Origin of the sequence: Bradyrhizobium elkanii WSM2783, from assembly GCF_000472865.1 — a bacterium.
Classification (GTDB): domain Bacteria; phylum Pseudomonadota; class Alphaproteobacteria; order Rhizobiales; family Xanthobacteraceae; genus Bradyrhizobium; species Bradyrhizobium elkanii_A.
The window spans coordinates 1-56,286 of the sequence record NZ_AXAP01000013.1; the positions used below are offsets into that span (position 1 = coordinate 1).

Annotated in this window: 53 protein-coding genes and 4 pseudogenes (1 of these 57 only partly in view); 23 read left to right on the plus strand and 34 right to left on the minus strand. The window is 63.4% G+C overall.

All coding sequences use genetic code 11. From position 1 onward, the window contains the following. The 6 genes from YY7_RS64380 to YY7_RS0113945 all read right to left on the minus strand — a co-directional run. Positions 1–1,175, minus strand: a 1,175-nt coding sequence (locus YY7_RS64380; RefSeq protein ID WP_028163940.1) for a HAMP domain-containing protein, incomplete at its 3' end; no start/stop codon positions are given. Positions 1,176–1,831: 656 nt separating this feature from the next. After that, a complete protein-coding gene (locus YY7_RS0113910) occupies positions 1,832–4,057 on the minus strand; it encodes an alkaline phosphatase family protein (protein ID WP_028163795.1) in 2,226 nt (741 codons plus the stop codon). A gap of 562 nt (positions 4,058–4,619) precedes the next feature. Next, positions 4,620–4,751: a hypothetical protein gene (locus tag YY7_RS64385; protein WP_283807002.1), complete on the minus strand. Its 132-nt coding sequence runs from the start codon at positions 4,749–4,751 to the stop codon at positions 4,620–4,622. Between the two features lie 366 nt (positions 4,752–5,117). Next, a complete protein-coding gene (locus tag YY7_RS0113935; RefSeq protein WP_028163796.1) occupies positions 5,118–5,735 on the minus strand; it encodes a LysE family translocator in 618 nt (205 codons plus the stop codon). A 75-nt stretch (positions 5,736–5,810) separates the two neighbouring features. Continuing rightward, positions 5,811–6,350 carry a hypothetical protein gene (locus YY7_RS0113940; RefSeq protein WP_028163797.1) on the minus strand — a complete coding sequence of 180 codons (540 nt, stop codon included), beginning with the start codon at positions 6,348–6,350 and terminating at the stop codon, positions 5,811–5,813. Positions 6,351–6,359: 9 nt separating this feature from the next. Next, the gene (locus tag YY7_RS0113945) at positions 6,360–7,802 is read right to left on the minus strand and encodes an LVIVD repeat-containing protein (RefSeq protein WP_035690076.1); all 1,443 of its coding nucleotides are present in this window, start codon (positions 7,800–7,802) and stop codon (positions 6,360–6,362) included. A gap of 119 nt (positions 7,803–7,921) precedes the next feature. On the opposite strand from YY7_RS0113945, the gene YY7_RS0113950 reads away from it, so the two are divergent. From YY7_RS0113950 to YY7_RS0113960, 3 genes are read left to right on the plus strand one after another with little or no spacing between them, the layout of a single operon-like run. Further along, the gene (locus YY7_RS0113950; RefSeq protein WP_028163799.1) at positions 7,922–8,236 is read left to right on the plus strand and encodes an ArsR/SmtB family transcription factor; all 315 of its coding nucleotides are present in this window, start codon (positions 7,922–7,924) and stop codon (positions 8,234–8,236) included. Continuing rightward, positions 8,229–8,696, plus strand: coding sequence for an SRPBCC family protein (locus YY7_RS0113955; protein ID WP_028163800.1), 468 nt, complete (start codon positions 8,229–8,231; stop codon positions 8,694–8,696). Before YY7_RS0113950 ends, YY7_RS0113955 begins: the two co-directional genes overlap by 8 nt. 32 nt (positions 8,697–8,728) lie before the next feature. Next, positions 8,729–9,241, plus strand: a complete 513-nt coding sequence (locus YY7_RS0113960; protein ID WP_028163801.1) for an SRPBCC family protein — start codon at positions 8,729–8,731, stop codon at positions 9,239–9,241. 152 nt (positions 9,242–9,393) lie between these two features. On the opposite strand, the gene YY7_RS0113965 is transcribed toward YY7_RS0113960, so the two are convergent. Beyond that, positions 9,394–11,004 carry an acyl-CoA synthetase gene (locus YY7_RS0113965; protein WP_028163802.1) on the minus strand — a complete coding sequence of 537 codons (1,611 nt, stop codon included), beginning with the start codon at positions 11,002–11,004 and terminating at the stop codon, positions 9,394–9,396. A gap of 548 nt (positions 11,005–11,552) precedes the next feature. Between YY7_RS0113965 and YY7_RS0113975 the strand changes: the two genes are divergently transcribed. Continuing rightward, positions 11,553–11,843 carry a hypothetical protein gene (locus YY7_RS0113975; protein ID WP_028163803.1) on the plus strand — a complete coding sequence of 97 codons (291 nt, stop codon included), beginning with the start codon at positions 11,553–11,555 and terminating at the stop codon, positions 11,841–11,843. Between the two features lie 76 nt (positions 11,844–11,919). Here the strand turns inward: YY7_RS0113975 and YY7_RS58015 are convergent. Next, positions 11,920–12,435, minus strand: a pseudogene (locus YY7_RS58015) (DUF4112 domain-containing protein); the annotation flags it as partial. A gap of 152 nt (positions 12,436–12,587) precedes the next feature. Between YY7_RS58015 and YY7_RS0113985 the strand changes: the two are divergent. Further along, on the plus strand, positions 12,588–12,860 hold the full coding sequence (locus YY7_RS0113985; RefSeq protein WP_028163805.1) for a hypothetical protein: 273 nt from the start codon (positions 12,588–12,590) through the stop codon (positions 12,858–12,860). 346 nt (positions 12,861–13,206) lie between these two features. Here YY7_RS0113985 and YY7_RS0113990 read toward each other — a convergent pair whose 3' ends face one another. After that, complete coding sequence (locus tag YY7_RS0113990) at positions 13,207–14,409, minus strand: helix-turn-helix domain-containing protein (protein WP_080663689.1); 1,203 nt, start codon at positions 14,407–14,409, stop codon at positions 13,207–13,209. Between the two features lie 300 nt (positions 14,410–14,709). Here YY7_RS0113990 and YY7_RS0114000 point away from each other — a divergent pair, with 300 nt between their 5' ends. Then, a complete protein-coding gene (locus tag YY7_RS0114000; protein ID WP_155255161.1) occupies positions 14,710–14,982 on the plus strand; it encodes a hypothetical protein in 273 nt (90 codons plus the stop codon). Positions 14,983–15,089: 107 nt separating this feature from the next. Here YY7_RS0114000 and YY7_RS0114005 read toward each other — a convergent pair whose 3' ends face one another. The 3 genes from YY7_RS0114005 to YY7_RS0114020 form a co-directional block, all read right to left on the minus strand. Continuing rightward, positions 15,090–15,509: a DUF5413 family protein gene (locus YY7_RS0114005; RefSeq protein ID WP_028163809.1), complete on the minus strand. Its 420-nt coding sequence runs from the start codon at positions 15,507–15,509 to the stop codon at positions 15,090–15,092. Positions 15,510–15,834: 325 nt separating this feature from the next. Beyond that, on the minus strand, positions 15,835–16,332 hold the full coding sequence (locus YY7_RS0114015) for a lipocalin-like domain-containing protein (protein ID WP_028163810.1): 498 nt from the start codon (positions 16,330–16,332) through the stop codon (positions 15,835–15,837). A 97-nt stretch (positions 16,333–16,429) separates the two neighbouring features. Continuing rightward, positions 16,430–17,263, minus strand: a complete 834-nt coding sequence (locus tag YY7_RS0114020; RefSeq protein ID WP_028163811.1) for an SDR family oxidoreductase — start codon at positions 17,261–17,263, stop codon at positions 16,430–16,432. Between the two features lie 97 nt (positions 17,264–17,360). On the opposite strand from YY7_RS0114020, the gene YY7_RS0114025 reads away from it, so the two are divergent. Together YY7_RS0114025 and YY7_RS63070 are read left to right on the plus strand one after the other, a co-directional pair. Continuing rightward, positions 17,361–18,254: a LysR family transcriptional regulator gene (locus tag YY7_RS0114025; protein ID WP_028163812.1), complete on the plus strand. Its 894-nt coding sequence runs from the start codon at positions 17,361–17,363 to the stop codon at positions 18,252–18,254. After that, positions 18,242–18,432 (plus strand): annotated as a pseudogene (locus YY7_RS63070) (IS630 family transposase); the annotation flags it as partial. The gene YY7_RS0114025 and the pseudogene YY7_RS63070, both read left to right, overlap by 13 nt. Positions 18,433–18,467: 35 nt before the next feature. On the opposite strand, the gene YY7_RS0114030 reads toward YY7_RS63070, so the two are convergent. Beyond that, entirely contained in the window at positions 18,468–20,054 is a 1,587-nt protein-coding gene (locus tag YY7_RS0114030; protein ID WP_028163813.1) for a hypothetical protein, read from the minus strand. Between the two features lie 36 nt (positions 20,055–20,090). After that, positions 20,091–21,383: an adenylosuccinate synthase gene (locus YY7_RS0114035; protein WP_028163814.1), complete on the minus strand. Its 1,293-nt coding sequence runs from the start codon at positions 21,381–21,383 to the stop codon at positions 20,091–20,093. A 287-nt stretch (positions 21,384–21,670) separates the two neighbouring features. Between YY7_RS0114035 and ybaK the strand changes: the two genes are divergently transcribed. Beyond that, positions 21,671–22,144 (plus strand): Cys-tRNA(Pro) deacylase, encoded by a 474-nt coding sequence (gene ybaK / locus YY7_RS0114040; RefSeq protein ID WP_028163815.1) that lies wholly within the window; start codon positions 21,671–21,673, stop codon positions 22,142–22,144. Between the two features lie 8 nt (positions 22,145–22,152). On the opposite strand, the gene YY7_RS56505 is transcribed toward ybaK, so the two are convergent. Genes YY7_RS56505 through YY7_RS63075 form a run of 4 tightly spaced genes read right to left on the minus strand, consistent with a single transcriptional unit; the run spans position 22,153 to position 25,375 of the window. After that, the gene (locus YY7_RS56505; protein ID WP_051396695.1) at positions 22,153–23,334 is read right to left on the minus strand and encodes an MFS transporter; all 1,182 of its coding nucleotides are present in this window, start codon (positions 23,332–23,334) and stop codon (positions 22,153–22,155) included. Positions 23,335–23,347: 13 nt separating this feature from the next. After that, a complete protein-coding gene (locus YY7_RS51555; RefSeq protein ID WP_433994500.1) occupies positions 23,348–23,542 on the minus strand; it encodes a hypothetical protein in 195 nt (64 codons plus the stop codon). A 16-nt stretch (positions 23,543–23,558) separates the two neighbouring features. Beyond that, positions 23,559–24,152: a cysteine hydrolase family protein gene (locus tag YY7_RS51560; RefSeq protein ID WP_051396697.1), complete on the minus strand. Its 594-nt coding sequence runs from the start codon at positions 24,150–24,152 to the stop codon at positions 23,559–23,561. Positions 24,153–24,157: 5 nt separating this feature from the next. Beyond that, positions 24,158–25,375 carry a GNAT family N-acetyltransferase gene (locus tag YY7_RS63075; RefSeq protein ID WP_245287274.1) on the minus strand — a complete coding sequence of 406 codons (1,218 nt, stop codon included), beginning with the start codon at positions 25,373–25,375 and terminating at the stop codon, positions 24,158–24,160. A gap of 94 nt (positions 25,376–25,469) precedes the next feature. Between YY7_RS63075 and YY7_RS0114065 the strand changes: the two genes are divergently transcribed. The 3 genes from YY7_RS0114065 (at position 25,470) to YY7_RS0114075 (ending at position 28,077) form a co-directional block, all read left to right on the plus strand. Further along, positions 25,470–26,519: a LysR family transcriptional regulator gene (locus tag YY7_RS0114065; protein WP_028163817.1), complete on the plus strand. Its 1,050-nt coding sequence runs from the start codon at positions 25,470–25,472 to the stop codon at positions 26,517–26,519. A gap of 8 nt (positions 26,520–26,527) precedes the next feature. After that, positions 26,528–26,932: a helix-turn-helix domain-containing protein gene (locus YY7_RS0114070; protein ID WP_028163818.1), complete on the plus strand. Its 405-nt coding sequence runs from the start codon at positions 26,528–26,530 to the stop codon at positions 26,930–26,932. Between the two features lie 215 nt (positions 26,933–27,147). Then, positions 27,148–28,077, plus strand: coding sequence for a DMT family transporter (locus YY7_RS0114075; RefSeq protein WP_028163819.1), 930 nt, complete (start codon positions 27,148–27,150; stop codon positions 28,075–28,077). Positions 28,078–28,196: 119 nt separating this feature from the next. Here the strand turns inward: YY7_RS0114075 and YY7_RS0114080 are convergent, their stop codons facing one another. The 4 genes from YY7_RS0114080 to YY7_RS60300 all read right to left on the minus strand — a co-directional run bounded on the left by YY7_RS0114080 (position 28,197) and on the right by YY7_RS60300 (position 32,062). Further along, positions 28,197–29,285: a TRAP transporter substrate-binding protein gene (locus tag YY7_RS0114080; protein ID WP_028163820.1), complete on the minus strand. Its 1,089-nt coding sequence runs from the start codon at positions 29,283–29,285 to the stop codon at positions 28,197–28,199. A gap of 180 nt (positions 29,286–29,465) precedes the next feature. Further along, positions 29,466–30,335, minus strand: coding sequence for a GNAT family N-acetyltransferase (locus tag YY7_RS0114085; RefSeq protein ID WP_035690083.1), 870 nt, complete (start codon positions 30,333–30,335; stop codon positions 29,466–29,468). Positions 30,336–30,631: 296 nt separating this feature from the next. Next, positions 30,632–30,973, minus strand: coding sequence for a hypothetical protein (locus YY7_RS0114090; RefSeq protein ID WP_028163822.1), 342 nt, complete (start codon positions 30,971–30,973; stop codon positions 30,632–30,634). 819 nt (positions 30,974–31,792) lie between these two features. Further along, the gene (locus YY7_RS60300) at positions 31,793–32,062 is read right to left on the minus strand and encodes a hypothetical protein (RefSeq protein ID WP_155255164.1); all 270 of its coding nucleotides are present in this window, start codon (positions 32,060–32,062) and stop codon (positions 31,793–31,795) included. Between the two features lie 965 nt (positions 32,063–33,027). Here YY7_RS60300 and YY7_RS60305 point away from each other — a divergent pair. The 3 genes from YY7_RS60305 to YY7_RS0114120 all read left to right on the plus strand — a co-directional run bounded on the left by YY7_RS60305 (position 33,028) and on the right by YY7_RS0114120 (position 37,791). After that, entirely contained in the window at positions 33,028–33,174 is a 147-nt protein-coding gene (locus YY7_RS60305; RefSeq protein WP_155255165.1) for a hypothetical protein, read from the plus strand. Between the two features lie 137 nt (positions 33,175–33,311). After that, positions 33,312–34,100, plus strand: coding sequence for a DUF2066 domain-containing protein (locus tag YY7_RS0114115; RefSeq protein WP_245287275.1), 789 nt, complete (start codon positions 33,312–33,314; stop codon positions 34,098–34,100). A gap of 322 nt (positions 34,101–34,422) precedes the next feature. Then, complete coding sequence (locus tag YY7_RS0114120; protein WP_051396698.1) at positions 34,423–37,791, plus strand: adenylate/guanylate cyclase domain-containing protein; 3,369 nt, start codon at positions 34,423–34,425, stop codon at positions 37,789–37,791. Positions 37,792–37,855: 64 nt separating this feature from the next. On the opposite strand, the gene YY7_RS51565 is transcribed toward YY7_RS0114120, so the two are convergent. From YY7_RS51565 to YY7_RS65025, 4 genes and pseudogenes are all read right to left on the minus strand, one after another. Then, the gene (locus YY7_RS51565; RefSeq protein WP_080663692.1) at positions 37,856–39,217 is read right to left on the minus strand and encodes an FAD-dependent oxidoreductase; all 1,362 of its coding nucleotides are present in this window, start codon (positions 39,215–39,217) and stop codon (positions 37,856–37,858) included. 152 nt (positions 39,218–39,369) lie between these two features. Continuing rightward, positions 39,370–40,038, minus strand: a complete 669-nt coding sequence (locus YY7_RS58030; RefSeq protein ID WP_051396700.1) for a GMC oxidoreductase — start codon at positions 40,036–40,038, stop codon at positions 39,370–39,372. Positions 40,039–40,050: 12 nt separating this feature from the next. Then, positions 40,051–40,095 (minus strand): annotated as a pseudogene (locus tag YY7_RS65020) (hypothetical protein); the annotation flags it as partial. A 130-nt stretch (positions 40,096–40,225) separates the two neighbouring features. Further along, positions 40,226–41,137: pseudogene (locus YY7_RS65025) on the minus strand (GMC family oxidoreductase); the annotation flags it as partial. 88 nt (positions 41,138–41,225) lie between these two features. Between YY7_RS65025 and YY7_RS0114135 the strand changes: the two are divergent. Next, a complete protein-coding gene (locus YY7_RS0114135) occupies positions 41,226–42,035 on the plus strand; it encodes an MlaD family protein (protein WP_028163827.1) in 810 nt (269 codons plus the stop codon). A gap of 36 nt (positions 42,036–42,071) precedes the next feature. After that, the gene (locus tag YY7_RS0114140) at positions 42,072–43,289 is read left to right on the plus strand and encodes an alpha-hydroxy acid oxidase (protein ID WP_245287276.1); all 1,218 of its coding nucleotides are present in this window, start codon (positions 42,072–42,074) and stop codon (positions 43,287–43,289) included. 177 nt (positions 43,290–43,466) lie between these two features. Here the strand turns inward: YY7_RS0114140 and YY7_RS0114145 are convergent, their stop codons facing one another. Further along, entirely contained in the window at positions 43,467–43,868 is a 402-nt protein-coding gene (locus YY7_RS0114145) for a DUF1330 domain-containing protein (RefSeq protein ID WP_028163829.1), read from the minus strand. Positions 43,869–44,005: 137 nt separating this feature from the next. Between YY7_RS0114145 and YY7_RS0114150 the strand changes: the two genes are divergently transcribed. Then, positions 44,006–44,956, plus strand: coding sequence for a DMT family transporter (locus YY7_RS0114150; protein WP_028163830.1), 951 nt, complete (start codon positions 44,006–44,008; stop codon positions 44,954–44,956). A 91-nt stretch (positions 44,957–45,047) separates the two neighbouring features. Beyond that, a complete protein-coding gene (locus YY7_RS0114155) occupies positions 45,048–46,031 on the plus strand; it encodes a Bug family tripartite tricarboxylate transporter substrate binding protein (RefSeq protein WP_028163831.1) in 984 nt (327 codons plus the stop codon). 122 nt (positions 46,032–46,153) lie between these two features. On the opposite strand, the gene YY7_RS0114160 is transcribed toward YY7_RS0114155, so the two are convergent. After that, complete coding sequence (locus tag YY7_RS0114160) at positions 46,154–47,839, minus strand: methyl-accepting chemotaxis protein (RefSeq protein ID WP_028163832.1); 1,686 nt, start codon at positions 47,837–47,839, stop codon at positions 46,154–46,156. A 239-nt stretch (positions 47,840–48,078) separates the two neighbouring features. Here YY7_RS0114160 and YY7_RS0114170 point away from each other — a divergent pair, with 239 nt between their 5' ends. From YY7_RS0114170 to YY7_RS0114185, 4 genes are all read left to right on the plus strand, one after another. After that, entirely contained in the window at positions 48,079–49,122 is a 1,044-nt protein-coding gene (locus YY7_RS0114170; protein ID WP_028163833.1) for a C-terminal binding protein, read from the plus strand. Between the two features lie 199 nt (positions 49,123–49,321). Then, positions 49,322–50,662 carry an ABC transporter substrate-binding protein gene (locus YY7_RS0114175; RefSeq protein WP_028163834.1) on the plus strand — a complete coding sequence of 447 codons (1,341 nt, stop codon included), beginning with the start codon at positions 49,322–49,324 and terminating at the stop codon, positions 50,660–50,662. A gap of 130 nt (positions 50,663–50,792) precedes the next feature. Then, on the plus strand, positions 50,793–51,749 hold the full coding sequence (locus YY7_RS0114180; protein WP_028163835.1) for a carbohydrate ABC transporter permease: 957 nt from the start codon (positions 50,793–50,795) through the stop codon (positions 51,747–51,749). Further along, positions 51,742–52,638 carry a carbohydrate ABC transporter permease gene (locus tag YY7_RS0114185; RefSeq protein ID WP_027581077.1) on the plus strand — a complete coding sequence of 299 codons (897 nt, stop codon included), beginning with the start codon at positions 51,742–51,744 and terminating at the stop codon, positions 52,636–52,638. Before YY7_RS0114180 ends, YY7_RS0114185 begins: the two co-directional genes overlap by 8 nt. Positions 52,639–52,772: 134 nt before the next feature. Here the strand turns inward: YY7_RS0114185 and YY7_RS0114190 are convergent, their stop codons facing one another. The 6 genes from YY7_RS0114190 to YY7_RS0114215 form a co-directional block, all read right to left on the minus strand. Beyond that, on the minus strand, positions 52,773–53,609 hold the full coding sequence (locus YY7_RS0114190; RefSeq protein ID WP_028163836.1) for a TonB family protein: 837 nt from the start codon (positions 53,607–53,609) through the stop codon (positions 52,773–52,775). Beyond that, positions 53,609–54,055, minus strand: coding sequence for a TonB system transport protein ExbD (gene exbD, locus YY7_RS0114195; protein WP_028163837.1), 447 nt, complete (start codon positions 54,053–54,055; stop codon positions 53,609–53,611). Before exbD ends, YY7_RS0114190 begins: the two co-directional genes overlap by 1 nt. Before the next feature lie 3 nt (positions 54,056–54,058). Continuing rightward, the gene (gene exbB / locus YY7_RS0114200; protein WP_035690087.1) at positions 54,059–54,814 is read right to left on the minus strand and encodes a tonB-system energizer ExbB; all 756 of its coding nucleotides are present in this window, start codon (positions 54,812–54,814) and stop codon (positions 54,059–54,061) included. Between the two features lie 65 nt (positions 54,815–54,879). Continuing rightward, positions 54,880–55,395 (minus strand): heme utilization cystosolic carrier protein HutX, encoded by a 516-nt coding sequence (gene hutX / locus YY7_RS0114205; RefSeq protein WP_028163839.1) that lies wholly within the window; start codon positions 55,393–55,395, stop codon positions 54,880–54,882. 10 nt (positions 55,396–55,405) lie between these two features. Next, on the minus strand, positions 55,406–55,741 hold the full coding sequence (locus YY7_RS0114210; RefSeq protein WP_028163840.1) for an antibiotic biosynthesis monooxygenase family protein: 336 nt from the start codon (positions 55,739–55,741) through the stop codon (positions 55,406–55,408). Positions 55,742–55,909: 168 nt separating this feature from the next. Beyond that, a protein-coding gene (locus YY7_RS0114215; RefSeq protein ID WP_028163841.1) for a TonB-dependent hemoglobin/transferrin/lactoferrin family receptor crosses the window boundary here: on the minus strand, positions 55,910–56,286 show its end. It continues 2,017 nt past the right edge of the window; the window shows 377 of its 2,394 coding nt (coding positions 2,018–2,394); the start codon falls outside the window, past its right edge; its stop codon occupies positions 55,910–55,912.

Sequence of the window (56,286 nt, forward strand, 5' to 3'; positions counted from 1 at the left end):
TTCGCGGAGACCACCGTGAGCAGATTGTTGAAGTCGTGCGCGACGCCGCCGGTGAGCTGGCCGACGCTCTCCATCTTCTGGCTCTGATGAAACTGCTCCCTCGCTTCGGACAATTCGTGCTCACGGTGCTTCAGCGCATCGGCCATGGCGTTGAANGCCCTGGCGACCCGTGCGATTTCCGAATTGCCCGGGATGTCCACNCGCCGGCCGAATTCGCCGAGCCGCCANCGGTTCGCGGCGTCAACCAATTGTGCAAACGGGCGNTGGATGAACCGTTGNGCGCCCCACGCNGTCAGGATCAAGACGATCAGGGCGCTCATGAGGATGAACAACAGGTCGCGCTGCGTGCGATGTTCGATCTTGGTGAAAGTCTGGGCCTTGCCGAGGCCGTAGCTGACAAGAAGATCTTCCCCCACAGCGGCGAATGCGACAGTTCTTCGCACGCCGTCAACGTTCACCATNTCAGCTACAGTCCCGTTGGAAAGCGTCGGATCTTTGCCGGCAGGCAGCTTCTTGCCGACGAACAGGGCATTGTCAGGATAGCGAGCGAGACAGATGCCGTTGCGGTCGGTGATGGCGAGCGCGGCTCCCTCCGGAACGCCCTTTTTCGCGATATAGTCTGCGAGCCAATCAAGGCTGAGAGATGCTATGACGACGCCACCCATGTGGTTTTCGTCGTCGTAGAATGGCAGCGCAAACTGGAGGACGCTGCGACCGGTATTTCGGCCGAACGCGAACTCTCCAATTGTGAATTTTCCGGTCCTCACGGCGTTCGCGAAGTAGGCACGTCCAGTGGCGGGAGCCAGCTTATGCACTACGGGAGCTACCCTATGCTCCGTGAATGAGGAGCAGAAGGCACTGGCATTCATGTCGACCACGATAAAGGAGATGAACTCCGGATATTGTTGCTTGATCCGGGACAGGTAGGCATCGCATTCCTGGACGTCCTTGGCCTTTACCGCCGGAACCTCCGAGAGCGCAATCAAAGCCTGGCGAACTCCCTGGACGATCTGCTGCTGCTCAGCGGCGGCGAGCTTGGCGAGGCCGAGCGCTTCGTCCTGCACTTCGACCTCGCGCGTGCGACGCAGGTCGATCTCATTGTACGCCTGTATCGCGATTGCCGGCAGTATGGCGGCTGCCACCAGCGCGAACAAGCGTGATAACAGGCTGCTCATTTCGACCTTTTCCTACGCATGATCGGCGGCATCAGACCGACCGTGCCCAGTCCACCGACAAGCGCCATTGCATCAAGAGTTCTCCGAACTGCGATCGGAAACGACGCCATCAAGCGGTGGCGTTATTCCGAGCCTTCATTGACCAGTTCGTCGCGGAGAAGTGGCACCCACGGCCGTGAAGACAGGTTGGCCCATGTCGATGCCAGGGATGGCAGAGCGACGAGAAGGCTGGCGGCAGGTGAGCCTATGGCGGCACGGGTAGCATTCAACAGCCTCACGAACCATTGAGCCCCAAGGCCCAATGCAGCGTCCTCGGATTGGGCGCTCGACATCGCTGGAGCTCTAGTGATCGTCGACTGGCCCCGCAGGTCCACGGCTCGGCGCGGACGAGGAAGGCCGATCTATCGGTTGGGTTGGCCCTTGGCACGTCAGGGCGATAGAGTGATTCTCATTGACTTCTGTCCCGCTACCAATCTTCTGCCGTAAAAGCCTGAACCGGCCGCATTACAGAGCTGTTTCAGTCCGCCGTGAAACGATTGCGATTGTAGGCGAGCGGCCAAAAAGTTGGCGAAGAGAAGCCAGGACACAACGAGGCCGGTTCCGATGGGCGCTGGTCAGCGCCCATCGGACGAGTTTGAGGATCGCGCGCTAACTTTTCAGCGCAGGATTTCGCGCAGCACCTCGCCGTCGACGCGGTGGGGCGTGACGCCCAGGATCTGCATGACGGTCGGCGCCACGTCGGTGTTGCGCATGCGGCGGATCGTGGCGTCCTTGCGGATCTGCGGGCCGGCGGCGATGAAGGTCGCGCTCATCACCGGCAGCTCGGGATCGTGGCCATGGGCGCCGTAGAAGTTAGGCATTGACAGCATGGTCGATGTCGCATTGAACGGCGCATCGCCGAGACGGGCGACGCCGGGGTTCTGGATGCCGTCGAAGTTGTAGCCCGGGGCCATCAGCGCGAACACATCGCCGAAATCCTGTCCGATGGTCTTGCTGGTGCATTCCCCGGTCCCTTCCTCGCACTGCAGCGGCCGGGTCTCGACCACGGTGAAGATCCGCCCGTCCTTGAGCGAGTAGTTGAACTTCGGGTTGGAATCGACCGCGTTCTTCACCGCGTCGGTGATCTGCGTTACCAGCGCCTTGTAGGCCGCCAGATCGACGGTGCCGCCCAACTCGCGGTTCTGCAGGTTGACGTAGATGTTGGCCGCCGGACCCGAGGTCCGGATCGCGATCTTGGTGGTGTCGATGCCGGCGTTGCGCAGGATGTTGGTCAGGCTGACCGACGTGTGGAACGGCGCGAAGCCGTGGTCCGACACCACGATGACGTTGCTGTCACGGCCCGCCGCATCGGCGATCTGCTTCACCGCCTTGTCGGCCGTCTGATAGGCGAAACGGATATATGAAGCATACCGCGCGACCTTGGCCGGATCCTGGCCCGCACCGATCGAGTTCGGATCGGTCGGGTTGGTGCCTTGGCGGCGGTCGGTAAGCAGGAACTGATGCTCAGAGCCGTCGGGCTGCTCGATGTAGACCATCACGAGATCAGCGTCGGGATGGTTCCGGATCGCGCGTTCGCCGATATCAGCCTGGTAGCGCACGAAGGTCTTCACCATGTCCTCGAACATCGTCTCGATCTCGAGGTCGGGGAAGTTGGTGAAGCCCGGGCTCAGCCGCTCCGGAATGCGGAAGTCAGCCTGCGGACGCCAGAATCCGACATTGTTGTTGATGTCATCGACATCGGCCAGCACCGCCGCGTTGCGCGGGATGTAGTTGGCTCCGTAGCGGGCGAAGCGCACCACCGAAAGATCGGGCGCCAGCGCCGAGACAAAGTATGCGGCGCCGGCCCTGGCCCCGCTGCCTTCGAAGAAGAACGGCGCATTCTCGCCGCCGAGCTTGACGTAGGCCGGTCCGGTCGACGGCGCGTGGAACGGTCCTGCCGTGATGCCGCGCGTCGCGTCAAAGAACACCAGCGTGTCGTAATTCACCTTGCGGTCATTGGTGGTGTCGAGCGCCGCCACCCGGATCGAATATTTGACGTCGAGCGTCGCCGCATTGGTGCAGGTCGCCGATGGCGCCGAGGAACACGAGAACGTCTCGATCGGCGCTGAGGTTACCAGCACCGGGCTAAACGAGAAACGGCCGGCCGCCTGGAGCGCCGTGACAACAGCCGGATCGAATGTGAAATCACCCCGGGACAGCGAGAAGCCCTGAGCTCCGATGCCGCCGAACGCCCCGAACGGCACGGTAAAGTCGGTGACGCGGATCGGCTGGGCCGGTTGCACCACGGTGTTGTTGATGGAGATGTCGGCGCCGTCGCCGCCCGGCCAGGTCGCGGTGACCACTTTTTTTCCCTGCTGGCGCAACTGCACCCACAACGGCAATGCCGTCGGCCGCGTCGAAGGCCCGAGCGGGCTCTCGCGATAGCCGCCGATCGGTGCCGCAAATCCGCTGATGCTCGATGAGATCGGCCCGACGATTGCCTGGAAGGTGTTCGACGGGATGTCGTTGTGAACCGCCGTCGAGCCGGTGGCAATCTCGATGTGCGACACCGCGGTCAGCGACGGCGACGCCGTCACGTTCTGCTCCGCCACCGCGCCGCGGCGGCTCAGCCGCGCCAGGCCGCCGTCATGCGGCAACACGCCCTCGTCGATGAACTTCTGGATAAAATCGGGCTTCGCGCCGTCGAGCGAGATCACCACCACCCGCGGCGACTTGCGACCATGATGGTTCCCGTCCTGATCGCCGTCATGATCATGGTCGCGGTTGTCGCCGTGGTCGCGGTTGCCGCCGTCGTTATCGGCGTGCGCCGGCGCTGCAACGCCGGTCAGCGATGCAGCGAGCGACATTGCCAATATCAAGGAGAGAAAACTCTTCGAGTTCATATGGACGCCCCATTTTCGCTGCGCAATCTACGCGCGCTTGGTCGGCAACGACGCAACGATTATCGGGCTTGGCTGACGACGCGCATGTGACGCTTCGGCGACACCTGTAATGTGGTCGCGACAACGCCACGATGATGTCGGCATGTGGCCTTCGCGTCGATATTAGAAGTAGCCAGCGCTCCTTGCCGTGCGAGGGAGCGCAAGCGTTCGGATCGCAATCTGTTTCGAGTGGAACCACGTACGTCGAGGCCGAACGCGTCTGCAACGCTTGGTGGCGAGTCTCGGAGCAATGGTGCAGTCAACCAGTGAGCGTCACCCGCAAGTTCTTGCCTGCAGCGTCATGCGAGAGGTCTCTGACGATGTCTGCAATCTCAGTTCGAATAAGTGCACGTCTGGATTTGGTGGCCTTCTGCGCTTTCGGTATCGAGCTCGCGCCAACCCATCGCCTCCGCATATTGCTGCGTGGACATTGGCACAAACTGTGTATTGGGCAGCGCCATCGTTGAGATGCCTCAGTGCGACGTTCGCAGTGTCCGCATGCTGCCACAGACTGGAACTTAATCTAGAAGTCTGGGCGCAAATGGTAGCGGTGCAAATCGCGCGGCGCACGGGCTACGACCACCTTGAACGATCCACCGGGAAAGCGTTCGCTCAGCAGGATGTTGCGATTTTCGCTGTCGGTCTCTGCACTCATGCGCCGCGCAATATCAGCATCTCGGCGAAGACAGGCTCGACGTCCCTCACAACGCAGTCGCGGCAGTCGGCCTGTGTCGGCATTCCCACGAGACATGGCGACGTTTCATGACAGGCATATGACATTCCGGGGATCGCGAAGCCGCTAAGCACCATGAGGGCGGACATCACCAAAAAGCGGCCCACCATGCACATACGGCAAAGAGCTCACGCCCTTCACGCCATGCATCACTCCGAGGAAGCTGCCAAGGCCCACATGGAGGAACACGGCAAGAAGTAATTATCGACGCTTCGATTACGGACCTGCACTTGAGGTCGCCTCGATTAGCGGTCTTTTTCTTTATTCGCCTGACCGCGACGCTCGCTCTCAACGCGCCCGTGTCAGCGCGAGCCAGATGCCGCCGCCGATCATGAAGCCGCCAGAGACGCGCGAGACCAGGCGCGTCCGCCGCTTGGAAAAGAATTTTCGCGCGCGGCCGGCGAGCAGCGCGTAGACCATGTCGCTCATCGCCGCCGTCACCATGAAGGTCACGCCCAGCAGCGCCACTTGCGGGAAGTGATCCTTGTTTAGGTCCACGAATTGCGGAATGAAAGCGCCGAAGAACACCAGCACTTTCGGATTCGACAGCAGCACCAGAAATCCCTGCAGGAAGAAACCGCCGCGCGGTGGCGGCGGCGGTTCATCCGAGCTCACCTCCGCAACCGGCGAGCGGATCAGCTTGATGCCCAGCCAGACCAGGTAAGCCGCGCCGGCAAAGCGCACCCAGTCGAACCAGTACCCCATCGTCGCCATCAGCGAGGTGAGACCGACGGCGACGACGCCGATCACGATCGCCAGCCCCGCCTGCGCGCCCAGCACATTGGTCAGCGCTGCGCGGGTGCCGTGCCGCAGGCCGTTGGCGATCACCAGCGTGACGATCGGGCCGGGCAACAAAGCGAGCGCAATGCAGGCGGCGACATAGGCGAGATAGGCTTGCAGGGACATGGGAGGACTCGGCTCGAGGCTTTCGTTGCATAATAAGGACATGGATGCCCGGAACAAGCCCGGGCATGAGCATTCTTACTGCGTGTTCATCGCGAATTTTACCCATCTCGCCGTCTCTGCCGATGCCAGCAATTCCAGTGCCGCGCGCTGCACGACCGCTGCATCTCCCCTGCCCTGCGCCGCCGCCACCAGGAGATCGCAGCGGTGCGAGACCGCGATGCCGATCGCTCCATGCGGCACGCCATCGCCAATCTTCAGATCGTACGTCCTCATGCGTCCGGGCATATCGGCGACAAGCACTGCTTTTCCTGCCTGCAGCGGTACAAACTGCGTACTGATCAAGTCGACATCCGCGACGCGGTCGACCTCATCATCGTCGGCGACGCCGGTCGTGCAGTTGCAGAAGCCGAGCTTTGGCCGGATGTAGACCTCGATATCTCCGCCGCAGGCCACGGCATTGCAGCGGAATGCGCGACCGGCGGGCCAGCCGTCGCGCGGAAACGGCCAGGCGATCTCTTGCCATGTCTCGCGCGGCGTCGAAGTCTCGTAGGCTGCGACGCCCGAGAGGACGCCGAGCACAAGTGCTGCAATCGCGATGACCAGCCAGGCGCGCATTCGTCCCCTTCACGGCAGGCCGGCGACAGCGCGCGCCTCGCCGGTCAACTCGAGTATATGCAGCCCTGTATTGGCGCGGTCGACGGCATAGATATAGCCGCGCTCGTCGGTCTCGACATTGTTGGTCTGGATCGCGACCTTGCAGCGATCCTTGCCCTCGATGGTGACGCAGCGCTTGTCGGTTGCCGGTGTGATCGACGGGATGAAGTAGCCGACTTCCCTGGGGTGATAGGGATCGCGGATATCGAGCGCACGCACGCCGGCATTGAAAAACGCGATGAAGGCGATTTTCTTGTAGTAAACCGGCGCCATGCTCTCGCTCGAGGAATGCGAACCAAACCGCCCGCCGCGTTCGCAGAACGAGCCGCTCGCCTCCGGCACGGTGTAACTCGAGATCATCATTGGCCGGGTCTCGGTGGTGACGTCGGCGAACCACACCATCTGCCGCGCCTCGCCGCATTCGTTCAAGATCGCCTCGTCGACGATCATCACGATGTCGCGGGTCTTGCCGTCCTTGTCATGCGAAAATTCCGCGATCGGCATGCCCGGCATCGGGAACGTCGTGTGTGCACCGTTGAGCGCCGAGAGCGGCATGCGCGATATTTCGGGATAGCGGAGATTCTCGGCGATCGGCTGCTTCGGTCCGTTGAGCAATTTCTCGCGGTCGACGATCTGGAGGAAACCGCCCTTGTTGGTGCCATAGCCGAAATAGACGCGGTTGCCGGATGAACCTGTTGAGATTGGCCCGTGCAGTTCGGTCGGCACCGCGCCGGTCGAACCAGGCTCCTGGCCCGGCAGGCCGAAATCCCTGATCTTCACGGGATGCGCGGGATCGCTGAGATCGTAGACCTGTGTCATGCGACGGGTGCGCCAGTCCGGCGCGCCCGATACCAGGAAGGCGACGCCGGTGTCGCACTCCCACCAGCTCTTATGCGTATCCTTCAGTCCCCCGATCCGCGCGATCAGCGCGGGATTGGCGGGATCGGCGACATTCCAGATCTCATGCGCCTCGCTGCCGAAGGTGCGTAGCATATAGACCGCGCTGCGATCCCCCTTCGGCAGATCCTTGCCGTCGCAGACACGCACCATCTGCGCGCCACCGGATTCATATTTGCCCTCCTGCCCCGGAATGTGCCGCAGATATTGCGGATGCGCGGGATCGGTGACATCGACGATCGACGTGCCGTTGGGTTCCGGCTTGCCGCTCATCGGATTGACGGGATCGGGGATCTCATCAGTGCCGCCGTGATGGCCGATATAGGCGATCCAGCGGTCGCCCTGATGATGGATGGTGGGCTGATAGGCGCTGCGCGCCTGCAGGTCGTTGGTTCCCACCAATCTCATGTTGGAGGCTTCGGGAGGTGCTCCGACCTTCTGCTGCTCCGCATAAGCGCCCGCGCTCCCGAGAAAAGCAATTGCCACACACAGCGCAAGTTTGCCGCCACCCTTCATGCGTCACTCCCATTGTTGCAAAGCCAATCTTCGTTGGCTGACGCTACGATAACACGGCTGAATTCCGCGCCAAAACACACCCTTGACATGCAACCATTTAGTTGCCTATTGTCGATGGCATGGACGAAGTCTTCAAAGCGCTGGCGGACGCATCGCGGCGGTCGCTCCTGGACAGGCTTCACGCCAGAAACGGGCAGACATTAAACGAACTGTGCGAAGGCCTCGCCATGACGCGGCAGGCGGTCACCAAGCACCTTGCGATTCTCGAACAGGCCAATCTCGTCACCACGTTCAAGCATGGCCGCGAGAAGCTGCACTATCTCAACCCGGTGCCGATCCATCAGATCGGCGAACGGTGGATCAAAAAATTCGAGCGCGCCAAGCTGGTCGCGCTCAGCGAATTGAAGCGGCAATTGGAGAAACGTGATGAGTAAGCCGGAATTCGTGTACGTCACCTATATCTCGACCACGCCCGAGAAATTGTGGGAGGCGCTGACCAATAGCGAGTTCACCAGGCGTTACTGGTTCAACACGGAAGTGAAATCCGACTGGAAGGTGGGTTCCCCGTTCGCACTGGTCATGAACGGCACCACGACGGATGTGGGCGAGATCCTCCAAGCCGAGCGGCCGCGGCGTCTCGCCTACACCTTCAAGCATCAGCTCGATGAGGAGATGCGCAAGGAACCGCCGACCAAGGTCACCTTCACCATTGAGCCCCACGGCGACCTCGTGAAGCTGACCGTGACGCATGAAGGATTCGCCAAAGGCAGCAAACTTCTCGACGGCATTTCCAAGGGATGGCCGGCGATTCTGTCGGGACTCAAGACCCTGCTCGAGACCGGGACAGTGATCGCGATCCCGCCTCGTGCGCTTGAGATCGAAGGGTTCGAATAGAAATGAAGATCTATCGGAGGAATCCAGAGGACATGAATATCGAGAAATTCAAGCCGGCGATCGTCTACACGATCTATATCGCGTCCACACCGGAGAAGGTCTGGGAGGCGCTGACCAATGCCGAGTTCAGCCGGAAGTATTTTTCCGGCCACGCGGTCGAGGTCGATCTCCGCGTCGGCGGCGCATTCATGGTGCGCACGCCCGATGGCGCGCCGCACATCACCGGCGAGGTGATCGAATGCGAGCCGGCGCGGAAGCTGACGGTGACCTTCAACGTCAACTGGCCGGCGCTGGTGGAAAAGCTCGGACCGACGCTCGTGACCTATGAGATCGAGCAAGCCGGCGATGCGGTCAAGCTCACGCTACTGCAATCGCACGACCGGCCGATCAGCGACGATATCCTTTCTGGTGGCCGCGCCGGCTGGCCCGCTATCCTCTCCAGCCTCAAGAGCCTGCTGGAGACCGGTGAGGCCATGGTCATCCAGATGCAACCGCCGGAACGGATGCTGGCGGCGCTGAAGGAGCTGGGGATTGCGACGCCGTAAGTAACCACACGCACGCTGTCGTCCCGGGCTTGACCCGGGACCCATAACCACAGGCGTTTGTATTGTGCTCCGCCGCAACGGCTTGCTCGCGCCACAACAACTGCCTGGGGTTATGGGTCCCCGCCTTCGCGGGGACGACAGCGGTGTTTGGTTCACCCCCGCGCCCTTAACTCGCGCCTCAGCACCTTGCCGGTCGCGGTCATCGGCAACGACTCCGCGAACTCGACGAAGCGCGGATATTCGTGGGCGGCGAGTTGTACTTTGACAAAGTCCTGGATCTCGCGGGCGAGCGTGTCGCTCGGGGCATAGCCGGGGCGGAGCACGATCCAGGCCTTGATGGATTCGGTCCTGATCGGATCGGGAATGCCGACCACGGCCGACATCGCCACTGCCGGATGCTTCATCAGCGTATGCTCGATCTCCGACGGGCCGACGCGATAGCCGGCGGTGGTGATGACGTCATCCTCGCGGCTGACGTACCAGAAATAGCCATCCTCATCCTGCACGCCGAGATCGCCGGTCAGTAAGAACTCGCCGGCATATTTCTTCGCGGTCGCTTCCGGGTTGCGCCAATATTCGATCATGGTGCAAGGGCACGGCTGCCGCACACCGATGATGCCGCGCGTCCCCCGCGGCAGCTCCTCGCCTCTGTCGTTGACGATGCGCACGTCGAAGCCGGGTGTCGCTTTGCCCATCGAGCCCGGTCGGATCGGAAACAGGTTCGAATTGCTGCCGATCACGAGGTTGCACTCGGTCTGGCCGAACACCTCATGGGCGTCGATGCCGAAGGTGTCGCGCACCCAGCCCAATAGTTCGCCGCCGAGCGACTCGCCGCCGGTGAAGATGCTGCGCAGCTTCACGCCGGAATTCTTCACGCCCGCCTGCCGCATCAGCTTCAATGCGGTCGGCGGCAGGAACACGTTGCGGATTCCGAGGTCCGCCATCATCTGCATCGCCGCCTGCGGCTCGAACTTGCGCGCGCGATGGCCGACGATGGGAATGCCGTGGTACCAGAACGCGAACAGGCCGTTGATCAGGCCGCCGATCCAGGCCCAATCCGCGGGCGTCCACATCAGGTCGCCGGGCCGCGGCAGGAAGTTGTGGCACATCTCGACATTCGGCAGATGGCCGAGCACGACGCGATGCGCGTGCAGCGCGCCCTTTGGATTTCCTGTGGTGCCCGACGTATAGATGATGAGCGCGGGATCGTCGGCCGAGGTGTCGACGCTGGTAAACTCCGCCGAGGCCGCACGCAGTGAGGGCCAGAACGGCCTGGTGCCTGCGGCCGCTTCGTCACCGACCACATAGATGTTCTTCAACTCAGGCAGGAGGTCGCGGATCTTGGCGAGCTTCTCCCAGCCGGCCGCGTCGGTCACGATCGCCTTCGCCTGCGAATTCGACAGCCTGAATTCCAGCGCATCCTCGCCAAACAGCGCGAACAGCGGGATCGAGATCATCGCGGAGCGGAAGGCGGCAAAATGCGCGATCGGCAATTCCAGCGATTGCGACAGGAACACCGCGACGCGGTCGCCGCGCTCAAGACCGTCGGCCTTCAGCACATTGGCGAAGCGGCGCGACATCTCCGCGACCTCGTCGAAGGTGGTGCGCGTCTGGGCGCCGTCCTCGTCGACATAGACAAGCGCGAGCCGCCCGGAGCCATCGGCATGGCGGTCGCAGCAGGCGGTCGCCATGTTGAAGCGCGCCGGCACGTCCCAGCGGAAGTTGCGGTAGAGCTCGTCGTAGGTTGCGGCTTCCTTGAGCATGTCCTCGGCGTTCCCAGCGTTTCCTCGCGGACCGGGCGTCGCAATGACCGGTCGCTCTGTTGTTGTCGTCAGTTTTAAAGCGCCGCGCGCCCCGCACAAGCCTTGGTGCCCCTGCACGTCGCGCCTTATGCGCTGCCGCTGAGAGCGTTGCTGATCGACCCGAGCGGGAAGCGAGGCGGCGCAAGCCGCGTCAACGCGTCGCGATGCGTGCAATCCTTCCGGGTCGTCATTCCGTCGCCGACTTCGCCGCGCCGCGGAATAATGCGCGGACCGGACACCGGGCGATCACCTCGGATTCTCCCCCTTCCGGTAGACGCAGGCGGCCCGGAACTCACGCAACTAATTGATTTAATTTAGCTTATCCTGATTTCCTTACTGTCATGCGCGGATTCATCATGAGGTCTGTCGGCACGGTTCAGGGGTCGCAATTTTGTCAAATAAGCCTATATTAGGGGACGAAATGACATGTGCGGCGCGCCGCCGGTTGTGGCCCGCCGTCCTCAACCCCCAATCGCGCTATCGCTAAGAAGAGTAAGAGGTCGTCGACCATGCGTCCTATGCGTCCGTTCAACTTTAACACCTCCGCCGAGCTGTTTCCTGCCGCCATTCGCAAGAAGAAGCGGGCCGGATTCGCCTATCGGCGCTTTGGCACCGCGGCGGAAGCCGTGCAGTATGCCATGGAAGAGCTGCCGGCGGATTCGCTGAACGGCGCCTACCTGCAGGTCGAGGAAGCCCGTTTCGACCAGAACGGCATCCGTTCGCTCTATGAGAGCGAGGCGTTCCCGCTGCCGCGTCGTCCGCGCCCGGTGCAGGCCAATACCGACGCCGACGCCGCTTAAACCGATCCGTACCTACCCAAGCGAAAAGCCCTCGGGATGCTCCGGGGGCTTTCTCTTTTTCGGACCTATAACCGTGCTGCTTGTCCAGCCAGCGCTTGAGCATGCGCACGTTCCGGACATTGGCGCGGAACATGACGTCGAATGCGTCGCCCGCGAGCGGCACCAGGCCGACCGCGCCGTCGAGCGCGACATTGGCGAGCATCCGCGCGGTGATATGCCAGGGTGCGCCCAGCGCACGCGCTTCGCGCACCAGCCACAGCGAGATCGCAGTCGTGATGATGTCGCCGACCACCGGGATCAGGCCGATCAGGCCGTCGATGCCGTAGCGGATCTTGGTGCCGGGCACGATGAAGGCGACGTCGAGCAGCTTTGCGATCGCCTCGAGCCGCGCCAGCCGCTGCTCGCGGGTGAGATTGCCGAACGGATTGGCGGTCTCGAAGTCGAGCCGGAACGCCTCGAACTGCGGATGCAGCGCGGCCTCCGGAATCTCGCGTCCGTCCTGGTCGATGACTTTCCCCCGCGGCCGCGTGTCGCGGAACGGGCCCTGCGAGCGGGCGCGGTTGGGCGTAAAGATGTCGTCGGGCATGAGCATTGAGATGGTAACGCAGGCGCGCGGTACAAGTTGCGTCACATTACCGCTCTGTCACCTCGCGGCCGAGCCGCACACTCGCCGTTATTGAGTCGTTAGCAGCGTCTCATTCGCGATACCAGTTAAAAGCATTGCCGCGATTTAACTGGTGGATCTTGTCGGCTCAGGCCAACACCGGCCGCTTTAATACCGCGAAAACTTCCATCAAAGCGATGCCGAATATCGAGATCACCGAGGAGTGCCGCGCCCTGATTGAGAGCGCCGTTGAGCCGCCGACCGGACGGCGCTTGCCAAACGGCAACTGGGTCATCCCGGTCAACGAGGCAACATGGGAGCGGCTGCAGCAACTGCGGCTGCAAGGCGAAACGATCTCGGACTGCATCATTCGCCTCATGATCGTCACCCTGCATAAGTACGGCTTGCAATAAAGCGTTGCAGCCGTCCCGTGGGATGGGTAGAGCGCAGCGAAACCCATCGCGATGGATCAAGCGGCACCAATGATGGGTTTCGCTTCGCTCTACCCATCCTACCGCCCCCGCGAAAGCAGACCCATAACCACAGGGAAGCGTTTGTGGCGCGAGCAACCGGTTGTAGAGTTGTAGGGTGGGCAAAGGCGCACTTGCGCCGTGCCCACCATCCAGCGCCGTGCTCGTGATGGTGGGCGCGCTTCGCTTTGCCCACCCTACAGCATGGCCGCGAGTGCTGATTCAAATGTCAAACGGCGTGAGGGATGCGAGTCCGCATTCTCGCGGCGCTTTGCGTCCGAGCTTTGCGTTACTTTCCACCCTCTTCGATATCAGAGGGCGCAGGAAAAGCCTTGGTTACAACCGGCTGCCCAGCTTGTAGAGCCGCTCGCGCCTGGCGCGGCGTCATCCCATAGATACGCTTGAATAAACGCGTGAAGTCGGCGGCCTGCATATCCAATCCGCAGGTCCAGGCGAGGCGGCCGATTCCGGACGCGTCCGTCGTCCTCAAGGCATCGACGAAACGGCGCAGCCGAACGTCGCGCAGATATCCTGCCACGGTCAGGCCATTCTCCGAGAACAGCTTGTAGAGTTGGGTCCGCGATACGTTGATGCCCCGCCAGATATCGTCCGGCGTCAGTTCGGGGCGATGATAGTTCTCCTCGATATAGGCAATCGCCCGCATGAATTCCTTGCTCGCTCGTCCCTGGGGCTGCTCGCCCCGCGACAGTTCGCCCCGCAGCAGATGAATGAGGAGTTCGGCTGTCGCCTCCAGCACGATCTCGAAGTCTTGCGCGTCCATCCTCCCGTAGGACTCGAACAGCAACCGCATCTGGGCGCCGACAAAGGGCGCCAGCGGAGCTGAACTGAGGGAGCGAAGGACGAAGGGCTCGCCGGAGAGGTCAGTCTCGAGTGCAGCAGCGAGGCGTGTTCGCGGCAGGAAAATTGTCGCTATGCGAGCCAGGCGCGACCGCGCCGTCACCTCGACCGTGCTTTGGACCATCCCAAGGTCTCCGGCTCTTAGGCTGACGAAACCGATTGCGGTCTCCTCGCTGTATTCTCCGGACAGGACGTAGTCGAATACCACGCCGTCGATCTTGTCGGCTGCCGCATCCGCTTCGGTTCGCTTTGCCTCCACGCAGGAATTGGACGTCAGCTTGTAGAAAGCGACGTTGTTCCCAACGAACCATGCCACGGTGCTGTCGAGCGGCATCCCCTCCGATTCGCCGATGGTTCGGACATAGCTGCGACGAAACAGGTTGGCGTCCGCGAGATAGTCCGCGCCGTTCGCACGGGGATCGAGGCTGCTTCGCTCCCCGTAGAGGAAGCGCGCGGGACGTTTTGGGGACGACGTTTCGGGAGGGGTACGGGAGGGGTCGCGCGGGTCCGGGCGATCGTCGGAATGATTAACCATAGACCATCCAGCCACGTAGTGAATTCCATCGCTCCCGATGCGTGCGCTCGGATAGCACCCGTTGCTATCGAAAATTTTGCATTCCGTCCAAAACTTCATGTTTTCCGTACCACGGGGTAGCCGTCACGTTGCCGGTGTGTTTGCTGGACAATTCCACCTGCCCGGCAAATCGCTACCTACATGAATCGCGCCTTTCGTCCTGCCCTCAATCGGATCCTTGGCATGGTCCGGGTCTCCGAACAGGTCAGTCTCCTCAGCAAGCAAGATCGCCTCCGACATCGCCATCCTCCCGAGACGGGGCGCCCGAAGGACGAGCCCGCAACCCATCCAACAGCAGAGCATGCGGTGAAATGGATTCTCTGATGTGCAGTAGCCGGGGCGCGCGCAGCGCGAGCTATGATGTTGGCTCAGGCCAACACCGGCGGCTTTAATCCCGCGAGGACTCCGATCAAAGCGATGCCGAATGTTGAGATCACTGAGGAGTGCCGCGCCTTGATAGAGAGTGCGGCTGGGGCCCCGACCGGACGGCGCCTGCCAAACGGCAACTGGCTCATACCGGTCAACGAGGCAACGTTGGCGGGGCTGCAGCAACTGCGCCTGCCAGGCGAAACGATCTCGGACTGCATCATTCGCCTCTTGCTCGTCGCGTTGCATAAGTATGGCCTGCAATAAAGCATCGCAGCCTATGGCCGTCAGATAGTCGTCTTCATCGATCGGCGGTTCTGACGAGACATCACCGCGCACTTCAAGCCGGGACGACGCCGTCATTGCAGAAGCGGTTAAGTCGTTGCCGGCTGCGGCTCTTCCGCGTATTTGTGCGCCAGCCAGGACGACAGCGTTGCCGGCACCAGGCCGACGAGCCCGTAGAGAATGAACTGCACCGCGCCGGAGTCCGGGCCGCGCGAGCCGTAGAGCAATTCGGCCGCGATGAATCCGATGGCGCCAACGATCAGCATCCGCGCGAACGGATTGATCTTGCGCACATGCATAACAATGTCGTCGATCGCCGCCAGCATCAGCGACGGCACGATGCCGAACAGATACGCGTATTGCAGCGTCTTGACGAACGCCAGGAAGAACTTTCCGACCTCGTGCGCGCCTGTCTCGGTCCAATAGCCGGACTGGTAGGAGGTCGCGAACAGCAGAATGAGACCGCCGATGAACGGGCCGATAGCGGCGAAGATCAGGTAGCGTTTCATTGCGTCCCACTCACTGCACTAGATCATGATCCGATTAGACGGAATCGGATCATAATCTCATCTCTTTGTCTGAGCATGATCTTCCTACGCAAACGCTTCGCGTTTGTCGCGAGGGAAAACCGGTTTCCACTTTGCCGGATCATGCTCTAGCTGTGGTCTTTCAGGAGGTTGTCCATCTGGTCCGAACCGAGGAAGCCGAGGTTGCGAAGCTTCAGTGTTCCAGAGAGAGACCGGATGAACAGCCACAAGAATGCGCGTTTGACGCGCAAAGGTCGAGAGGCAATGGTGCGAAGCGTGAGGGAAGGAAGGGCAAGCCAGAAGCTACTTACCTTACCCGCTGCCATTCGATGACGATCCTCGTTCCGTCCGGGCGTTGGAAATGCTCTGTCATCTGATCGCCAGAAACCTTCAGGGTCAGCTCCCTCCGAGTGCGGGTATCCCCAACCCAGTTTGGAAAAGTGGCCCCTTCGACGCGGTTGCCGCTGAACTCACCTGTCTCATCCACAGTGTAAGTCCCGAAAAAACCGATGCTTCGAGACATCGCGGTTCGATTTTCGGCATCCGTGCCCCCACCACGCACATTCGACGCAAAACGTGGCGTATCTGCATCCGTCAAAACTTCGATAAAATGCATATCTGGCGTGAAGACCAGCATGCCGTTTGGCCGCTGACCGTAAGCAGGAAGGTTTCTTCCTTCTGGATCAATCTGCGCCGATACCATACGCCAAGTACCCACCACCTGGTTTGCTGAAGCTGCTTGGGCATGAGAACCGACAACAGAGGCTCCAAGTATGATGGCCAAGAACATTGAACGAATTGGCATTTTTCCTGCCTATGTTTGTACCTGCCTGCGTCATAAGTAACTAGCGGCCAACCTTGCACTCACGTCGCGGGTGTGAGGGCAACCGCCGCATCAGATGTCAAACGTCTTCGCGATCGGCTGAGAACGCGACCTCGCGCTGCGCTTCGATCCTGACGAGTCGCTGCGTCAAAGCCTTCGAAATCGAATCGTAAGCGGTGCTGCCCAGCGCGAGACGCAGTGGAGGATTAGTGCTGTCGGCGGCGGCGATCATCGCTGCCGCAGTCCGTCCCGCATCACCCTTCAGCGCGAAGCTCCCGCTGTCGATCGCCCGGCGCACGGCGCCGGCGGGAGTGTCGTCGTAGACGTCCATCGGCGCGGGACGCACCAGACCGGCTCCGAAATTCGTGGCCGTCGGGCCGGGTTCGGCGATGATAAAGTCAATTCCGAAGGGCGCGACCTCCTGCGCCACGGCCTCGACGAATCCCTCGATGCCCCACTTGCTCGCGTGATAAAGGCTGAAATTCGGATACGCGATCTGCCCGCCTTCCGACGAAACCTGGATGATGCGCCCACCTCCCTGACGACGCAGATGCGGCACTGCCGCGCGGATGAGCTGGATCGAGCCGGTCAAATTGGTAGCGATCTGATGGTTTATCTGCGGGTCGGTAAGTTCCTCAGCCGCTCCAAACAGCCCGTAGCCGGCATTGCTGACGACGACATCGATCCGCCCCATACGCTCGAATGCGTCGTCTATGGCCGCCCGGAGCCCGGCGGTATCCGTCACATCAAGTATCGTCGTACTGAGGTTCTCGCCGTGTGCTTGCTGAAGATCGGCCAGGGCGCTTTGCCGTCGCACCGTCCCGACGACGCGGTCGCCACGGGCAAGAAGGCGTTGCGCCATTTCGCGGCCGAGGCCTGACGACGCGCCGGTGATGAACCAGGTTTTGCTCATGGGATATTCCCTCTGAAATTACTCCGATGATGTAGAGGGGACCAATTGGTGCTATAAGACGTCCATTATTGGATGAGTAAGTGAAATAAATTCACCAGTGCCGCGCCCGAGCCTGAACGATCTGGCGGCTTTCGCCTCCGTCGCCAACCTTCGCAGCTTCCGTAGAGCTGCCGAGACGATAGGCGTATCGCGTTCGGCCCTGAGCCACGCAATGATTGGGCTCGAGAGGAATCTCGGCATCCGCCTGCTCAATCGAACCACCCGAAGTGTTTCGCTCACCGAGGCTGGCGCCCGGCTGCTCGCGCACCTGGGTCCGGTGCTACAAGACCTCGATGCGGCTCTCGACTCGCTCGCCGAAGTGCGCGGAACGCCCAGCGGAACTCTGCGGATCAACGCCAACAAGAGCGGAGCTGCAATCTTGCTGCGTGATGTCATTCCGCACTTCCTCGCTCATCATCCGGAGGTCGAGATCGATCTTGTCTCCGAGGGGCGGCTCGTCGACATCGTCGAGCAGGGTTTCGATGCCGGTGTCCGGCTTGCCGAAGCAGTGCCGCAGGACATGGTTGCGGTCCGGTTCGGCGGCGATGCCCGCTTCATTGCAGTCGCCTCGCCAGCCTATCTGGAGGGTCGAGATCCCCCGATCACGCCGGACGATTTGCACGCCCACCGGTGCATCCGCCAGCGCCTGCCAAGCGGAAAGCGCTATCGCTGGGAATTCTCAAGACACGGCGCGGAGGTGGTGGTCGACGTTCCGGGCGTTCTGACCCTGGACGACAATGACCTGATCGTCGAAGCAGCAGCGGATGGGCTCGGCATTGCCTATGTGCCGGAAAGCTTCGCCCGAACGCTTCTGGATTCGGGGCACCTTGTCGCCGTTCTGGAGGATTGGTGCCCTCCGATTCCGGGTCTCGCCCTCTATTACCCCCGCAATCGCCACGTTCCTTCCACGCTACGGGCGTTCATCGATACTCTGAAGGAGGCGGAGGTCTGAAGGTCGACTACCGGACGGTGTGGGACTTCGTCCACGCCGAGAAGCTCAGTCACAAAAAAAGACGCTGATTGCTGCCGAGCAGGACCGTCCCGATGTTGCCCGTCGGCGGACGCAATGGAGCAAATGTCGGGAGCGGATCGATCCGTCTCGCCTGGTGTTCATCGACGAGACCTGGACGACCCGCGACATTATCCGACGCGAAGAGAACTCCCCTCACTCCCCCCACGCCGCAAACGCGTCGTTGAACGCGCGCTCGCCCGGCGCGCCCTTCTCGATCGCGATGATGGCGCGGCGCTGGTTGGAGTAGACGAGCGGCACGTCGAACCAAGAGCGCTCTTTGAGGAGCTGCAGGTTGCGCGAGCGGTCGGCATCGACGTTGGAGAGGCCGACCAGGAAGAAGCCGTCGGTGACCTTCACCGCCAGGCCTGCGAGCGGGGTGCCGCGGGCCTGCTCGTTGGACTTCATCAGGATGCCCGGCACATTGCCGACGCCGCCGTTCGGGAAATCCTGCGGCAGGATGAAAGTGAGCTCGGCGGTGTGGCTCGCGGGCAAGGACGAGTCGGTGTTGCGGCGGAACGACATCGTCATCTTGAACTTGCGGTCGGGGATCTCGATGTCGGCGCGCACGGCGATGTCGGGTGCCGCGTTGCCCGAAGCCTTGATCGGTTCGGTGCGCCAGATCACCGAGCCCACATATTGCTTGCCCTTGGGATCGCTGGGGTCCTCGTCATAGAGCACGACACGCTGCGCCACCGGTGCAACCGGCTCGCTGGAGGACGGCTGGCCGACGCGGTCCGGAATCTTCGGCTTGGTCGCGGGCGTCGCGACATCCTTCGGCGCCTCCACCGAGGGGGACGACTTGAGCAGGCCGCTCACCACCGTGACCGCCTGCTTGCCCCAGAGGATGCCGGCGCCGACCAGAATCAGAATGATGCCGACCGCAATCGCGCTCTTGAACGGGAATGCCGAGCCGAGCCGCGCGCCCTTCTTGGCGTCGCGATCACCGCCATTGCCGATCCGCGACCGCGGCTGCGATCCCTGCGGCCCGTAGCGCTCGGCCTCCTCGCTCGACTCGTCATAGGAATAGGGCGCGTCCGGATCGGCGCCGCGATTCTCCATATTCGGCTCGAGCCGGTCGAACTCCGGTGAGGGCGACGGCACATTGGCGTAGGTCTTGCGCGCATTGCGGTTCGCCTGCGCGGCGGCGCGGCCGAGATCGTCGGCGTCGGCGGCGAGATCGCGGAAGCCGCGCAGAGCCGGCGGCTGCGGCGCCGGCGGCGCGCCATTGTTCGCGGCACCGTTGTTATCCGGCCCGCGGCGCGCACCGGGGGGCCGCTGCTGCGGATCGGGCGATGGTGGCGCGGGCGGGCGCGGGGCGACCGGCGGCGCCTCGCCACGGAGATTGCGCGGCGGACGATCCTCACCACCGGGCGGACGCGGCGGCGCTGGAGTGCGCGGGCGCGGCGGGGTGGTTGCTGCGGCCGGAGCGCCTTCCGGCGGGCGGGTGGTGGCGGCGGTGGCAGTGGCGCGGCGGAAGGCATCGCCGCTGCGGGAACCGGTGGCAGGACGGGTGGTCTCGCGGGCGCGCTGGGCGGCCTCCGATTCGACCTTGCGGACGGCCTCTTCGAGCGACAGGCGCTCGCGGGTGATCTCGGACTCGGAAAGCGGCGGCTGCACGCTGCGGAGCTGCTGGATCAGCGCAGCCCGCGCGCGCTCATAAAGCGCGCGGCGGCTCTCACCGGGAGCATTGGGGTCCAATCCGGCGATGGCGCGGGCAATCAGCGGGTAGTAATCAGCCATTTCCAGTCAAATTGGTGGGATATAGGTAATATCCCGTTAAGCTTCGAACGGATTTTGTACCAGAATAGTATCCTCGCGTTCCGGGCTGGTGGAAAGAAGCGCGATCGGGCAGCCGACCAATTCTTCCACCCGGCGGACATATTTGATGGCCTGTGCCGGCAGGTCGGCCCAGGACCGGGCGTTCGCCGTCGGCTGCTTCCAACCCTCGATGGTCTCATAGATCGGCACCACGCGGGCCTGTGCACCCTCGCCCGCCGGCAGATGGTCGATTTCCTTGCCGTCGAGCTTATAGCCGGTGCAGACCTGTATGGTATCGAATCCATCAAGAATATCGAGCTTTGTCAGCGCCAGCCCCGTGATGCCGCAGGTGCGCACCGTCTGCCGGACCAGCACCGCATCGAACCAGCCGGTGCGGCGCTTGCGGCCGGTGTTGACGCCGAATTCCTTGCCGCGGCGGCCGATTTCCTCGCCGATCTCGTTCGTCAGTTCGGTCGGGAACGGGCCCTGGCCGACACGGGTGGTGTAGGCCTTGCAGATCCCCAGGACATAACCGACTGCGCCGGGGCCGAGGCCGGCGCCGGTTGCGGCCTGCGCGGCCACCGTGTTGGAGGAGGTGACGTAGGGATAGGTGCCGTGGTCGACGTCGAGCAGCGCGCCTTGCGCGCCCTCGAACAGGATGCGCTTGCCCTCGCGGCGCTTGATGTCGAGCAGCCGCCAGACTGTTTCGGCGTAGGGCAGGATTTTCGGCGCCAGCGCCGTCAGCTCGCGCAGGATGCCCTTGCCGTCGACCTCCTCGAGACTGAGGCCGCGGCGCAGCGCATTGTGGTGCGCCAGCAGGCGGTCGATCTTGTGCGGCAAGGTGTCGAGATCGGCGAGGTCCATCAGTCGGATGGCACGGCGGCCGACCTTGTCCTCATAGGCCGGGCCGATGCCGCGGCGAGTGGTGCCGATCGCGGTCACCGCATTGGATGATTCGCGCAGCGCATCGAGATCGCGGTGCAGCGGCAGGATCAGCGTGACGTTCTCGGCGATGCGCAGATTGTCCGGGCTGACCGCGACGCCCTGCCCCTTCAGCCGCTCGACCTCGTCGAGGAAGGCCTGCGGATCGAACACGACGCCATTGCCGATCACGGCCAGCTTCGACGGCCGCAGCACGCCCGACGGCAGCAGCGCGAGCTTGTAGGTCTCGCCATTGATGACAAGGGTATGACCGGCATTGTGGCCGCCCTGGAAGCGCACGACGATGTCGGCCTGCTCCGACAACCAGTCGACGATCTTGCCCTTCCCTTCGTCACCCCATTGGGCGCCGACCACGACAACATTGGCCATTTCGCAAGCGTTCCCTGTAACACTTCAAGGTTCGATCATGATCGACGCGGAAAAGCGGTGCCGAACTTTCCGGATCATGGTTTAAGCTGCCCAGCCGAAATCACGGCGTTAGCCGTTCGCACGCGGGACGCTAACCCCGATAAAGGAAGCGCTACGCTTAAGCAAGCAAGAAGGGTAGTTTTTGCGCCAATTGGACAATCTCCAAGCCTTTGATATCCCCGGAAAATTTGTGGCCGCCGCAAGGCAGGCCTCGATCATGGACAAGGTTTAAGGGAACAGCCGGCCAGATGTCCAAGAGTACCCGCGCCACCGAGACACTGGCAAAGCTCGGCGTAACATTCACCCTGCACGCTTATGACTATGATCCTAACGCCGACAGCATCGGCCTGCAGGCCGCCGAGGCGCTGGAGGTGGCGCCCAAACGGATGCTGAAGACGCTGATGGCGGAGGTCGACGGCAAGCCGGTCTGCGCCGTGGTGCCGTCGGACTGCGAGGTCAGTATGAAGAAGCTCGCGAGCGCCTTCGGCGGCAAGACCGCGAAGATGATGCGGCCGGCCGACGCCGAGCGGCTGACCGGTTACCATGTGGGCGGTATCAGCCCGTTCGGGCAGAAGAAGCGCGTGCCAATCGCGATCGAGCAGGCGGCGCTCACCGAGAAAAGCGTGTTCGTCAACGGCGGCCAGCGTGGTTTGCAGATCGAGCTGGCGCCCGGTGATGCCGTGAAGGCTGTCGGCGCGATCGTGCGGCCACTGACGGCGTAAGGTGAGGCTCAGGCCGTCGCGGGCTTGAGCGTCAGCACCTCACCGCACTTCGAGAACAGCGAGAACAGCAGCGACAGCGGCGCCATCGCGGCCAGCAGCGCGGCGCCCGCGATCAGCGCGGCCGCTGGGTTGCCCCAGGCATCCTGCAGCCGGCCGGCGGCGGAGGGCCCGATCGCCATCAGGAGATAGAAACAGGTGAAGAACAGGCCGAAGCCAAGCGAGCGGTCGCGCGGCTCGAGCACGCGCGTCGGCAGTGACAGGATCGCGCCGGACAATGGACCGATGGCGACGCCGAAGACGAGGCAGGCGATCGCTGGATGGATGTTTGCAACGAACAGCGCCAGCGCCAGGGCCGCTACAAGCCCGCAAGCAATGATCGCTGCGACCGGCCGCCCCGACCGCTCCACCAGATAGCCGCCGACGGGAATGGCCACGATGGTGAACCAGATCGCGAGGCTGACCAGCGAGGCCGCGCCCGTCGGGCTTGATCCGTGCGCCACCATCAATGGCGGCGCATAGCTGAAGAACAGCACGCAGGCGAGATTCATCGCGCCCCAGATGACGCCCGCGACCAGGACCGGGACCAGGATCCTGACCGGCAGGCCGGTGCGCGCGGCCGCTGCAGTCTCGGCCTGAACGGGACTCCGTGGCAGCAATGCGAAGGCGCCGAGCACGATCAGGGCCAACATCGCGCTCGACGCCATCACCGCCGGCCACCCCAGCGATTGTGCCAGATAGGTCTGCGCCGGCAGCGCGACCATCGCGCCGAACGGCCAGCTCATCTGCAACAGCGACATCGCCAGCACGATCTCACGGCCGGCGAACCAGTCGGTCGTCATCTTGGTGGCGACCAGGATCACGATGGTGGCGCCGACGCCACCGATCACGCGCGCGACCAGCGCGGCGGCAAAGCTGTCGCAATAGGACAGAGCAACGCCCGACACCACCATCAGCGCCAGCCCGCCGAGCCCGAGCGTCGTCTCGCGCACCCGCTGGCCGATCAAGCCGGCCGGAAAGGCGACGACTATACCGGGCAACAGATAAGCGCCGAGCAGCATGCCGAGCTGGACGTAGCTGAGCGCCAGATCGTGCATCAGGACGTTGGTCGTGGATCCGACCGACTGGAATTGAAACCCGGTCGCCGCGCGCGCCGCGAACAGCACGGCAAGCACGATCCATCTGCGGGGCATCCCTGCCTCCCGATCAATCCTGGAAGTCGCCGCTGGCGAGATTGAGGCTGACCGCGTCTGAGAATTCGGACAGTTCGTCTTCGGAAATCTCATGCAGCGAAAGCTGGAGCTGCATGATCGCGAGATCGACAAGGTGGCCCGCAAAGGACAGCCCGCCGGAAACCAGAATGTTACGCTGTTCGGTCAGTACCGGAATCACGTTACGCAAGCGACGGGCCCTCAATTCATCCATAGCGATGCCCTCTCAGAGGCCGCTGCGCGGTCGCGACCAGCCAGTGGGCGGTGGTGGCGACGTCGGCGAACAATTCGATCGCTTTCGTCGCGACAAGGTGCACTGAACCAGGATCGGCATCGCGCCGCTGCCGGCTCGCGGCGGCATCGGTCAGGAAGGTGACGCGATGGCCGCGATGTGATGCGTCGATGGCGGTGGCAAGGCAGACCTCTTCCGCGGCCAGACCGCCGATCGCAAAGCTGCCGATCCGCGAGACGACGTCCTCGAACAGCGGATTGGCGTAGCAGGAAGGCTGCCTGCGCTCGAACACCATGTCCGCGCGCTTCGGCTCCAGGCCCATGATCCAGGGCGACTGCGCCTTCCTGTCGACGAGATCCAAGCCTTCAGCCCGCCGCGTGAAAGCGATCGGCATCCCGGCATTGCGGGCGTGCTGGATCGCGGCCCTGCAGCTTTCCAGCGAACGCTCGATATCGTCAGCGCAACCCGCCGCCCCGCGAAAATACGCCTCCTCCTGCAGGTCGACCATGACCAACAGACGGCTGCTGGAAGCGCCAACATAGGGTTTGAGGTCGATCACCGGGGCCATGGCGGTCACATCGTGGCCGGCTGCGCGGCCGCGCCGCGGCCGGCGGACATTTCCAGGATGCCGGGAACGTCCCACTGTCCCTCGGGACGGATCAGGACGTAAGGATCCTCGCCAAGGGTGATGCGCTGCGGATGCCGCTCGGCCTGAAGCTTGACCTCGACATAATCGAAATCGGAGAACACGAATTCGCGCGAGCCAGACATGCGCTCGAAGCCGCGCTGCTCCCAGAAGCCGAGCAATCGCTTCTGCGCATGCGCATAGAGGACGTTGTAACCCTTCTTGCGGCAGAGCTCGATCGCGGCATCGACGATGCGCCCCGCAATGCCGCCGCTGCGGCTTTCGCTGCGCACGGCCAGCCGCTCCAGCTTGGCGAAATCGGCGAAGTAGCGGATCCGCAGGCAGCCGACCGGCTCGCGGCCCTGATGGCAGATCAGATGCGTCGCGGAGAAATCATTGCCGTCGAATTCCTCCTCGAACGGACAATGCTGCTCGCCCATGTAGACGGCGCTGCGGATCGCCATCACGCGCGCCATCTCGTCCATCGAGCGCACCACACGCACCGAGATCGGATCCGGCGGCACCGGCTTCGGCGGCGGCATCTCGTGCGAGCGATCGAGCATCTGCAGATGCGGCGCGAACAATCCGTCATAGCGGGCGCCCGGGGTGAACCCGAGCGGCTCGAGCACGCGCAGCCCTTCCTTGGTGATCGGGCGCGAATAGATGTTGACGCCCTGGTAGAGCGGGCTCGAGAATTTCTGCAGCACCAGCGGGATCGCGGCGACCGTCGGCCCCTTGGCGTGGATGCACCAGACATAGATGCCCGCCGGGCGCTCCGACTGCCGCGTGACGAAGGCGAGATCCGGATTCTTGGTATCGAGCCGTCCGTCGATCAGGCGGCGCGTGCCTTCATGCGTCAATGGAAGCACCGCGAGGAAACCTTCGCCCTTCGGCGCGGCAATGTCGAACTGATCACGCCGCGCGATCGCCCAGAACGCATCCGGATTATGGTTGGCGACGGTCTGAACGATGCGGTTGGTGGTCAGTCCCGGAATATCTTCCCTCGCCGCATCCATCAGCGCCGCAATCCCGGCGGCATCGACGGTGAAAATCACCGTGCGTTTCGCCAATTGCAGCATGGTCATCTTGTCGAGCGAACGGGCGGGACCCGCCCCCTGGCGCCTGGTGGCGGCTTTGCGAATAAAATCGAGGTCCAGAGCAGTCATCGATCATCTCTCGCGGTTGTGAATTTGCCGCGTTTCTGCCAAGAATAGAGGGTTGTTCCCGTTAAGCTAAAAGGCGACAAACGAGGCGATTTGTATGCACTCACCTGAGCGCAGGGGTGTTCACCACCGTGCACACCCTCCGGGCCGCATCGCCCAGTGGGATTCGGTGCGGATCTTCCTTGAGGTGGCACGGATCGGCAGCTTCCGCGCTGCAGCCCTCGAGCTGAACGCTTCGGCCAACTTCCTGCGGAAGCAGATCCTGCAACTAGAGAGTGCCTATAAAACGACATTGATCACCCGCCATGTCGACGGCGTGCGGCTAACGCCCGAAGGCGAGAAGGTGCTGGAGGCGGCGCGGCGGATGGAGGAAGCCGCTTTCGGCCTCGACCGCGCGCTGAGCCAGACCACGCCGGCGCTCTCCGGCGAGGTGCGCTTTGCCATCACCGAAGGTCTCGGCACTTTCTGGGTCGCGCCGCGGCTGATCGAATTCCAGCGCGTCTATCCGGGGCTGCTCGTCGATCTCAAATGCGAGATGCGCTCCGCCGACGTGCTCCGCCTCGAGGCCGACGTCGCGGTGCAGCTCGAAGAACCGGACAAGCCCGATCTGAAGCGCGTCAAGATCGGCCGTCTTCACGTCATGCCGTTCGTCAGCCCGTCCTATGTCGAGATCTACGGTATGCCGAAGGACCAGGACGACATAAGGCAGAACCACCGCATCGTGCTGCAAGACGCCGACCAGACCCGCGCGCAGCAGATGTACGAGCAATATGCCGGCCGCGAGCAGGTCGGCTTCGTCGCCATGCGCAACAATGTCAGCAGCGCCCATGTCTGGGCGGTCGCCAAAGGCGCCGGCATCGGCTGGCTGCCGACCTATGTGCCGGCGGTGGCGGGGCCTTTGATCCCGCTCGACATCGGCATCAACTTCTCGCTCGACATCTGGCTTGCCTATCATCCCGACGCCAAGCGGATTCCGCGCGTCAAGCAGTTGATCGACTGGACCATCCAGGCCTTCGACGGCCGGAAGTATCCGTGGTTCCGCGACGAGTTCGTGCATCCCAACGATCTGCAGAAAACCTACAAGGGGGAGCCACTGGTAAATCTGTTCGCAGGCTTCGTGAACGAAACACGCTCCAAGATCGGCTGAGCAACCCAATGAGCAAATCGACCGACGGGTACATCGATCAATTGGTGCAGGCCAAGTGGCGCGAGATCGGACTGTCGCTGTCCGACCTTGCGGAAGTGCTGGGAGCAACGCCCCCGCCCCCACAACGGTCGGAGCGCACAAACGGCCGGGATGCGGTTGATATCGAGCGCCTGCGCCAGGTGGCGAATGCGCTCGGCGTCTCCGTCGATCTCTTCAACGGCCGCGCCACCAGCGCCGCCGCCCGGGCACGGCGGTTGCCTGCGCCGGGCTCGGCATCGTTGCAGTCGCTGCTCGAGTTGCGCCTGCTCCGGTTGTTTCGCGAATTGCACGACGCCGATACGAAACGGATCCTGATCGACCTCACCGCACAGATCGTCAAGCGCCAGGCCGGTCCTCCCGGCGAGGCCGGCTGACGCTATCCCTCGGCGCGCCGGCGCCCCGCCAAGCAGTCGCCGAGATTGGCCGGCAGGCTGGCCGGGGATAGAGCCCGCGCATGGTCGCGATGCAGCCAGCGCCATTGCCGCCGCCGTAAAATGCGTGTCTGTGGCCTCGGCCGGGTCCTTTCACATTCCGGCCCGGCGCGTGAACCCGCCGGGCGGGCCGCGGCGTCATGAACCGGGCCCGACGCATGTCTGCTTCCGAGACCACCTCCCCTGCCGGCTCCGGCAACTGGCTGGCCAACCAGCCCTACGTGCTGCTCAGCCTCACGGCGCTGTTCTGGGCCGGCAACGCCATCGTCGGCCGGCTCGCCGCCGGCCATATTGCGCCGGTGACGCTCTCCTTCCTGCGCTGGTCGCTGGCGTTCCTGTTGATCCTCCCCTGGGCCTGGCCGCACCTGAAGCGGGACTGGCCCGCGATCCGCGGCCGTCTCGGCCTGATGGTGTTGCTCTCGCTGACGGGAATCGGCGTCTTCAACACCATGCAGTACTGGGCGCTCGAATATACCCAGGCGCTGAACACGCTGCTGTTGCAATCGGCGGCGCCGCTGATCATCGCGGTGTGGTCGCTGGTCCTGCTCGGCGTGCGGCTGACGGTGGCACAGGCCTTCGGCGTCCTGCTGTCCCTTGCGGGCGTGCTGGTGATCATCCTGCACGGCGACCTCACCGCGCTGTCGAACGTCGAGTTCAACAAGGGCGACCTGATCTTCCTCGCCGGTCTCACGATGTTCGGGATCTATTCGGTGCTGTCGCTGAAGCGGCCGGATATCCATGGCCTGTCATTCGTCGCCTTCACCTTCGGCTGCGGCGCGGCATGCCTGATACCGCTCCTGATCTGGGAATTGCTGGCGCGACCGGTGATGCAGCTTAACGTCGACAATGTGCTCTCACTGATCTATGTCGCGGTGTTTCCCTCGACGCTGGCCTATCTCTGCTTCAACCGCGGCGTCCAGTTGATCGGCGCCAACCGCACGGCGCCGTTCTTCCATGTGGTGCCGGTGTTCGGCACTGTGCTCTCGATCATCTTCCTTGGCGAGCATCCGCAACTGTTCCACTTCATCGGCTTTGCGCTGGTGCTGTCAGGCGTGTTCGTCGCCTCGCGCAAGCCGAAGCCGGCCTAGAGCGTTTTCGAGCGAAGTGGACACCGGTTCGCGTGAAGAAAACGCGTCAAAACAAGAATCTAGAGCTTCGGTTCTGACTGAATCAGAACCGAAGCTGTTCTTGGCGCGATCGGGCGAAATCAGCCCTTACGCATTTTGCTCAGCAGATAGTTGTCGTAGTAGTTTTCTGCGATCTGCGTGTAGAAGAGCACGTCCTTCATATACGCGTCGTGGCTCTCTTTTGTTTTCTTGAACAGCGGGCTCTTCTCGGCAAGCTCGTTCAGATGATCCTGGGTGGCTTTGTAGCTCGCCTCCATGACCGGTTGCGGGAACGCGCGCAGCTCCGCCCCACCAGCGACAAGCCGTTTGAGGGCCGCAGGGTTCACGCTGTCGTATTTCTCGAGCATCCAGGCGCCTGCCGCCGAGCCGGCCTGGGTGAGGATCGACTGGTATTGCTTGGGAAGCGCATTCCACTTCTCGTCGTTGACGATCATGTGCAGCATGGCTCCGCCTTCCCACCAGCCGGGGAAGTAATAGTACTTCGCCACCTTGTAGAAGCCGAGCTTCTCATCATCATAGGGTCCGACGAACTCCGCGGCGTCGATCGATCCCTTTTCGAGCGCTGAATACACATCGCCCCCCGCCAGTTGCTGCGGCACGACGCCGAGCCTTGCGAGCACATGACCGCCCATGCCCGCGATCCGGAACTTGAGGCCGTTGAGATCATCGACCGTCTTGATCTCCTTGCGAAACCAGCCGCCCATTTGCGTGCCGGAGTTGCCGCACAGAATGGCATGCACCTTGAAAGGCCTCAGCGCTTCGTCGCAGAGTTCGGCACCGCCGCCGAACGTCCACCAGGAATGTTGATGGCGATGGTTCATGCCAAAAGGCGCGCCCGTCGCGTAAGCAAGCGCCGGCTCCTTGCCGATGTAGAAATAGAGCGGCGTCTGCGCGATCTCGACGGACGCGACGCTCACGGCATCAAGCGCCTGCAGGCCGGGCACGATCTCGCCTGCCGCAAACGTCTGGATCTGAAACTTGTTGTCGGTGGCCTCCGCGACATATTTCGCAAAGGTCTGCGCCGTGCCGTAGATGGTATCGAGCGACTTCGGAAAGCTCGACGTCAAACGCCACTTGATCTCGGGCATCGACTGCGCGATCGCCGGTGCCGCAACCAGCGTCGCCGCGCCGGTCACGGCGCCGCCTTTGAGAAACGTACGGCGTTTCATGATGTCATCACTCCTTCGGATTGCAATTCGATTGGGCACCGCTTCCGCGTCCGGCCCGACGACATAAGGACCTATCGCAAACGCCCGGCCGATGCCAGAGCAGCCTACGACTGACCCCGTCCAAAGCCTTGAGCCTTGAGCCTTGTCCATCGCGCCTATGTGAGGCAGCGGGGTTTTGCGCTATCCCAGCTCAAAGGTGGTGACGCCGAATACGCGCTCCAATCGCAACGGCGGCACTGCGCCGGTATACATGCGCGCGGTCTCGAACACCGGCGCAAGACCCAGATCTTGCGCCAACGCGAGCGCGTCGCGGTTGATGCTGGGAACGTCGAGGAAGATTTCGCCGCCGCCCACGCGGGCCAGCAAAGCCGACAGAACCGCCTCGGCACTGGCGCGGTCGTCGGCCACCAACGGGCCGATCTTGCAGCCCCTCCGGCACGGACGGATCACGCCCCAGCCGGCAAGGCCGCCGTCGCGGACAAGCGCGCAGCCGACATGGCCGGGCGAGCCGATCCAGGCGCGCAGGAATGCGGTGCGCCGAGCCGGAAACACCGTCGCGTCATCCGCCTCCACACTCGCCAATGGGACGTCGGCGAGCGGGACGATATTAGCCTGCGGCACATCCGGAGCCGCGACGGTGCCGCCGTAACGGACGTTGACATAAGCGAATTCGAACCCGGACTTCCTGTAGTTCTCCTGCTGCGCCACCACGCCGTCGAGCCCGATCACACGTCGGCCGGCGTGCGCGATGGCCGCGTTCCATATGCGCAGACCATAGCCGCGGCCGCGGAGATCCTTCCGCACGATATAGAAGCCGAGAAAGGCAAAACTCTCGTCGTAATTGACGCAGGAGACGGTCGCGATCGGCGCGCCGTCGAGCTCGCCGATGAAGAAGCCTTCCGGATCGGCCGCGGCGAAGCAGGTGGCGTCGGCGAGGCCCGGATTCCAGCCTTCGGCCGCCGCCCAGTCCACGGCGATGGAGATTTCGTCCGGCCGCATCGTCCGGATGCACAGGCCGTTGGTGGCGGGCGGTCGTACAGATGGGCTCATGAACCGATATCACCACGAGTGAGCTGCGACCGGCAACCGAAGAAACGCCCTCGCGGCGGCGCCCGAGGCTCCCTGGAAAACACCCGCGGTGCCGCACGATCGAGTCACGGCCGGTGATGGCGGCGAGCATGACAACGCGGGAATGCGTCGGGCGCAAAATCACGAGAACCCTAGAGCGCGATGACTTTTCTTCGAATCGTCATCCCGCTCTAGCTCTTTGTTTGAGCATGATCTCCGCGCAAACGCTTCGCGTTTGTCGCGAGGGAAAACCGGCCTCTACTTTTCCGGATCATGCTCTAGCGGCGGCCGCAGTAAGAGATGCCGCCGCCAGCCGACGCACACGCGCCCTTCAACGCGGGCCAGCCGGGAGACATCTTGGCGGCAGGAGTTGGCACCCCTCCATTCAGAACGTCCAGGTTGGGATAATAGAACGAGAATGATCCCGGCTCCTGGATGGCTGCCCTCATGGTCCCGTCCGGATTGAAGTCGTTCCTCGGATTATACCCGGAGTCGCGCCGATTTTTCATGTACAGGGCGCTGCTGCTCGCAGCGCCCGGCGCGGGAGCTTGCGCGAATGCCGACGTCGCTGCGGTGGCGGACAGCAGCGCGGCCGCTGCAAGAGCTTTGAATGAAATCATTTTCGTTTCTCCTGCATGGATCGATTGTAGTCCGGCGAGGGACGAGACGAATTGATCCCGCTTCGTGAGGTGAACGTGCTGTCTGGATCGCGAGCTATCTTGAACGGAAGCATGTTCGTTTCTGAAAGGGAGACCGAGATCGGAGCCTCGATATTTCCCGATCACGCAAACGTTTGGCGGTTTGCCATCTGCCTCAATGAGGCAGACACCGCATGGGTTCACGGCAAGGCTGGGCCACTTCCGTAACGGCGAGACGGCGACGGATAGCAGTGATGCGATCGCAGTCTGCCAGCGCCGATGCTCAGCCTCGATGCGGCAGCGTCAAGTGTGCTCGGCGCGCCGCGCAGCGTGCGCAGAAGGTCACGCTTCGTTGAGGGCGCGTGATGAAATATTTCCGAAGGCCGGCCGCTCTTCACAATAAGGAGCCGAGCGCTTCCTTGGCTTCTGTCATCATATGGAGAAACCAATGACCAAAATGACTTTCGTGTCGGCCACGCTCATCGCAGCCGCCGTATTCACAACGCAGGCCATGGCTGCACGCAACGATGTCGCGGCGCGGCACGCCACGACCAAGGCCCATAGGGGCGTTATGGACTGTGTGCGGGCTCCAGACGTCGGCGCATTTGCCTCGGATCCCTATATTGTCCCCCCCCTGCATGCCCAATGCCGCTGCTGGCACGTTCCAATAACGACAATGAGTCGGGCTGGCAGACCTCGCCAGCCCGACTGCGTAGGGAGTCTACGCCTGTCGACACTCAAATTTTTCGGCGGCACCGCGGCGCTGCACGCCGCTCTCGCGCGGTTTCGGCAACAGCGCGATCATTCTTTCGGTGCGGGATGCCGCTTGCGAATTTTTTCACTACTCGCCAGGAGTTGATCATACAATCGGTCGATCTCGCGCGCCTGGTTGGGCGTGACATCCTCCTGATGCAAGGCTCTCAGCTCACGCTCGGTTGGCTGGTAATTGCGACCATTGCGAATCGGCCATGGCTCCTTGTGAACGGGCGGGGCGTCCTCTGCGGATGCGATGTTTGCCAGCGCTAACGACGCTACAGCCAATGCGACCCCAAGGAGAATGTTTCTTGACATGGCTCGCTCTCAATCAGCTATCGAGGCTGAGACAGAAGCGCCGCTCATCAGAATGGGAAAACGTTATCGAGCGTGTGAATCAGCCTGCTCGGTAAATTGTTGAGCATGTTGTGACGACCAAGCTCGACGGGCTTGTCATCCCAACAACATGGATGCGAATGGATCATCGGCATTCTTGGCAGGTTGAGCGGTTCGCGGGGCAGAGGTGCAATCCACGTGGCGCACGGGCGCGCTCGAACGAACCAAATATTTGGTAGGGACATCCACTGCGTTAGCTGCAAGCGCAGTGGGAGTGCCAAGCGCGATGGTCCTCACGGCCAACATTGCGTAAGCGAGAACGGCACGTCGTGATTTGTCGGCCATCATCGCGATTCTCCGTGCAGAGGTTTACCAGGAACGAGTGAGCGGACCCCAACAGGCTCGCTCATCTTTCCAGATCGATTTCGTCGCAGCCTTAGTCCAACAAGAGTTTGTGATGGATTTGATCGCCGCTGGGGTCGCTTGCGAAACGCCTCACTCACACGCCTCGAGCGCCGCCTTGCCCCACAGCGGACTTGTGTTGATCTTGATCAACGTTGCTGCCCGGCACCGGTTTTGATTTCACCCAACGCACGCATCAGAACGACCTTTGCCGTCGCTGGACGCTGAGGCTCGCAGGAAGGGCTGCAGCACGCAGCTGCGCCTTTACGGGCCGGTCGAACCTTGGCTCGACAAGAGTTGGCGTCCCGGAGAGATCGAGCCGATGTGAGTGAGCTTCCAAGGCTGCATCATCGAACCCCGGCTATCTGCCCCTCGGGAGTGGCCGCTCGAAGCGCCGGGAATTTTGGGTCATGTCCCGCCTTCCAGCCTCCGGTCGACCAGGCTCGATCGGTCGTGTGGCGTATTGACGGCCGCGCCCGGCGTGTTCATCATCCTTGGCAGCGGTCACCTAATGCGTAGTCTGCCAACCCCGTGGAGTGACAGCCATGATGCAGAACCTCGTGGCCGGAGGTGTCTTGGTGGCTTTGATTATCATGGGCTTGCTTGCCTTCGCCCAGAAACACGAAGGGTGCTTGCACGGACGCTCGATCCAGACCTTCAAGCCCTGCGGATCGATCAGCACTACAATGTAGCGCGGGCTGGAGTATTGCCGCCGCGTGGCCACCAAGCGGCTCGGCATCGTCAACCCTCATTCTCTTACTCTTGGCGCTGTTAAGAGATGATCGTGCGATGTCCAGGTGTGGTCGCCCTCATCGTCAAGATATCGCTGATGGCTGTCTTGGCGAACTGGCCCGGCACATCTGCAGTTGCGGCGGAGAATCTCTATCGCGCACAGACAATCGTCACCGGACAGGGCGAAGGCAATCGCATCATCGGCTTTGCCGCTTGTCTCGAGGACGTTCTCGTCAAGGTTTCCGGAGCCCTCAAACTCGAGAGCGATCCTCGGCTAGATGCGTACAAATCGCGCGCGGCTGATTTCGTCAGCGCCTATAGCTACCACGACCAGATGTCCGGCAAGCCGAAGCGCGACGAGCAGGGCACCCGCGACCGGCCGTACGATTTGATCGTCGATTTCGATGACAACAAGATCAACAATGTTCTCAACTCGCTCGGCGTCAGGCCCTGGCTGTCGCGCCGCCCGATCCTTGGCGTTTTTGTCGAGATGGAGCAGGGCTCAAGACAATATATCGCCACATCGGATGCAAGGCAGTCCGACCTGCAACGTGACTCGCTTCTCGCCGCCGCCCTGAAGCGGGGCATGATGATCGTGCTGCCCGATGTCGCGGCATTGGCGAAAGCCCATATCAATGCCACTGAGCTCTTGACGACGGCATCCTCGACATTGGCATCTGTGGCAGCCGAACGGGGTGGCGAAGTCGTCCTAGTCGGACGGCTAAAGTGGGACGAGTCCGAGCTCGGATGGGCGACGGAGTGGCGGATGGACTGGAATGGCCGGACGCACCGATGGCAGCTTCGCGGCGTCACATTTGATGAAGCCTTCCGCCGCGGCATCGGCGGCGCGGCCCAGATCCTCTCGGGAAACGGTGATCCGGGATAGGCGGAAGCGACCGGCCACTGCTCAGGACGCCGCTTTTTGACCGCCAGCGGAACAATCGGCGCAATGACGTTGGCCGTCTGATCTGTGCGGCATTTCACTCTCAATCGATGTAATCTGCGGTAATCCAGCCTGGGGCCCTGACGAGCCCGGATGCAAAGTTCATTTTCCTTTCGGAGGCGCGGCGAATGGGCCGGCTGCCTCGCAAGTGCGGCGTTCCGATCGATAGTGGCGTGGCGAGCGCACACCTTTTGTCCCGTTGCCGCGCGGGAACACAGGTCGGCCGGCAAGGCCATGATTGACAGCAGCTCAGCCGGGAGGCGACGTGCAGGAGATTGCCGAGTGGCTTGATCGACTTGGTCTCGGGCAATACGCGCAGCGTTTTGCCGACCACGCGATTGACGTGTCCGTTCTGCCCCACCTGACGGACGACGACCTGAAGGACATCGCAATTCCGCTCGGGCACCGGCGGAAAATCCTTGCAGCCATCGGCGAGCCGCCAGCCCCCACGCAGGCTGCACCCGAGCGCGCCGTAGCCTCGGTGGAACCGAAGGCGCCCGACACGGCGGAGCGCCGTCAGGTCACCGTGATGTTCGTCGACCTCGTGGGCTCGACGGAACTTTCGACGCGCATGGATCCGGAGGATTTGCGAGACATCATTTCAACCTACCAGAAATGTGTCACGAAGACCGTGCGACGCTTCGACGGCTTCGTGGCGAAATATATGGGCGACGGCGCTCTCATCTATTTCGGCTATCCGGAGGCGCACGAGGATGATCCGGAGCGTGCGGTACGGGCCGGGCTGGAGCTGATCTCGGCGATTTCCGCCCTCAAGGCTCCGGTCGTTCTGCAAATCCGCATCGGGATTGCGACCGGGGTGGTGATCGTGGGAGATCTCAGCGGGTCGGGCAACGCTCAGGAGCGCGGCATTGTCGGTGAAACTCCAAACCTGGCCGCGCGGCTGCAACAGGCCGCGTCACCCAACATGGTGGTCATTGCTGACGGCACCCGGAGGCTGCTCGGAAATCTGTTCGAGCTGCAGGATCTCGGGACAAGAGACCTCAAGGGTATCCAGGGCGATGTGCGCGTTTGGGCGGCACTGCGATCCAGCTCGGTGGCGAGCCGCTTTGAGGCACTGCACGCGGGTGCGCTGACGCCGCTGGTGGGGCGGGAAGAAGAACTCGAGTTGCTGCTTCGGCGCTGGTCAAGAGCCAAGGCCGGCGAAGGTCAGGTAGTGCTGATTTCCGGCGAAGCGGGGATCGGCAAATCACGGCTCACCTTCGGACTGTTGCAGCAACTTGCGCTCGAGCCGCACATACGCCTGCGTTACGTCTGTTCGCCGCAACACACCGACAGCGCGCTTCATCCGGTCATCAGCCAGTTGATGCGCGTCGCCGCATTGGAAGACGATGACGGCCCGCAATCGAAACTGGACAAGCTCGACGCGCTGCTGGCACAGAGCTCGACGCCGCCTGAGGATGCATCCCTGATCGCCGAATTGCTGTCGTTGCCCAACGATGGGCGCTACCCTCCGGTCGAAGTCGAGCCGCAGCTCCGTCGTCAGAAAACGCTGGCAGCTCTCTGTTCGCAGCTCGAGGCGCTGGCGCGGATCAGTCCCGTGCTGATGATTGTCGAAGATGCGCATTGGACCGATCCAACCAGCCTCGAATTGTTTGCCCGGGTGGTGGATCTGGTCGCCGGACACCGGCTCTTGATGCTCGTCACTTTCAGGCCGGAATTCAGCCCGCCCTGGATCGGACGGTCGCATGTGGCTGCGCTGACGCTCAATCGGCTGACGCGGCGCGACATCGATTCCCTCATCAAGGAAGTCGTCGGCATCTGGTCGCTGCCGACAGGCATCCGCCAGGACATCATCGAGCGCAGCGACGGCGTTCCGCTGTTCGCGGAGGAAATGACCAAGGCGGTGCTGGATGCGGAGGGCGAGAACGAAGCGCAGCGGGCCGCCGCAGCAAAGCCAAAGTCGGTGGTGCCGGTCCCGGCCAGCCTGCAGGCCTCGTTGATGTCGCGGCTCGACCGGCTCGGCTCGGCGAAAGATATAGCGCAGGTTGGCGCGGCAATTGGCCGGGAATTTCCCCACATGTTGCTGGCCGCGGTGGTGCGAAAGCCGCCGGCGGAATTGGCCGGCGCGCTTGACCGGCTGGTAGCGGCGGGTTTGCTGTTTCGGCAGGGCATCCCGCCGCATGCGAGCTATCTGTTCAAGCATGCGCTGGTGCAGGACGCAGCTTACAGCACGCTATTGCGCGAGCCACGGCGCGTGCTGCATGCGCGCATCGCCGAAGTCCTCGAGAGAGAGTTTCCCGAAATCGCCGAAAGCCAGCCCGAGTTGCTGGCGCGTCATTACATGAATGCCGACCTGATCGAGAAGTCCGCGTTCCTCTGGGGCAAGGCGGGACAACGCTCACAGGAGCGCTCGGCACTGGCCGAAGCCGCAGAACAACTTACCCACGCCCTGGCGCAGATCGCGACCTTGCCCAGCACGCCCGATCTGCGGCGCGAGCAGATCATTTGGCAAACCGCGCTCGTGAACACGCTCATGCATGTCAAGGGATATAGCGCGCCCGAAACCAAGGCTGCCGTGGCTCAGGTGAGAGCGCTGATCGAGCAGGCGGAACAGCTCGGAGAATCTCCCGACGACGCCTCATTGCTGCTTTCGGCGCTGTTCGGGCAATGGCTCGTCAATTTCATCAGCTTTGACGGCGAGGCTGCGCGGGAGCTCGCCGCGCGGTTTCTTGCTCTCGGTGAGAAGGACGGGACGACGGTACCGCTCATGGTCGGACACCGCACCATGGGGAGTACGCTCGCGTTCATGGGGGACCAGGTCAAGGCTCTGGCGCACTACAACGAGGCGCTGGCGCTTTACCGTCCGGCCGAGCACCGGCGATTGATGACGCGCTTCGGCCAGGACCTCCGGATGACGTGCCTGGGCTTTCGTTCAATGGCGTTGTGGCAGCTCGGCTATCCCGATGCTGCGCTCAGGGATGCAGACTGCGCGCTGATGGAAGCGCGCCAGATTGAACATGCCGCCACTTTGATGTTCACGCTGAACTTCCCAATTCTTGTGAACACCTATTGCGGAAATTATGACGCGGCAAACGAGTATCTCAAGGAACTTGCCATCCTGGCGGAGGAGAAGCGCGCGCCATTCCGAAAGGCAGAAGGGGTGTTGCGGCGAGGCTATGTCCTCACCCTCATGGGACGAGCCACGGAGGCAGTCGAGACGGTCACGTTGGGCATCGATTTATGGCGATCGGCCGGATCGACCATATTCACGCCGGAGCACCAGTTCATGCTGGCAATCGCGCATGCGGATTCGGGCCAATTCGACGATGCCTGGCGCTGCATCGACAAGGCAATGGCGGCGATGCAAGTCACCAAGGAAAAGTGGTGTGAGGCTGAGGCGCATCGCGTTGCCGGCGAAATCGCGCTCAAATCGCCGCAGCGTGACGTGGCGAAAGCGAAAGCATATTTCGAGCGATCCCTCACTCTTGCGCGCGCACAGCAGGCCAAGTCGTGGGAATTGCGCGCAGCCATGAGCCTGGCACGGCTTTTGGCTGAGCAGGGCAAGAGAGAAACGGCCCACGACCTTCTCGCCCCGGTCTACGATTGGTTCACCGAAGGTTTTGACACACGCGACTTGCGCAACGCCAGAGCCTTGCTTGGCGAGCTTCATTGACAGCCTTCATTGACAGCCCTGCCGCAACGAAGCTTCGCCCTTTTCAACCTCGCGGAGGGCTGAGCTATTCGGCAGCCATTTGGGACAGTTCAAGCTGAACGAGCCGCTCGACGGCCGGCTCCTGGAGAGCGCTTGGCGGCTTCAGCAATTGCTGAACCTCTGCGAGCAGCCGGTGAACGGCGGGATCGCGCATCGCGGCCCGAAGCAGGGCTCCGTTATATTGGAGCCGGCTCTCGAAATCCGCCGGGCGTTCGCCGCGTGTCTCGGGATAAACCAGATCCGGGATCGCCGACATGTTCCAGGGACCCTCGACCAACGGCAGGCTTTCGGAAAAGAACGCCAGCGCCAGGCCGGCAAGCGGATCGGCCTTGGTCGCGCGCCCCTGCAGAAGCTGCTTCAGAAGCCGAGCTTCCTGCGCTGCCGCGCTCATGCCCTGGCCATAGACGGGATTGAAGCGGCAGATCGAATCACCGATCGGCAGCAGGCCGCGCGGGAATGCGCTTAGCCGGTCGAAACGACGCCATACGCTGGCTGGGAAGGCATAGCGCTCGAATCCGCCCTGCCGCTCGGCGTGCGCAATGGCGTTGTAGACCGTCTGCGTCTCGAGACGCCTGGCATAATCCATGAAGCCGTCCGGCTCAGCCGGCGGCTGCTCGCCGAGCCGTCCCGAGAGCGTCACGACCCAGCGGTTGCCTTCGATCGGCATCAGATAGCCGCCGCGGCTGCGTTCCGGCGCATGGGGATGAGTGGCTACGCCTCCCCAATCGGTGGATGCATCCTGGGGAATGGCGAAGGTGGTCGTCGTATAATGGAGATCGACACCAATGACGATTTCATCAGGTACCGGCTGCCTGGTCGAACGGAGCAGCGCCAAGGTTGGCGCACCACGTCCGGAAGCGTCGACAACGAGATCGGCTGCGAGGGTTTCCTGCCGCCCATCGGCATCTTCACATATGACGCCTGTGACCATGGTGCCATCTGATGTAGCGGTGATCTCGAGCACCCGGCATCCCGGCCGGATCGTCAGGTTGGTCAGCCTCTCGGCTTGTCGGCGCGTGATCAGCTCGATCAGCGGACGGGATGCGCAGTAGAGGAACCAGCCGAAATCACGCGACGGGAGTGGACCGAGACCCGGAATCTCCATGCGCACGTCGCGTGACATTCGAAGCGGCACCGAACCGGCATTTGCCAGATCCCGCTCGAAATGCGGAAACAGGTCGGTCAGCGCCCGCTGGCCGCCCGGCAGCAGAACGTGCAGATGCCGTGCTTGCGGCGTGCCCGCTCGCGGCACTGCCTGTTCAGGCAGGCGGTCGCGCTCAAGCACGATCACCCGTTCGAAGTGGTCGGCCAGCGCACGCGCCGCGGCCAAACCAGCCATGCTCGCACCGATCACTACGGCCTGTTTACCGATCGCTCTGCCTACCATCGCAGTCTCTCCTCATTCGCGCAGCGGCGTCGCATCATGAGGGGACGAACGGGTTACAGCGTGATTTCAGCGCGGAAGAAGCGCGTTACGATCGTAGTGCCGCGAGGCGACGACTGCCTGATCTGCGCACAAAGTGTTCATTTGAGATTGCTCTACCCCGCGAGCACCAGATCGCTGGCCTTCTCGGCGACTGCGATTGCGGCAGCATTGGTCATCGCCTGCGGGATCCCGGGGAACACCGAGGCATCGATGACGCGCAGGCCCGCCACGCCTTTCACGCGCAAAGCCTCGTCGACGACGGCCCCGATGCGGCACGTGCCGACAGGGTGATGAAATGAATCTGTCGCGCCGCGAATGAACTTGCGGATGTCGCCGGCGGTCTTTGCCTCGGGCCCCGGATAGACTTCGCGGGCTCGCCAGTCGGCAAAGGCTGCGCGGGCACCGATCTCGCGGGCGAGAGAAACGCCCTCGACAAGAAGGTCGATGTCGGCCGGCTCGGAGAGATAGTTCGGATCAATCAGAGCCGGGGCGCGTGGATTGTCGGAGGCGAGCTTCACGCTGCCGCGGCTGCGGGGTCGCATCAGGCAGGAAACGAGCACGTAAGCCGGTGGAGGCAACGGGCCGACGCTCGGCAGGACGAACGGCAAGGACAGGCACATCACAAGGTGCTCCGGGCTGTCATCTGGGTCGGTGCCCGGCACGTAGAGGACAGCGTCGGCATGGTTGTAGTGCGAGCGCGGCACCTCGCGCCGTGCGGCATACGCCACGCCCGCGACCAATGGATGGTCTTCGAGATGGCCGCCGACATCCGGCAGGTCCACGACAACGGGAATGCCGAACGATCGGAGCTGGTCGGCCGGGCCGATTCCCGACAGCATCAAAAGGCGTGGCGAATCGATCGCACCGGCACAAAGCAGCACCTCGCTCGCGGCCCCGCAAGATGCGTTCGGCGAGCCGCACGCCGATGCACCGTCCACCTTCGATCGCGAGGCCCAGCACGTCCGTGTCGACCAGCAGATCGACGCTCACGTCTTCGAGACTTCCGAGATACGCCGTCGCCGCATCGTGGCGAGCGCCGTCCTTGATACTGAGTTGATTCCAGCCGACGCCGGTCGTGACCTCCCCTCCGATATCCGGTGACATCGGGTACCCGAGGTCTTGTGACGCCGTGACGAAGGCGGATGCCACCGGATTGCGATCCCCGACATCCGCGAGCGAGAGGACGTGGAGAGGACCACTGCCGCCCCGCCATGCGCTGGCACCGCCGAAGAAAGTCTCGGCACGTTTGAAGTACGGCAAAAGGTCCGCGGCGCGCCACCCTGCGGGCCAGCGGTCATAGGCAGCCGAGTGGCCGCGCTGATAGGCGAGCGCATTGATCGTACTGGAGCCGCCCACGACCCTGCCGCGTGGACAGCGGATGATGCGGCCTCCCAACCCCGGTTGAGGGGTCGTCAAATAGCGCCAGTCAAGCTCGCTGCCCTGCAGCTTGGGCCACTCCTGTGGATCCCTGACCGCTGCCAGCTTCGGCTCTCCGCCGGCCTCGACAAGGAGCACCCGTCGTCCAGCGACGGCGAGTCGATGCGCCATGACGCAACCGGACGAGCCTGCACCGACAATGATGTGGTCGTAGGACGAAGCGAGCTGCTCAGGCGAATGCAATACGCGGACGCCGGATGCGGGCCCTGCCCCGGCGCCTGCGGAACGAGCCAGGCTCGACAGCGCGAGGCCGCCGCCGACCGTTGCCGCCAGGGCGTCGCGGCGATTGAGTTGCCGGCTCGTGACGCCGCCGCCGCGATCTCCTGAGATCATGCTGGACATTGGTCTCCCCCGCCTGCTGCCCGCCGGCCTGCACAGCTCGCTTCCTTGCACCAACCTTTTTACGCGTTTCTTGCCTCTCGGTACAAAGTGGTTACGGAACATCACGGCGATCTTGCCGAATTGTTCGCTCGCCGCGGTGACTGGCCGCCGCAAATCCGCTATTTTCGCAGCTCATTTCGAAGGTCGAAACATGGTGCGCGCCAGCAATGTAATGATCGGGACGTTGGCGCTGGCGTTGATCGCCGGCGCGCTGAGCGGCTGGCTCGGTTACCGCAAATATGCCGGAATCCAGCGGCAGGTGCCGCTCCGGGTGATCTTTGAGGGTTCGGCCTCGGGTCTGCGCCGCGGCGGCAGCGTGAATTTCGCCGGCGTGCGCATCGGCGAGGTGGAGTGGATCAGGCTCGACCGTCACCGCGTGATCGCGATGACACGGATCGACAAAACGGCGCCGATCAAGAAGGACACCCAGGTCGGCCTCGAATTCCAGGGCCTGACCGGCATTGCCGCGATCTCCTTCACCGGCGGCACCGACGAGGCGCCGCTTCCGCCGACCGGCGCCGACGGCATTCCGGAATTGACCGCCGATCCCCTGGGGACGATGGGCATCCAGGAAAAGATCCGTGCCGTATTGCGCAATGTAGACACGGTCATCGACGACAATGAGGATGCGATCAAGGACACGTTGCGGGGGTTCGAGACCTTCACCGCCTCGCTGTCGAGCAATGGCGAGAAGATCAGCAGCGTCATCAGCACCGCCGAGGCGGGCGTCAGTGCCGTCGACGACGGTATGAGCCGCACCGAAGCATTCCTGAAGAGCCTCGGCAGCGACAAATATGGCGGCGAATTGCCGCCGACCGTGATCTCGCTGCGCGAACTGATCGAGAGCTTCGACAAGAAGTCCGGCGCGCTGATGGCCGACACGAGGAAGATGCTCGGCGATATCAGCCAGTCCGTGAACCAGGCGAACCGAAAATTTGGCGGAACCGGCGGCGGGCGCTAACGTAGCGCGACCATAACAAATACGGAAACGCCCGCTGTGCACGACAAGACGATCAGCCCGCCCGCGCCGCCGCCCACGGTATCCCGCGCCCAGAGCGCCGTGCCGCGGCGTCTGCAGCGCTATCTCACGCTTGACGATTTCGAGCCGGCCGCGCGACGGCTGCTGCCGAAATTCCTGTTCGGCTATATCGACGGTGGCGCCGAGACCGATGCGGCCAAGCGCGACAACCGCAGGGCTTTCGAGGAATACGGCTTCGTGCCGCGCGTGCTCAAGGATGTCTCCGGCCGCGACCAGACCACGACCTTGTTCGGCAAGACCTACGCCGCGCCCTTCGGGATTCCGCCGATGGGCTCGTCCGCGCTCTGCGCCTATCGCGGCGACATCGTGCTGGCGCGGGCGGCCGCCGCGATGAACGTGCCGATGATCCTGTCCGCCTCCTCGCTGATCACGCTGGAGGACGTCCGCCGCGAGAACGAGGCTGCGTGGTACCAGGCCTATCTCGCCGGGGACGACGCACGCATCGAGCCTCTGGTCGACCGCGTGGCTGCGGCCGGCTACGACACCTTCGTCGTCACGGCCGACGTGCCGGTGGCGCCCAACCGCGAGAACAACATCCGCAACGGCTTCCAGGTGCCGCTTGCGATCACGCCGCGGGTGTTCTGGGACACGATCACGCATCCGGACTGGCTGCTCAACACCTGGGCGCGCACGGTTCTCAATCACGGCATGCCGCATTTCGAGAACATGGACGCGCAGCGCGGCCCGCCGGTGCTCTCGAAGAACCTGATCCGCAACATCGGCGCACGCGACCAGCTCGCCTGGAAGCATGTCGAGCTGATCCGCAAGCGCTGGAACGGCAAGCTGGTGGTCAAGGGCCTGGTGTCGCCGGAGGATGCGCGGATCGCGCGCGAAAGCGGCGTCGACGGCGTGATGCTGTCCAACCACGGCGGCCGCCAGCTCGACTACACGGTCTCCGCACTGCGCACGCTGCCGGAGATCGCCGCGAAGGCAAACGGCATGACCGTGATGGTGGACGGCGGCATCCGCCGCGGCACCGACATCATCAAGGCCCTGGCGCTGGGCGCCGACTTCGTGTGGGTCGGGCGACCGTTCCTGTATGCCGCGGTCGCCGCCGGCGAAGCCGGCGTGACACGCGCCATCACATTGTTACGCGACGAAATCGACCGCGACCTCGCGCTGCTCGGCATCCGCAGTCTCAGTGAGATCACGCCGGACCTGGTGCGGAAGTTTTGAGATCGCTTCTCCCTCTCCCCGTTCTTACGGGGAGAGGGTTGGGGTGAGGGGCTCTCTCCGCAAGCACGGAAATAGACGAACTCGCGGAGGCTCCCCCTCACCCGGAATTCAAGCTGCGCTTGAATTCCGGCCTCTCCCCGCACGCGGGGCGAGGCAATCCGAGCTCGCCGCTCGGCCCTACCCTATCCTGAACTTGCTGTAGGCCTCGCTGGTCGCAACGATCACGTGCTCGGCGCAGGCGTTGCGGCGGTGAGGGTCGCAGAGAGTTTCGTACTCGGCCGAGATCATCATGTCGATGAAGGCCGAGACTGCGGGGTAATAGACCAGCGCCAGATAATCCCACTGGTTGCCGTCTGGCCGGCCGAGCGCGACCGCCTTGGCGTTGCCGGTCCAGAGCAGCGTGCCGCCGCGCGCCTTGATCATCGGCACCGTGAGCGCGCTGTAGCGCAGATAGGCGTCCCAGCCCGAGCCGTCGCCATCGAGCGAGCGCTCGCGGAAGCGCATCAGGTTCACCATCACGACCGGCTCCTGCGGCTGCAGCGCCTTAAGGCCTTCGACGTTCAAGAGGTCCACGCCCATCCGTCTCTCCGATGATTCCTTGTGCAGTTCAGCATCGCATATGTCGCCTCCATGACGCGCCAGCGGCAGCGCGCATGGCTGCTCTCTTCCGGAGCGTCTTGTCGCACGCGGAGAATCCGGCAAAAAGGTCCCGCAGCATGACCGATCTCCGCGCCTTGCCGTCCGCATCCGCTCCCGTACGCCGCTCCGCGATCGCCTGGCTCAACAACCAGCCCTATCTGCTGCTCAGCCTGACCTCGCTGTTCTGGGCCGGCAATATCGTGATCGCACGCTATGTCGGCAATCACGTGCCGCCACTGACGCTGTCCTGCCTGCGCTGGCTCGGCACCAGCCTGATCCTGCTGCCCTTTGCCTGGCCGCATCTGCGGCGTGACTGGCCGGCGCTGCGTGCCCGCCTGCCGCTATTGCTGCTGCTCTCATTGACCGGCTTCGCCTTCAACAATGCGATCTCCTATTGGGGGCTGCAATACACCGAGGCCCTCAACGCGCTGTTGATCCAGTCGGCGGGGCCGCTGTTCGTTGCGCTGTGGGCGCTGGTGCTGTTCGGCGTGCGGCTGACCGGCGCGCAGCTCGCCGGCATCACCCTCTCGCTGGCCGGTGTGCTCACCATCATTCTGCGCGGCGACCTCGGCGCGCTCGCCTCCATCAGCTTCAATCGCGGCGATGTGATGCTCGCCTCCGCGCTATTGTCGTTCGGACTCTATTCCGCGCTGATGATGCGGCGCCCGGTGACGCATCAGCTCTCGCTGATCGCGTTCACCACCGGCTGCGGCGCCTTGATGCTGGTTCCCGGCTCGATCTGGGAATATATGACCGGCGCCACGCTCAAGTTCGACGCGCTCACGCTGGGAACGCTGGCCTATGTCCTGATCTTCCCGTCGGCAATGGCCTATCTGTTCTTCAACCGCGGTATCGCGCTGATCGGACCGAACCGGGCCGCGCCGTTCTTCCATTTGGTGCCGGTATTCGGCTCGGCGATGGCGATCTTCCTGCTCGGCGAGGCGCTGCAGCCGTTTCACCTGATCGGCTACGCGCTGGTGCTGGCCGGCGTCGTGATCGCCTCACGACGAGGCTCGGCCAAACGGTGAATGCGGCGCGGCAACGCCTTCCGCTTTCAGACGGGACCGAGTAGTTTCCCCGGCAACCAACTGCCATAAACCCAGCGGAGGAAAGCACGATATGATCTCGGGACTGAAACACCATTGGCGCATCGCGGCAGCAGCATCCGTGGGGCTCGCGCTGCTATCCGGCGCGGCGACGGCGCAGGCGCCGGGCTACCCGAACCGCAACATCACGCTGGTGCTACCGTTTGCGGCCGGTAGCGGCACCGACACCACGACGCGCCTGATCTCGAAGGAGGTCGGCACTGCTCTCGGCGTCACCATGGTGATCGACAACAAGGCGGGCGCCAACGGCTCGATCGCGGCAAGCTACGTCGCCCGCTCCGCGCCTGACGGCTACACCCTGTTCGTGACGACCAACACGACGCATTCGGCCAATCCTTTCCTGCTCAAGACCATGAGCTACGACCCGGTCAAGGACTTCACGCCGATCGCGCGCACCGGCGACTTGCCATTCATGCTAGTGATCAATCCGGACATCCCGGCAAATTCGGTGGCCGAATTGATCGCGCTCGCCAAGAAGGAGCCCGGCAAATACTCCTACGCCAGCGGCAGTTCGTCAGCTATCGTGTCGGGCGCGACCTTTGCCCGCCTCGCCGGCATCGATCTCTTGCACGTCCCCTACAAGAGCTCGCCGCCCGCGCTCACCGACGTCATCGCCGGCCGCGTCTCCATGATGTTCGTCGACGTCCCGACCGGGCTGCCGCATGTCAACGCCAAGGCGCTGAAGGCGCTGGCCGTCACCACCAAGCGGCGCTCGGCGCTGCTGCCGGAGCTGCCGACCATGGATGACACGGTGAAGGGCTTCGACATCACCTCATGGCAGGGCTATCTCGGCCCGGCCAACATGCCCAAGGACATCGTGGTCAAGCTGAACGCCGAGATCCGCAAGGTCGTCGAGCGTCCGGACATCAAGAGCCAGCTCGCCGAACGCGGCATGGAAGCATTTTCGGGCACGCCCGAGGAATTCGACGCATTCCTGAAAGAACAGCTCGTGCTCTGGGAGCGGCTGATCACAGACGCCGGGATCGAGAAGCAGTGAGCTTTAAGCCGCGCTCCTGATGTTCTGCGTCATGGCCGGGCTTGTGCCGGCCATCCACGTACTTGCGGAGGCAGTCAAAGACGTGGATGCCCGGGACAAGCCCGGGCATGACGGTGAATGCGCTACGCCGCCCGCACCTTGGCCAGGAACTGATCGACGGCGTTGCGGAGCATTCCGGACTGGGTGTCGAGCTCGCGGGCGTTCGACAGCACGTCGGAGGCCGCGGTGCCGGTGGCGGCGGCGGCCGTGGTGACGCCGCCGATATGGGTGGAGATCTCGCTGGAGCCTGTCGCGACCTGCTGGATATTGCGCGCGATCTCACGCGTCGCATCGCCCTGCTGGTCGACCGAGGTCGAAATGCTGGCGGTGATCTCGCTCATCTGGGCGATCGTCTCGCTGATGCCGCCAATCGAGGCAACCGCCTCCGTGGTCGAGGCCTGCATTGCGGCGACCTGGGCGGAGATCTCCTCGGTCGCTTTCGCGGTCTGATTGGCGAGCGCCTTCACTTCGGAAGCGACCACCGCAAAGCCGCGGCCGGACTCGCCGGCGCGCGCGGCTTCGATGGTGGCGTTGAGCGCGAGCAGGTTGGTCTGCGCGGCGATTGAGTGAATCAGCTTCACCACCTCGCCGATCTTTTCCGCGCCGGTGGAGAGCGCCTGCACGGTGGCGTTGGTGCGCTCGGCATCGCCCACCGCCTTGCTCGCGATCTCGCTGGATCGCGCGACCTGGCGCGAGATCTCGGTCACCGAGCTCGACAGTTCCTCGGCCGCGGCAGCCACGGTGCCGACATTGTTCGAGGCGCTTTCGGACGCCGCGCTGACGGTCGCAGCCCGCGCGCTGGCGTCGCTCGCGGTCGCCGTCATCGATTGCGCCGTGGTCTGCATGCCGGCCGCGGCGGTCGCGACCGAACGGACCACGCCGGTGATGCTGCGTTCGAAATCGTTGGCGATATTCTCCATCGCGGCACGGCGTTCGGCCGTAACGCGGGCCTGCGTCTCCGCCTCTGCCTGCTCGAGGCCGCGGATGCGAACCGCATTGTCCTTGAATATCTGCACGGTCGCCGCCATGGCGCCGACCTCGTCGCCCCGGCCGACGCCGGGAATATCGCCATCGAGCTTGCCGTCGGCGAGTTCCCGCATCCTTGTGCCGAGCTGGCCGAGCGGCCTGGTGATGCTGCGGCCGATCAGCCAGGCGATCGAGCCGGAGATGATGGCGATGCCGAGGATCGAGAGGCCGAGCAGCCACGCGATCGGCGCCAGCTTGGCATCGATATCGTCGATATAGGCCCCGGTGCCGAGATACATGTCGAAGCCGGGAACGGCGACGGCATAGCCGATCTTGCGGATCGGCTTCTGCTCGCCGGGCCGCACATATTCATAGGTGAGGAGGATTTCGCCCTTCGCCTTCACGCCATCCATCAATTCGCGGGACAACCTGCGGCCGTTGGTGACCACGTCCATACGGTTGGTGCCGATCTGCTTGGGATCGGGCGCAAGGACGGTGATGCCGTCATAGGAGGTGCCGAACAAATAGCCGGAGCCGTTGTCATAGGTCATGGAATTGCCGCGCTTGCCGAGCTCGGCGAGCGCCGCCTCCTTGGTCATTCGCCCGGCATCGACCTCTTTCTTGAGGCCGGCCGCCATGTTCACGGCCATCTCGACCATCGCCTTGGTCTGATCGATGCGCGCGTTCATCATTTCGCGCTGCATCAGATGGCCCGCCAGCACGCCGGCGGCGCAGAGGCCGAGGATGGTCACCCCCACCAAAATGCCGAGTTTCGGGGTGATCTTTAGGTTGGTCAGCTTCACAGGGCGTCTCCGGGAATGGCGCGCTTGCATGTTTGGCGGATTGATTCGGTCCACCCTAATGTGAGAGCCTTTAGCGTCAGGTTACGAAGCTTCCCCGTAAAAGCCCGGGAACGCCGCGCTCAAGGCGACCTGGAACGGCGCGGAGCGCTTCGGCCCGCGAGGGCGCGGCAGCGACGACTTGTCGCGGCCGGATGACGGCAGAACGACCAACAACCAAAGAAGAAAATCGGGAGCAGGAGATGTCGAAGTTCAGGGTGGTGACGCCGAAGGGCGCAAGCTTCACGGTGGCCGGCGGCGGCTACGACTATGAGAAGGAAGCGCTCGATCCGATCGGCGCCGAGATCATCGAGGCTCCCGCCAACGAGGCGGAATTCATCGCAGCCGCAAAGACCGCCGACGCGATCTACGCCAAGGGCATGCCGATCACCAAGGCGGTCATCGATGCGCTCGAGAACTGCAAGGTGATCACGCTCGGCAGCGTCGGCGTCGACAGCGTCGACGTCAAGGCGGCAACCGCCCGCGGCATCCCCGTCACCAACATTCCCGACACCTTCATCGAGGAAGTCGCCGATCACGCCATGATGCTCTTGCTTGCCGGCTTCCGCCGCCTGGTTGAGCAGGACAAGCTTGTGCGCGAAGGACGCTGGACCGAAGGACGCCCGGCGCTCCTGAAAATTCCGCGCCTGATGGGACAGACGCTCGGCTTCATCTCGTTCGGACGCGTTGCACGCGCGGTGGCGAAGCGCGCCGCGCCTTTCGGCCTGCGGATGATCGCCTACGATCCGTTCATCCAGGAAACGCTGATGTCGGAACACAACGTGCTGCCGGCGACGCTGTCGGAGGTGCTGTCGCAATCCGACTTCGTCTCGATGCACGCGCCGGCGCGGCCCGAGGTGCATCACATGCTCACCGAGAAGCATTTCCGGCAGATGAAGAAGAGCGCGATCTTCATCAACACCGGACGCGGCGCCACGGTGGACGAGGAAGGGCTGATCAAGGCGCTGCAGGAAGGCTGGATCGCGCATGCTGCGCTCGACGTGCTGGAGAAGGAGCCGCCGTCGCACAACAATCCCCTGCTCCGCATGGACAAGGTCACGCTGACCGCCCATGTCGCCTCCGCATCTGCACGTTTCGATGAAGCGCGCAAGCGGCGCGTGGGCTACGAATTGTCACTGGTGCTTTCCGGGCTGTGGCCGGTAAGCTGCGTCAATCCGTCGGTGCTGCAGAACACCTCGCTCCGGCGCTGGCAGCCTGTCAGCATGGATCGCGGCCCGAACAGCTAGCCGGCGGGGAACGCACGTTTCCCGCGAAACGGAAATTGTGCGGGGCAAAAGTCTCTAGAGCATGATCCGGAAAAGTGTGAAGCGGTTTTTCGAAAAGATCATGCTCAAACAATATTAGGCGATCGCTTCGGCCCCATGAGGGCTGAAGCTCACGTTCACCGGCGAGTAACGCCGGGAACGATAAAACAGGGAGGAGACTATGGGGAGCGACCTCACCCGTCGTGACGCGTTGGCGCTTGGCCTCTCGGCCGCGGCGCTGGCGGCAACCGGCGCTTCGGCACAATCAACGGAATCGCTGGTCAAGGCGGCCGACGTGGCGGCACCGTCGCTACCGATCGAGAAGGGCGCAAGCCTGCGGATGCTGCGCCCGGTCCGCTTCGTCAAGGCTGACGAGGACGTGTTCCGCGCCAACGCGGCCAAATTCACCGAGAAGATGGGCGTCGAGGTCAAGGTCGATTTCGTCGGCTGGGAGGACATCAACCAGCAGACCGCGGTGACCTCGAACTCTGGCGCTGGTCCCGACATCATCATCGGCTTCTCGGACGCGCCGCATATCTACGCCGACAAGCTGATCGAACTCACCGATGTCGCCGAATATCTCGGCAAGCGCTATGGCGGCTGGCAGACGCTGGCCCAGAAATACGGCAAGCGCGCCAAGGGCAACGCCTGGATCGGATTGCCGTTCGGCGCCAGCGGCGGCCCGCTGGTGTACCGCAAGTCGGTGCTGCAATCGATCGGCTACGACAAGATACCGGAGGATCATGCGGGCGTGCTGGACGTCTGCCGCAAGCTGCAGAAGGCCGGCAAGCCCGCAGGCTACGCACTCGGCAACGCCGTCGGCGACGGCAACGGCTTTGCCAACTGGATCCTGTGGTCGCACAATGCATCCCTGCTCGATGAAGAGGGCAAGGTCACCATCAACAGCAAGGAGACGGTGGCCGCGCTGAAATATCTGAAGGAGCTGTATCCGACCTTCATCGCCGGCACGCCGTCCTGGAATGACGTCTCCAACAACCGCGCCTACTCCTCGCAGGAAATCGCGCTGACGGCCAACGGCGTCTCGCTCTATTTCGCGCTGAAGAACGATCCGGCGACCGCTGCGATCGCCGAGGACACCGAGCATCAGTTCCTGCCCAAGGGCCTGGCGAGCTCTACGCCGATGTCGGGGCTGACGCTGAACGCGATGGTGTTCAAGCACAGCCCCTATCCGAACGCGGCGAAAGCCTTCCTGCAGTTCATGCTGGAGAAGGAGCAGTACGAGCAGTGGCTCAACGCCAACAGCGGGTACTGGTCGCAGCCGCTCGCGGCCTACGCGGATGCTGCCGTGTGGTCCGGCGATCCCAAGGTCAAGATCTTCAAGGACACCATGAAAAGCCAATACTACGCCGGCTACAAGGGCCCGATCTCGACCGCGACCGGCGCCGTCAATGCCGACTATGTGCTGGTGCAGATGTGTGCGTCTGTCGCCACCGATGCCGCAACGCCGGAGGCTGCCGCCGCCGAAGCCGAGCGGCGCTGCAAGCGCTATTTCCGGCGCTAAATCGACAAACACCGTCATTGCGAGGAGCAACGCGACGAAGCAATCCATGTCTCCACAAGCGGTGAGATGGATTGCTTCGCTCCGCTCGCAATGACGGCGTAGGGCTTTGATCAGCACAGGACACGCATTCATGTCCGTGACCGCACTCTCTCCCCGAGACCTGGCGCTCCGCCAGCCGAACTGGTTCGCGCGCCTGCTCGACTACAAGCCGTTCCTGATCGTCGTCTGCCTCGCGCCGGCGATCGGGCTGCTCGCCGTGTTCCTCACCTATCCGCTTGGGCTCGGCGTCTGGCTCGCCTTCACCGACACCACGATCGGGCGGCGCGGCATCTATGTCGGATTGGAGAATTTCCAGTACCTCCTCAGCGATCCCCTGTGGTGGGGCGCGGTGTTCTACAGCGTGTTCTACACCGCGGTCGCGACCTTCGGGAAATTCGCGCTCGGCTTCTGGCTGGCGCTGCTGCTCAACAACCACTTCCCGTTCAAGAGCATCCTGCGCGCCATCGTGCTGCTGCCATGGATCGTGCCGACCGTGCTGTCGGCGCTGGCGTTCTGGTGGATCTATGATCCGCAGTTCTCGATCATCTCATATCTCCTGGTCGACGTGCTGCACTGGCGCTCGACCAATATCGACTTCCTCGGCTCGGCCTGGCCGGCGCGGTTCTCGCTGATCGCGGCCAATATCTGGCGCGGCATCCCGTTCGTGGCGATTTCGCTGCTGGCGGGCCTGCAGACCATCTCGCCGTCACTGTACGAGGCGGCGATGCTGGACGGCGCCTCATCTTGGCAGCGCTTCCGCTACATCACCTTCCCGATGATGATGCCGATCCTCGCCATCGTGATGACGTTCTCGATCATCTTCACCTTCACCGATTTCCAGCTCGTCTATGCCATCACCCGCGGCGGGCCGGTGAACTCGACGCACCTGCTCGCGACGCTAGCGTTCCAGCGCGGCATTGCCGGCGGCGAGCTTGGCGAGGGCGCGGCGATCGCAGTATCGATGGTGCCGTTCCTGGTGTTCGCGACGCTGTTCAGCTATTTCGGCCTCGCCCGGCGCAAATGGCAGCAGGGAGAGAGCGATGACTGACGCGGTCGCGCAACCAACCAACGTCGCCAGCGCCGCTCCCGATACCATGGCGTGGGACTCCCGCGCGCGGCGGATGATGATGATCTATCTGCCGCTGGCCTGCTTCGTCATCATCCTGCTGTTCCCGTTCTACTGGATGGCGGTGACCGCGTTCAAACCGAACGCGGAGCTGCTGAACTACAAGGAGCACAACCCGTTCTGGATCTCCTCGCCGACTTTGGCGCATATCCAGCACCTCCTGTTCAACACCGCCTATCCGCGCTGGCTGAAGACGACGATGCTGGTGGCAATCGGCTCCACCTTCCTGTCGCTGCTCGCGAGCACGCTTGCAGCTTACGCGATCGAGCGGCTGCGCTTCCGCGGCAGTCCCTATGTGGGCCTCGGCATCTACCTCGCCTATCTGGTGCCGCCATCGATCCTGTTCATTCCGCTCGCAACTGTCGTGGTGCAGTTCGGCCTGTTCGACAGCCCCTTGGCGCTGATCCTGGTCTATCCGACCTTCCTGGTGCCATTCTGCACCTGGCTCCTGATCGGCTATTTCAAGTCGATCCCCTATGAGCTCGAGGAATGCGCGCTGGTCGACGGCGCGACAAGGTTGCAGATCCTGCGGCGGATCACACTGCCGCTCGCCGTGCCCGGCCTGATCTCGGCCGGCATCTTCTCCTTCACGCTGTCATGGAATGAGTTCATCTACGCGCTCGCCTTCATCCAGAGCAGCGCCAACAAGACTGTGCCGGTCGCGATCCTGACCGAGCTCGTCTCCGGCGACGTCTATCAATGGGGCGCGCTAATGGCAGGCTCGCTGCTCGGCTCGTTGCCGGTTGCGATCTTCTACTCGCTGTTCGTGGACTATTACGTATCCTCGCTGACGGGCGCGGTGAAGGAGTAGAGGCCGCGGCGAGCGCGTGGCTCAAGCTCCTTCCCCCTGAAAGGGGGAAGGCTGGGATGGGGGTCAAGCCACGGGCGCAGGTGCGCGTGGTGAGACCGGATCCCCACCCTTTTCAAGGGGAGGTGGGAATACGGCTACCGCAGCGAGAACGAGATCGGGACGTTGAAGCCCATCGCTGCGTGCTTCATGTCTGATGGAAACGGCGGAAATGGCTGGGCGCGGCGAACCATGGCCACCACCTCCGCATCCAGCGCGGGATTGCCCGAGGAACGGCCGAGCCGGCTCGACGTCACCTGTCCGCCGCGACTGAGCGTGAAAACCACGCTGGCGATGCCCTGCTGTCCGGCGGACTTGGCGCCCGGCGGATATTGCTTGAAGCGCAAGAGATGGGCGCGGACCATCTGATTGTAGGAGGCGACCGCGGCAGCAGATGCGCCGCTGCTGACGGCGGACATGGTCGGTCCCTGGCGCTCGGCGCGTGGTGACGCGGTGGTGCGCGGCGCCGGCGGTGCCTCCGTCGGCTTCTTGGCGTCGGGGCGAACCACCTTCGGCTTGGCCGGCGTGGGCTTGCGGTCGGGAATGGGCTTTGCCGGTTCGGGCGCTGGTGGTGCCGGCTGCACCTTCTGCTCCGGTGGCGCCACGACCTCGGGCTTCTCCTGCGGCGGGGTCGGCGGGATCAGCTCTTCCACCGCCTGCTGCGGCACCGGCTCGGGCGGCGAAGCGTCAGCGGCCCGCATCTCGGGGCCCGGCGCGAGATCCAACGGCGTCGATTGCGGCGCCGACGTTGTCGGCGCCATGTCGACCATGATCGCAGGCAGGGTGACACCGGGCAGCGGCTGCTCGCGATACCATTTCATGCCGGCTGCGATTAGCGCTGCATGCGTGGCGAGGATCACGAGCGCCGAGATGCCCCAGCGCCGCAACGCGGCCTGATCGGTGACGTCATGCAGCGCAAACGCGTTCATGGCGATCAGCTTCGGCCGTCGAGGCCGACCAGCGCGATCTTGAGATAGCCCGCGTTGCGCAGCAGGTTCATCACCTCCATCAATTCGCCATAGCTCACCGCCTTGTCGGCGCGCACGAAGATGCGCTCGTCCTTGCGGCCCTTGGTGGCGCCGTCCAGCGTCGTGGCAAGCGCGTCACGCGCGACGATGTCCTCGCCGACAGCGACCGAGAGGTCGGGCTTCACCGTGACAAACACCGGCTTGTCGGGACGCGGCTGCGGCTCGGCGGTGCTCGCGGGCAGATCGACGCCGAGATCGACCGTGGCGAGCGGTGCCGCAACCATGAAGATGATGAGCAGCACCAGCATGACATCGATGAAGGGAGTGACGTTGATCTCATGCGCCTCGACGAGATCGTCCTCGGCGCGAAACCGTCCGCCCCCTGCACTGCCCGCCCCGAGCCTGACGCCCATCATTCACTCCGCGGCGCGGGCGAGGCGAAACAGGCCGCGATCGCCCTCGCGGCTGACCAGGAGCAGCACCATCGCGCAGGCGTCTCCAAGCAGCGCGCGATGTGCCGCGATCGACCGTATCAGGTGATTGTAGATCACAACCGCAGGGATCGCCGCGACCAGCCCCAGCGCGGTCGCAAGCAACGCTTCGGCAATGCCGGGCGCGACCACCGCGAGATTGGTCGTGTGCGCCTCGGAGATGCCGATGAAGGAATTCATGATGCCCCACACCGTGCCGAACAGGCCGACAAAGGGCGCAGTGGCGCCGATGGTCGCGAGCACACCGGTGCCGCGCGCGATCTGCCGCGCCATCGCAGCCTCCACCCGCTCCAACCTGAGCGCGGTGCGCTCCTTGAAGCCGTCATCGAACACGCCGCCGGAGAGGCTCGCCTCGCGCGCCGCGGACTGGATGATCTGCGCCACCGCGTCGTCGTCGCCGCGGCTCGCCTGCTCCGCCTCGGCCAGCACCGTATCCTTCTCGAGCAGCCGCAGGCGCTGTTTCGCGAGCGCCGTTTTGCGCCGGATCTCGATGGTCTTTGCCAGCCAGATCGTCCACGTCGCTAGCGAGGCGAAAGCGAGACCGATCATGACCGCCTTCACCACGATGTCGGCGCTCTGGAACATGCCCCAAGGCGAGAGGTTGCGCGGCAATAGCGCGTTGTCGTCGGCGGCGAAGCAGGCGGCCGGCCACAGCATTGCGTTGGAAGCGATCAGCGCCATGACGATCGGGCGCCGGCAAAATCCATCGAACCATGCTTGCATGATCGCCTCCCGACCTTGCTTCCTCAGGCCGCATCTCCCGGCGCGATCCGGTCCGCGAGTGCACGGAAGCGCTGGAGCTGGTCGCCGCGCAGCGCGCGGGTCTCGTCGCGACCGACGAACACCTTGAACATGATGCCGCCGTCGACATTGATGAAGGCGATGAAGGCTGACGACTTGCCCATGAAGGGGCGCTCGACAAAGGCGATCGCCGCGCAACGCTCGTGGCGGAGATGGCCGTGCAGGCCCTTCGGCTGCATCAGGTTGAAATAGCCGCGGCCGATCTCGCCCGCTGGTATCGCGCCAGTGAACTCGAAAATCGCATCGTCGGTGTGGACGATCAGCGTCACCTCGCCCCAACCGGCGATGTCCTGCATGGCGGCGGCGAATTCGCCGCCCGCACCAATCCGCGCCATCTCGCCCGGCAACGCCTCGATCACCGCGCGCGGCGAAATCTTTCGCTCGCGCGCGACGTCCTCGATCACGGCGCCGGGATTGTCGGCCATGTAGGCCCTGAGATCGGCGAGCTCCGTACTCGACATAACGGTCTCCTTACGGCGCGGCGCTCGCCTTGCGTTCGCTCTGGATCACCTCAAAGCCTTCGAACTTGGGATGACCGAGATAAAGGCTCTCACCGGTCTTGTTATCGGCACGGGCATGCGCGCGGCGGAATTCTTCCGAGCGCGTCCAGGCCTCGAACGCCGCCTTGTCGACCCAGGTGGTGTGCGACGAATAGAGCGTGTGGTCCTCGGCCTCCGGCCCCTTGAGCAGATGGAATTCGACGAAGCCCGGCAGGTTGCCGAGATAGGACTCCCGGGTGGCCCAGACGGTCTCGAACGCCTGCTCCGAGCCCTTCTTCACCTGAAACCGGTTCATGGCGATAAACATTGTCGAATTCTCCTTCCTACGTTCGCGGCGTTGGCCGCTTGTCGGGTTTTCGGCGCTGCGCCGCTTGCGCAGCCTGCCGGTTAAGTTGGTTGAAAACAAGAACGCGCCAGGCCGCGCTGGAGCGTTAGCGCGGCCACGACACGGATGAAAGAGCTCCGGGTTCCTCGATCAGGTCCCTCCAAAGTGATATCTGAGGCCGCCCTTGAAGACGATCCCCGGCCCCGCGCTGGCCCATTTGACGTCGTTCTGGGCGTCGCCGGTGGAGCCGACCGGAATGGCGTAGGGACGGTAGTATTGATCCAGGAGGTTCTCGACCGAGAAGTTGAGCACCAGATCCCGCGTCGGCGTGTAGGCCACGTAGAGGTTCACGAGATCGTAGGACGTCGCCGGCGTGAAGGTCGGCGGGATATTGTTGTTGGCCAGCGCCGACGTCCACATCGCGGAGATCACCAGCGTGTTGTCGAGCAGGCGCACGCCGGCCGTCGTGGTGATCTTCTGCGGCGGGATGCTGTAGAGTCCGAGGCCGGTCTGGAGGTTCTTGCCCT

What these genes read in the sequence shown, in the direction of transcription:
- YY7_RS0114115 (WP_245287275.1), top strand. Translation starts at nt 33,312, where the DNA reads ATGGCTGTCTTGGCGAACTGGCCCGGCACATCTGCAGTTGCGGCGGAG.
- YY7_RS0114065 (WP_028163817.1), top strand. Translation starts at nt 25,470, where the DNA reads ATGCACTCACCTGAGCGCAGGGGTGTTCACCACCGTGCACACCCTCCG.
- YY7_RS0114080 (WP_028163820.1), bottom strand. Translation starts at nt 29,285, where the DNA reads ATGAAACGCCGTACGTTTCTCAAAGGCGGCGCCGTGACCGGCGCGGCG.
- YY7_RS0114035 (WP_028163814.1), bottom strand. Translation starts at nt 21,383, where the DNA reads ATGGCCAATGTTGTCGTGGTCGGCGCCCAATGGGGTGACGAAGGGAAG.
- YY7_RS0114210 (WP_028163840.1), bottom strand. Translation starts at nt 55,741, where the DNA reads ATGTTTATCGCCATGAACCGGTTTCAGGTGAAGAAGGGCTCGGAGCAG.
- YY7_RS0113965 (WP_028163802.1), bottom strand. Translation starts at nt 11,004, where the DNA reads ATGCTCAAGGAAGCCGCAACCTACGACGAGCTCTACCGCAACTTCCGC.
- YY7_RS63075 (WP_245287274.1), bottom strand. Translation starts at nt 25,375, where the DNA reads ATGACTGCTCTGGACCTCGATTTTATTCGCAAAGCCGCCACCAGGCGC.
- YY7_RS0113960 (WP_028163801.1), top strand. Translation starts at nt 8,729, where the DNA reads ATGAATATCGAGAAATTCAAGCCGGCGATCGTCTACACGATCTATATC.
- ybaK (WP_028163815.1), top strand. Translation starts at nt 21,671, where the DNA reads ATGTCCAAGAGTACCCGCGCCACCGAGACACTGGCAAAGCTCGGCGTA.
- YY7_RS51560 (WP_051396697.1), bottom strand. Translation starts at nt 24,152, where the DNA reads ATGGCCCCGGTGATCGACCTCAAACCCTATGTTGGCGCTTCCAGCAGC.
- YY7_RS0113935 (WP_028163796.1), bottom strand. Translation starts at nt 5,735, where the DNA reads ATGTCCCTGCAAGCCTATCTCGCCTATGTCGCCGCCTGCATTGCGCTC.
- YY7_RS0114155 (WP_028163831.1), top strand. Translation starts at nt 45,048, where the DNA reads ATGATCTCGGGACTGAAACACCATTGGCGCATCGCGGCAGCAGCATCC.
- YY7_RS0113950 (WP_028163799.1), top strand. Translation starts at nt 7,922, where the DNA reads ATGGACGAAGTCTTCAAAGCGCTGGCGGACGCATCGCGGCGGTCGCTC.
- YY7_RS0114070 (WP_028163818.1), top strand. Translation starts at nt 26,528, where the DNA reads ATGAGCAAATCGACCGACGGGTACATCGATCAATTGGTGCAGGCCAAG.
- YY7_RS0113940 (WP_028163797.1), bottom strand. Translation starts at nt 6,350, where the DNA reads ATGCGCGCCTGGCTGGTCATCGCGATTGCAGCACTTGTGCTCGGCGTC.
- YY7_RS0114015 (WP_028163810.1), bottom strand. Translation starts at nt 16,332, where the DNA reads ATGCCAATTCGTTCAATGTTCTTGGCCATCATACTTGGAGCCTCTGTT.
- YY7_RS0114145 (WP_028163829.1), bottom strand. Translation starts at nt 43,868, where the DNA reads ATGGGCGTGGACCTCTTGAACGTCGAAGGCCTTAAGGCGCTGCAGCCG.
- YY7_RS0113955 (WP_028163800.1), top strand. Translation starts at nt 8,229, where the DNA reads ATGAGTAAGCCGGAATTCGTGTACGTCACCTATATCTCGACCACGCCC.
- YY7_RS0114180 (WP_028163835.1), top strand. Translation starts at nt 50,793, where the DNA reads ATGTCCGTGACCGCACTCTCTCCCCGAGACCTGGCGCTCCGCCAGCCG.
- YY7_RS0114170 (WP_028163833.1), top strand. Translation starts at nt 48,079, where the DNA reads ATGTCGAAGTTCAGGGTGGTGACGCCGAAGGGCGCAAGCTTCACGGTG.
- YY7_RS0113945 (WP_035690076.1), bottom strand. Translation starts at nt 7,802, where the DNA reads ATGAAGGGTGGCGGCAAACTTGCGCTGTGTGTGGCAATTGCTTTTCTC.
- YY7_RS0114020 (WP_028163811.1), bottom strand. Translation starts at nt 17,263, where the DNA reads ATGAGCAAAACCTGGTTCATCACCGGCGCGTCGTCAGGCCTCGGCCGC.
- YY7_RS0114085 (WP_035690083.1), bottom strand. Translation starts at nt 30,335, where the DNA reads ATGAGCCCATCTGTACGACCGCCCGCCACCAACGGCCTGTGCATCCGG.
- YY7_RS0114075 (WP_028163819.1), top strand. Translation starts at nt 27,148, where the DNA reads ATGTCTGCTTCCGAGACCACCTCCCCTGCCGGCTCCGGCAACTGGCTG.
- YY7_RS0114135 (WP_028163827.1), top strand. Translation starts at nt 41,226, where the DNA reads ATGGTGCGCGCCAGCAATGTAATGATCGGGACGTTGGCGCTGGCGTTG.
- YY7_RS0114000 (WP_155255161.1), top strand. Translation starts at nt 14,710, where the DNA reads ATGTTGGCTCAGGCCAACACCGGCGGCTTTAATCCCGCGAGGACTCCG.
- YY7_RS64385 (WP_283807002.1), bottom strand. Translation starts at nt 4,751, where the DNA reads ATGAGTGCAGAGACCGACAGCGAAAATCGCAACATCCTGCTGAGCGAA.
- YY7_RS51565 (WP_080663692.1), bottom strand. Translation starts at nt 39,217, where the DNA reads ATGGTAGGCAGAGCGATCGGTAAACAGGCCGTAGTGATCGGTGCGAGC.
- YY7_RS0114005 (WP_028163809.1), bottom strand. Translation starts at nt 15,509, where the DNA reads ATGAAACGCTACCTGATCTTCGCCGCTATCGGCCCGTTCATCGGCGGT.
- YY7_RS60300 (WP_155255164.1), bottom strand. Translation starts at nt 32,062, where the DNA reads ATGTCAAGAAACATTCTCCTTGGGGTCGCATTGGCTGTAGCGTCGTTA.
- YY7_RS60305 (WP_155255165.1), top strand. Translation starts at nt 33,028, where the DNA reads ATGATGCAGAACCTCGTGGCCGGAGGTGTCTTGGTGGCTTTGATTATC.
- YY7_RS0114175 (WP_028163834.1), top strand. Translation starts at nt 49,322, where the DNA reads ATGGGGAGCGACCTCACCCGTCGTGACGCGTTGGCGCTTGGCCTCTCG.
- YY7_RS56505 (WP_051396695.1), bottom strand. Translation starts at nt 23,334, where the DNA reads ATGCCCCGCAGATGGATCGTGCTTGCCGTGCTGTTCGCGGCGCGCGCG.
- YY7_RS0114150 (WP_028163830.1), top strand. Translation starts at nt 44,006, where the DNA reads ATGACCGATCTCCGCGCCTTGCCGTCCGCATCCGCTCCCGTACGCCGC.
- hutX (WP_028163839.1), bottom strand. Translation starts at nt 55,395, where the DNA reads ATGTCGAGTACGGAGCTCGCCGATCTCAGGGCCTACATGGCCGACAAT.
- exbB (WP_035690087.1), bottom strand. Translation starts at nt 54,814, where the DNA reads ATGGCGCTGATCGCTTCCAACGCAATGCTGTGGCCGGCCGCCTGCTTC.
- YY7_RS0113910 (WP_028163795.1), bottom strand. Translation starts at nt 4,057, where the DNA reads ATGAACTCGAAGAGTTTTCTCTCCTTGATATTGGCAATGTCGCTCGCT.
- exbD (WP_028163837.1), bottom strand. Translation starts at nt 54,055, where the DNA reads ATGGGCGTCAGGCTCGGGGCGGGCAGTGCAGGGGGCGGACGGTTTCGC.
- YY7_RS0114185 (WP_027581077.1), top strand. Translation starts at nt 51,742, where the DNA reads ATGACTGACGCGGTCGCGCAACCAACCAACGTCGCCAGCGCCGCTCCC.
- YY7_RS0113975 (WP_028163803.1), top strand. Translation starts at nt 11,553, where the DNA reads ATGCGTCCTATGCGTCCGTTCAACTTTAACACCTCCGCCGAGCTGTTT.
- YY7_RS0114090 (WP_028163822.1), bottom strand. Translation starts at nt 30,973, where the DNA reads ATGATTTCATTCAAAGCTCTTGCAGCGGCCGCGCTGCTGTCCGCCACC.
- YY7_RS0113990 (WP_080663689.1), bottom strand. Translation starts at nt 14,409, where the DNA reads ATGAAGTTTTGGACGGAATGCAAAATTTTCGATAGCAACGGGTGCTAT.
- YY7_RS0114030 (WP_028163813.1), bottom strand. Translation starts at nt 20,054, where the DNA reads ATGGCTGATTACTACCCGCTGATTGCCCGCGCCATCGCCGGATTGGAC.